This window comes from Streptomyces graminilatus (genome assembly GCF_001418565.1).
Taxonomy (GTDB): Bacteria; Actinomycetota; Actinomycetes; order Streptomycetales; family Streptomycetaceae; genus Streptomyces; species Streptomyces graminilatus.
Window position 1 is genome coordinate 1 of sequence record NZ_LIQQ01000300.1, and the last position, 41,271, is coordinate 41,271.

Annotated in this window: 44 protein-coding genes and 2 riboswitches; of the genes, 21 read left to right on the forward strand and 23 right to left on the reverse strand. The window is 70.2% G+C overall.

The genetic code is table 11. The features are described 5' to 3' along the window. Positions 1-513: AMP-binding enzyme (locus AOK08_RS24670; RefSeq protein ID WP_157876776.1), on the forward strand; the 513-nt coding region annotated here is incomplete at its 5' end. 70 nt (positions 514-583) lie between these two features. Here the strand turns inward: AOK08_RS24670 and AOK08_RS24675 are convergent. From AOK08_RS24675 to AOK08_RS24690, 4 genes are read right to left on the reverse strand one after another with little or no spacing between them, the layout of a single operon-like run. Then, complete coding sequence (locus tag AOK08_RS24675; RefSeq protein WP_055529919.1) at positions 584-1,135, reverse strand: carboxymuconolactone decarboxylase family protein; 552 nt, start codon at positions 1,133-1,135, stop codon at positions 584-586. 35 nt (positions 1,136-1,170) lie between these two features. Beyond that, positions 1,171-2,040, reverse strand: coding sequence for an SDR family oxidoreductase (locus AOK08_RS24680; RefSeq protein ID WP_055529921.1), 870 nt, complete (start codon positions 2,038-2,040; stop codon positions 1,171-1,173). Next, on the reverse strand, positions 2,037-2,585 hold the full coding sequence (locus AOK08_RS24685) for a flavin reductase family protein (protein ID WP_079054245.1): 549 nt from the start codon (positions 2,583-2,585) through the stop codon (positions 2,037-2,039). The genes AOK08_RS24680 and AOK08_RS24685 overlap by 4 nt, the downstream gene beginning before the upstream one ends. Beyond that, entirely contained in the window at positions 2,570-3,376 is an 807-nt protein-coding gene (locus tag AOK08_RS24690; protein WP_055529923.1) for a thioesterase II family protein, read from the reverse strand. Before AOK08_RS24690 ends, AOK08_RS24685 begins: the two co-directional genes overlap by 16 nt. A 189-nt stretch (positions 3,377-3,565) precedes the next feature. Between AOK08_RS24690 and AOK08_RS24695 the strand changes: the two genes are divergently transcribed. Continuing rightward, positions 3,566-4,444 (forward strand): 3-hydroxyacyl-CoA dehydrogenase family protein, encoded by an 879-nt coding sequence (locus tag AOK08_RS24695; protein ID WP_055529925.1) that lies wholly within the window; start codon positions 3,566-3,568, stop codon positions 4,442-4,444. 78 nt (positions 4,445-4,522) lie between these two features. Here AOK08_RS24695 and AOK08_RS24700 read toward each other — a convergent pair whose 3' ends face one another. The 11 genes from AOK08_RS24700 to AOK08_RS24750 form a co-directional block, all read right to left on the reverse strand. Next, positions 4,523-5,140, reverse strand: coding sequence for a nucleoside deaminase (locus tag AOK08_RS24700; protein WP_055529927.1), 618 nt, complete (start codon positions 5,138-5,140; stop codon positions 4,523-4,525). 124 nt (positions 5,141-5,264) lie between these two features. After that, entirely contained in the window at positions 5,265-6,098 is an 834-nt protein-coding gene (locus tag AOK08_RS24705) for an ABC transporter permease (protein ID WP_055529929.1), read from the reverse strand. Next, the gene (locus tag AOK08_RS24710; protein WP_055529931.1) at positions 6,095-6,874 is read right to left on the reverse strand and encodes an ABC transporter permease; all 780 of its coding nucleotides are present in this window, start codon (positions 6,872-6,874) and stop codon (positions 6,095-6,097) included. The genes AOK08_RS24705 and AOK08_RS24710 overlap by 4 nt, the downstream gene beginning before the upstream one ends. Continuing rightward, positions 6,871-7,731, reverse strand: a complete 861-nt coding sequence (locus AOK08_RS24715) for an ABC transporter ATP-binding protein (protein ID WP_055529999.1) — start codon at positions 7,729-7,731, stop codon at positions 6,871-6,873. The genes AOK08_RS24710 and AOK08_RS24715 overlap by 4 nt, the downstream gene beginning before the upstream one ends. Before the next feature lie 139 nt (positions 7,732-7,870). Next, positions 7,871-8,974, reverse strand: a complete 1,104-nt coding sequence (locus AOK08_RS24720) for an ABC transporter substrate-binding protein (RefSeq protein WP_079054247.1) — start codon at positions 8,972-8,974, stop codon at positions 7,871-7,873. A 99-nt stretch (positions 8,975-9,073) separates the two neighbouring features. Next, positions 9,074-10,063: a PDR/VanB family oxidoreductase gene (locus AOK08_RS24725; protein WP_055529934.1), complete on the reverse strand. Its 990-nt coding sequence runs from the start codon at positions 10,061-10,063 to the stop codon at positions 9,074-9,076. 9 nt (positions 10,064-10,072) lie between these two features. After that, entirely contained in the window at positions 10,073-11,116 is a 1,044-nt protein-coding gene (locus AOK08_RS24730) for an aromatic ring-hydroxylating oxygenase subunit alpha (RefSeq protein ID WP_055529936.1), read from the reverse strand. Between the two features lie 508 nt (positions 11,117-11,624). Continuing rightward, positions 11,625-12,734 carry an ABC transporter ATP-binding protein gene (locus AOK08_RS24735; protein WP_055529938.1) on the reverse strand — a complete coding sequence of 370 codons (1,110 nt, stop codon included), beginning with the start codon at positions 12,732-12,734 and terminating at the stop codon, positions 11,625-11,627. Positions 12,735-12,740: 6 nt separating this feature from the next. Beyond that, the gene (gene modB, locus AOK08_RS24740; RefSeq protein WP_055529940.1) at positions 12,741-13,631 is read right to left on the reverse strand and encodes a molybdate ABC transporter permease subunit; all 891 of its coding nucleotides are present in this window, start codon (positions 13,629-13,631) and stop codon (positions 12,741-12,743) included. Then, entirely contained in the window at positions 13,628-14,452 is an 825-nt protein-coding gene (gene modA, locus AOK08_RS24745) for a molybdate ABC transporter substrate-binding protein (protein ID WP_055529942.1), read from the reverse strand. Before modA ends, modB begins: the two co-directional genes overlap by 4 nt. Positions 14,453-14,511: 59 nt before the next feature. After that, positions 14,512-14,898: a TOBE domain-containing protein gene (locus AOK08_RS24750; RefSeq protein WP_198539378.1), complete on the reverse strand. Its 387-nt coding sequence runs from the start codon at positions 14,896-14,898 to the stop codon at positions 14,512-14,514. A gap of 137 nt (positions 14,899-15,035) precedes the next feature. On the opposite strand from AOK08_RS24750, the gene AOK08_RS24755 reads away from it, so the two are divergent. Both AOK08_RS24755 and AOK08_RS24760 read left to right on the forward strand, forming a co-directional pair. Continuing rightward, entirely contained in the window at positions 15,036-15,518 is a 483-nt protein-coding gene (locus AOK08_RS24755) for a molybdopterin-dependent oxidoreductase (protein ID WP_055529944.1), read from the forward strand. Between the two features lie 70 nt (positions 15,519-15,588). Next, the gene (locus tag AOK08_RS24760) at positions 15,589-16,281 is read left to right on the forward strand and encodes a M24 family metallopeptidase (protein ID WP_055529946.1); all 693 of its coding nucleotides are present in this window, start codon (positions 15,589-15,591) and stop codon (positions 16,279-16,281) included. A gap of 101 nt (positions 16,282-16,382) precedes the next feature. Here the strand turns inward: AOK08_RS24760 and AOK08_RS24765 are convergent, their stop codons facing one another. From AOK08_RS24765 to gcvT, 4 genes are all read right to left on the reverse strand, one after another. Further along, positions 16,383-17,750: an L-serine ammonia-lyase gene (locus tag AOK08_RS24765; protein WP_055529947.1), complete on the reverse strand. Its 1,368-nt coding sequence runs from the start codon at positions 17,748-17,750 to the stop codon at positions 16,383-16,385. 66 nt (positions 17,751-17,816) lie between these two features. Beyond that, positions 17,817-19,094 carry a serine hydroxymethyltransferase gene (gene glyA, locus AOK08_RS24770; protein ID WP_055529950.1) on the reverse strand — a complete coding sequence of 426 codons (1,278 nt, stop codon included), beginning with the start codon at positions 19,092-19,094 and terminating at the stop codon, positions 17,817-17,819. A 52-nt stretch (positions 19,095-19,146) separates the two neighbouring features. Next, on the reverse strand, positions 19,147-19,524 hold the full coding sequence (gene gcvH, locus AOK08_RS24775) for a glycine cleavage system protein GcvH (RefSeq protein WP_055529952.1): 378 nt from the start codon (positions 19,522-19,524) through the stop codon (positions 19,147-19,149). A gap of 141 nt (positions 19,525-19,665) precedes the next feature. Continuing rightward, positions 19,666-20,784: a glycine cleavage system aminomethyltransferase GcvT gene (gcvT, locus tag AOK08_RS24780; protein WP_055529961.1), complete on the reverse strand. Its 1,119-nt coding sequence runs from the start codon at positions 20,782-20,784 to the stop codon at positions 19,666-19,668. Between the two features lie 34 nt (positions 20,785-20,818). Beyond that, positions 20,819-20,943, reverse strand: a riboswitch (glycine riboswitch). After that, positions 20,944-21,044, reverse strand: a riboswitch (glycine riboswitch). Between the two features lie 224 nt (positions 21,045-21,268). Here gcvT and AOK08_RS24785 point away from each other — a divergent pair. The 10 genes from AOK08_RS24785 (at position 21,269) to AOK08_RS24830 (ending at position 32,928) form a co-directional block, all read left to right on the forward strand. Continuing rightward, a complete protein-coding gene (locus AOK08_RS24785; RefSeq protein ID WP_055529963.1) occupies positions 21,269-21,955 on the forward strand; it encodes an AAA family ATPase in 687 nt (228 codons plus the stop codon). A 93-nt stretch (positions 21,956-22,048) separates the two neighbouring features. Beyond that, a complete protein-coding gene (locus tag AOK08_RS24790) occupies positions 22,049-22,849 on the forward strand; it encodes an enhanced serine sensitivity protein SseB (RefSeq protein ID WP_055529965.1) in 801 nt (266 codons plus the stop codon). 182 nt (positions 22,850-23,031) lie between these two features. Next, positions 23,032-23,844 (forward strand): enhanced serine sensitivity protein SseB C-terminal domain-containing protein, encoded by an 813-nt coding sequence (locus tag AOK08_RS24795; RefSeq protein WP_055530002.1) that lies wholly within the window; start codon positions 23,032-23,034, stop codon positions 23,842-23,844. Positions 23,845-24,183: 339 nt separating this feature from the next. Next, entirely contained in the window at positions 24,184-25,182 is a 999-nt protein-coding gene (locus tag AOK08_RS24800) for an ABC transporter permease (RefSeq protein ID WP_055529967.1), read from the forward strand. A gap of 68 nt (positions 25,183-25,250) precedes the next feature. Continuing rightward, positions 25,251-27,047 (forward strand): ABC transporter substrate-binding protein, encoded by a 1,797-nt coding sequence (locus AOK08_RS24805; protein ID WP_055529968.1) that lies wholly within the window; start codon positions 25,251-25,253, stop codon positions 27,045-27,047. Between the two features lie 111 nt (positions 27,048-27,158). Then, positions 27,159-28,157: an ABC transporter permease gene (locus AOK08_RS24810; RefSeq protein ID WP_055529970.1), complete on the forward strand. Its 999-nt coding sequence runs from the start codon at positions 27,159-27,161 to the stop codon at positions 28,155-28,157. Beyond that, positions 28,154-29,251: an ABC transporter ATP-binding protein gene (locus AOK08_RS24815; protein ID WP_055529972.1), complete on the forward strand. Its 1,098-nt coding sequence runs from the start codon at positions 28,154-28,156 to the stop codon at positions 29,249-29,251. Before AOK08_RS24810 ends, AOK08_RS24815 begins: the two co-directional genes overlap by 4 nt. Positions 29,252-29,274: 23 nt before the next feature. After that, the gene (locus AOK08_RS24820; protein WP_241827077.1) at positions 29,275-30,483 is read left to right on the forward strand and encodes an ABC transporter ATP-binding protein; all 1,209 of its coding nucleotides are present in this window, start codon (positions 29,275-29,277) and stop codon (positions 30,481-30,483) included. A 320-nt stretch (positions 30,484-30,803) separates the two neighbouring features. Further along, on the forward strand, positions 30,804-32,195 hold the full coding sequence (locus AOK08_RS24825; RefSeq protein ID WP_055529975.1) for a M1 family metallopeptidase: 1,392 nt from the start codon (positions 30,804-30,806) through the stop codon (positions 32,193-32,195). Positions 32,196-32,259: 64 nt separating this feature from the next. Beyond that, positions 32,260-32,928, forward strand: coding sequence for a trimeric intracellular cation channel family protein (locus AOK08_RS24830; RefSeq protein WP_055529977.1), 669 nt, complete (start codon positions 32,260-32,262; stop codon positions 32,926-32,928). On the opposite strand, the gene AOK08_RS24835 is transcribed toward AOK08_RS24830, so the two are convergent. Continuing rightward, complete coding sequence (locus AOK08_RS24835; RefSeq protein ID WP_055529979.1) at positions 32,825-34,081, reverse strand: alpha/beta hydrolase; 1,257 nt, start codon at positions 34,079-34,081, stop codon at positions 32,825-32,827. The genes AOK08_RS24830 and AOK08_RS24835 overlap by 104 nt on opposite strands. Before the next feature lie 156 nt (positions 34,082-34,237). Here AOK08_RS24835 and AOK08_RS24840 point away from each other — a divergent pair, with 156 nt between their 5' ends. Then, positions 34,238-35,101 (forward strand): thioesterase family protein, encoded by an 864-nt coding sequence (locus tag AOK08_RS24840; RefSeq protein ID WP_055529981.1) that lies wholly within the window; start codon positions 34,238-34,240, stop codon positions 35,099-35,101. Between the two features lie 40 nt (positions 35,102-35,141). Here the strand turns inward: AOK08_RS24840 and AOK08_RS24845 are convergent, their stop codons facing one another. Next, complete coding sequence (locus AOK08_RS24845; protein ID WP_055529982.1) at positions 35,142-35,768, reverse strand: TetR family transcriptional regulator; 627 nt, start codon at positions 35,766-35,768, stop codon at positions 35,142-35,144. Positions 35,769-35,915: 147 nt separating this feature from the next. On the opposite strand from AOK08_RS24845, the gene AOK08_RS46655 reads away from it, so the two are divergent. The 3 genes from AOK08_RS46655 to AOK08_RS24855 all read left to right on the forward strand — a co-directional run bounded on the left by AOK08_RS46655 (position 35,916) and on the right by AOK08_RS24855 (position 37,648). After that, positions 35,916-36,068: a hypothetical protein gene (locus tag AOK08_RS46655; protein ID WP_198539380.1), complete on the forward strand. Its 153-nt coding sequence runs from the start codon at positions 35,916-35,918 to the stop codon at positions 36,066-36,068. Between the two features lie 5 nt (positions 36,069-36,073). After that, positions 36,074-36,349: a hypothetical protein gene (locus AOK08_RS24850; protein WP_055529984.1), complete on the forward strand. Its 276-nt coding sequence runs from the start codon at positions 36,074-36,076 to the stop codon at positions 36,347-36,349. A gap of 135 nt (positions 36,350-36,484) precedes the next feature. Beyond that, positions 36,485-37,648, forward strand: coding sequence for a cysteine desulfurase family protein (locus AOK08_RS24855; RefSeq protein WP_055529986.1), 1,164 nt, complete (start codon positions 36,485-36,487; stop codon positions 37,646-37,648). Positions 37,649-37,669: 21 nt separating this feature from the next. Here the strand turns inward: AOK08_RS24855 and AOK08_RS24860 are convergent, their stop codons facing one another. Continuing rightward, positions 37,670-38,347: an N-acetylmuramoyl-L-alanine amidase gene (locus tag AOK08_RS24860; protein ID WP_055529988.1), complete on the reverse strand. Its 678-nt coding sequence runs from the start codon at positions 38,345-38,347 to the stop codon at positions 37,670-37,672. A gap of 60 nt (positions 38,348-38,407) precedes the next feature. Between AOK08_RS24860 and mnmA the strand changes: the two genes are divergently transcribed. After that, positions 38,408-39,532: a tRNA 2-thiouridine(34) synthase MnmA gene (gene mnmA, locus AOK08_RS24865; protein ID WP_055529990.1), complete on the forward strand. Its 1,125-nt coding sequence runs from the start codon at positions 38,408-38,410 to the stop codon at positions 39,530-39,532. A gap of 18 nt (positions 39,533-39,550) precedes the next feature. Here mnmA and AOK08_RS24870 read toward each other — a convergent pair whose 3' ends face one another. Further along, positions 39,551-39,874 carry a DUF427 domain-containing protein gene (locus AOK08_RS24870; RefSeq protein WP_055529991.1) on the reverse strand — a complete coding sequence of 108 codons (324 nt, stop codon included), beginning with the start codon at positions 39,872-39,874 and terminating at the stop codon, positions 39,551-39,553. A 72-nt stretch (positions 39,875-39,946) separates the two neighbouring features. Here AOK08_RS24870 and AOK08_RS24875 point away from each other — a divergent pair, with 72 nt between their 5' ends. Further along, a complete protein-coding gene (locus tag AOK08_RS24875) occupies positions 39,947-40,486 on the forward strand; it encodes an LOG family protein (RefSeq protein ID WP_055529994.1) in 540 nt (179 codons plus the stop codon). A 22-nt stretch (positions 40,487-40,508) separates the two neighbouring features. Further along, complete coding sequence (locus tag AOK08_RS24880; RefSeq protein ID WP_055529996.1) at positions 40,509-41,207, forward strand: SDR family oxidoreductase; 699 nt, start codon at positions 40,509-40,511, stop codon at positions 41,205-41,207. The last annotated feature ends 64 nt before the right edge of the window (positions 41,208-41,271 follow it).

Below are 41,271 nucleotides of genomic sequence, written 5' to 3' on the forward strand. Positions count from 1 at the left end.
GTCGACGCCGACGGCAACAGTCTGCCGCCCGGCCGGACCGGCGAGGTCTGCGTCCGCACCCCCGCTCGGATGCTCGGCTACTGGAACCTTCCCGAGGCCACCGAGCGAGCCATGGTCGACGGCTGGCTGCACATGGGTGACGCCGGCTATCTCGACGACGACGGCTATCTGTTCCTGTGCGACCGGATCAACGACACCATCATCGTCGGCGGCCAGAACATCTACCCCGCCGAGATCGAGAAGCAGCTCAGCGAGCACCCGGCCGTCGCCGACGTCGCCGTGGTCGGCGTACCGCATCCCGAGTGGGGCGACGAGGTCCACGCCTGCGTCCTGCCCCGCCCCGGTGTCTCCGTACGGCCGCGCGAGCTGATGACGTATCTGCAAGGCCGGATCGCCGACTACAAGGTTCCCGTGCGCTACCACCTGGTGGACGACCTGCCGCGCAACCCCTCCGGCAAGATCCTGCGCCGCGAGGTCCGCCGGCGACTCCTCACCGGGGCCGACTCCTCCTGACGTACGCGACGCACAACGGCTACTGCCCCCGGCACCTTCTCGGTGCCGGGGGCAGTAGCCGTTCGCGGTATCAGGCGCCCGCGTCGGCCTGGACCTTCATCAGGCGGCCGTCGGCCGGGTCGATGTCGACCTCCAACACCGTGATGATGCGGGCCAGTTGGAGGTAGCAGCCGGTCAGCAGGAACAGCTCCAGGAGCTGACGGGACGTCAGCACCTCCCGTATCTCCTCCACTTCGGAGGCGGGCACGTCCTCCCCGCGGCACACCCACTGCGCGACCCGTACGGCGGCCCGCTGACGCTCGTCGAGCCAGGTCGTGTCCCCGGCGCGCAGCGCGGCCAGTTGCTCGGCGGGGACGCCGGCGCGCAGTGCGAGGGGCTCGTGCTGCACCCACTCGTACTCGGCGCCGGTGTCCAACGCCACCTGGAGGATGGAGAGTTCGGCCACCTCCGGTGGCAGGTCGAGCCGGGTGAAGAGGGCCTCGGCGAGACCCAGCACCGGCTCCAGCAGCGTGTGCGCGTGGGACACCATCGCCATGATGTTGAGCGGGGAGGCGAGCCGGGCCAGCGCCTTCTGGGCCTCGGCGGGCAGGGAATCGGGATCGGGATAGGGAATGCGTGCCATCGTCGTCGTCTCCTGGGGTCGTCGGTCGTCGGTTGTCAGGTGCCGGGCGTGGGTGCGGTGGGACGGGGGCCGCAGACGGTCTCGATCATCTGCGTGGCGGCCTTCACCCAGTTCTCGAAGCTGCCGACGGCCGCCGCGGTCTCGGTGAACGCGGCTGCCGTGGGCCCGACGAGGACGTGCACGGGGGATTCGGGATCGAGGGCGGCCGTGACGATGGCCTCGGCGGCCTCCGCCGGATCGCGGTCCGCCTGGGCGCTGCTGTGCACGACGTAGTTGTTGGCCCACTCGTGATCGGCGCTGTAGGGACCGTCGGCGGTGGAGTCGATCACCCCGTGGTTGAAGATCTCGGTGGCGAAGAACTCCGGCTCCACGATCAGCGCCCTGATACCGAAGGGCGCGACCTCCCAGCTCAGCGCCTCGGTGAGCAGCGACAGGGCGTGCTTGCTCGATCCGTAGAAACCGCTGTGCGGCATTCCGGGCAGCCGCCCCGCGATGGAGCCGACGTTGACGATGACACCGCTGCGCCGCTCCCGCATGGAGGGGAGCACCGCCCGCGCGAGCCGGACCGGCCCCCACACATTGGTCTCGTAGACCGCTCGCGCGCGGTCCATGGCGATCGTCTCGACCGGCCCGGCGTCACCCACCCCCGCGTTGTTGACGAGGATGTCGAGGCGGCCCTCCTCCTCCAGGACCGTGCGCACCGCCGACTCCACGGACGCGTCGTCGGTGACGTCCAGCGTCAGCAGCCGCAGGGTCAGGCCCTCGGCGTCGGCGGTCTTGCGCAGCTTCTCGCTCCTGGCCGGATCGCGCATCGTCGCGTAGACGACCGCTCCGCGCCGGGCGAACTCGACGGCGGTCGCGGCGCCGATGCCGCTGCTGCAGCCGGTGACCAGTACCACGTTCATGATGTGCGCTCTCCTTTGGTCTCCAGGGCGGGCGGTACGGCGATCCGCGGACCCGGCCGGCAGAAGGAGCCGTCCTGGAAGAGCAGCGGGTCGCCGGAGGTGAAGGCGAAGTCCTGTACCTCGCCGACGAACAGGATGTGATCGCCGCCGTCGTAGGCACGCCAGGGCCGGCACCGCAGCCAGGCCACCGTGCCGTCGAGCCGGGGCACACCGTCCTGGTCCACCCACGGAACGGGCAGCCCGGACTGCGGCCGGCCGGCGAAGTGCAGCGCGAGCGGCGCCTGGTCGGCGGCCAGGACGTTGACCACGAACGGCGCGCCGCGCAGGCCCGCGCAGGCCCGCGCCCGGCGGCCGACGCTGACCAGCACCAGGGACGGGGCGAGGGACACGGAGGTGAACGAACTGATGGTGATGCCACGGGAACCCGCGCCCTCGGCGTAGGTCACCGTGCTCACCCCGGTGCCGAACCGGCCCAGACAGTCGCGCAGTTGCCGGGCGTCCAGGTCGGCCGACGGAGGAGGAGATCCGGTCAGAGCGGACTGCATGAACCCTCCAGCGGAAGTGGACTCGACCAGTCGGCGGGCGCGGAGCCGGCCGACTGCCGTCGGATACGGCGGTCCAGATCGAGCTGGATCGCCATGGCGTGCTCGAACAGATAGAAATGGCCGCCTGGGAACTCCCGCACACCGAGGAACGACTCGGTCCGGCCGGACCACGCCCGCATGGCCCCGGGCGGCATCAGCGGGTCGGTGGCCCCGGTGTACGCGGCGATCGGGCACGGTACGCGCGCACCGTCGTCCTCGTACCCGGCGACCAGCGAGAAGTCCGCCCGGATGGTCGGAACGGCGGACTCCAGCAGCGCCCGTTCGCGTGGCGTCGCGGTGGGTACGAGGCCCAACCGGTCGACCGTGGCGAGCAGTTCGGCGTCCGGCATCCGGTGCACCAGGGACAGCCCGATGGCGTCGGGCAGTTCGGGCGCCCAGCCGGACACGGCGAGCAGCGCCGGGGGCACCGCGCCCCGCTCGGTGAGTCCCACCGTCAGCCGGTAGGCCAGCAGCGCGCCGAGGCTGTGCCCGAAGAACAGGTACGGCCGGCCGTCCAGTTCCGCCTCGACCGCGTCGCACAACTCCTCGACCAGCGGACCGAGCTCCGAACGGGGCGCCTCACCGCTCTGTCCGGGCCGTCCCGGCAACTGCACCGCGCGCAGCTCAAGACCACGGGGCAGATCGGAGCTCCAGGACATGTAACCGAGTGGGGAACCGCCGGCGTGCGGAAAGAGGAAAAGCTGGGCCTCGGCGTCCGGGCGGGCAGCCGCCGACGGAAACCAATCGTTCATCAGAACTCCAGCAGGAATGGCGAACGAAAAAGGATGGTTGTGGGAAGACTTCTCGAAGCTAGCACGGAAAAGCATGCCCGTAGAAGGCGCAATCACCGGTGAAACCCGCATCAGTTCCCCGTCAGTAGCCGATCAGGAGAACATGATTGAATCCAATGGATGGTTACCTGAATTCGAAAGAGGTAGCAAATGCGGAATTCCCCGGAGATCGTCGAATTCACCGTGCCTGACCGTCCGGCGGCAGTCGTCGGAGCCGGGACGATGGGCCGCAGGATCGCCCTGATGCTCGCCGCCCGGGGCGGCGAGGTGCGGATTCTCGACCCGTCGGCCGAGCAGCGCGCCGCCGCGGCCGGCTTTGTGACGGACCAGCTCCCGCAGGTCGCGGCGGACATCCCGGGCGGCGCCCCGGGCACGGTGGTCCCGCTGGAGGACCTCGCCGACGCCGTCCGCGACACCTGGCTCGTGGTGGAGGCGATCCCCGAGCGCTTGGACCTGAAACGCGACCTGTTCGCCGAACTGGGCCGGACCGCTCCCGAGGACGCGATCCTCGCCAGCAACTCCTCCTCGTACTCCACCCGCCTCTTCGCGGACGCCGTGACCGTACGGCCGGAGCGGGTGGTCAACACCCACTTCTTCACCCAGCTCCCGGCCTGCCGCATCGTGGAGGTAATGTCAAGCGGCACCACGGATCCGGACGTGATGAAGCGGTTGATGACCGTCCTGCCGGAATTCGGCCTGCGGCCCTATGAAGTGCGCGGGGAAAGCACCGGATTCATCTTCAATCGCATCTGGGCCGCCATCAAACGCGAATCCCTGATGGTCGCCGCCGAGGGTGTGGCCACCCCCGAGGACGTCGACGAGATATTCCGCGACACCCTGGGCACGCCCGTCGGCCCGTTCCGCGCGATGGACCAGGTGGGCCTGGACGTCGTCCTGGACGTGGAGGAGCACTACGCCAAGGAACGCCCCGGCACCCCGGAAGGCCCGCGCCAACTCCTGCGCATGCTGCTGGACCAGGGGTACCTCGGCGCGAAGAGCGGGCGCGGCTTCTATTCGTACGACGGCTGAGGCCGTGCAGCGGGGAAGGGCGGGGGCACATGCCCCCGCCCTCCCCTTGACTCAACCCTTCTGGCCAGGCCAGGCCCGTTACGAGGTGACGGTCGTCGCGGCCCCGCGTGCGTTGTAGACGACGGCGTCCGTGCGCTCGCCGTAGGCCCGGAAGACCGCGACCGCCTCGTCACGGAGCACGTCGGACACGATCCGGATGCCGCGCCGCTCGAACTGCTCTGCCCAGTCCTCGCGCATGGGGCCTTCGTCGAAGCCGGTGAGCTGCTCCACCTCGGGGCCTTCCCCCGCGATGACCAGGCGCCGGATCCCGGACCACATCGCGGCGCCGTAACACATGGCGCAGGGGCGCCAGTTGACGACCAGTTCCAGGTCCGGGCCGCCCGGGGCGCCGAGGTCCCAGGCGCCGAGGCGGGTCTGCGCCAGGGAGATCGCCACGACCTCGGCGTGGGTGGAGGAGAGCCCGGAGGCCAGGACGACGTTGACTCCGGCGGAGACGAGCCGTCCGGTCGCCGTCTCCACCACCAGCGCGGCGAAAGGACCGCCCGTGTCCTCGCGGTGGTTGCGTTCGGCGAGCCGGTTGGCGAGGCGCATCCGGTCCTCGTCGGTCGGCAGGGTGTCGGGCACGTCGGCCAGCTCGGACAGTACCCAGGCGGGGAGCCGGGCGCCGAACGTGGTGGCGAGGGCGGAAGTGTCCATCGAGCAGGTCTCCGGTGGTAGGCAGGACGGGGTCACGGGCCGAGGAGCCGGGCAGGCCCGTGGCAACCCGTGAGAACCCATGGGAACCCATGGGAACGAGAACTGGCCGCCCTGGCCGCTCAGGTCAGGTGCCCGGGCGGATGTTGGGCGCGAAGCGGGCCAGGGCGACGGTCTCGATGGCCGCGATGGTGTTGTACGCGAGTGCGGAGACCGCGGTGAGGACCGCGACCGAGGCCCAGAGGTGGTCGTAGTCGAAGGTGGACGAGTCCTTGAGCATCGCGTAGCCGAGACCTTGTCCGGTGGAGAGCCATTCGGCGAGCAGCGCGCCGATCAGGGCCCCGGGGACGCCGACACGGGCGCTGGCGAAGAACGCGGGGACCGCGCTGGGCAGCATCACCTTACGGGCGACCGTCCAGCTTCCGGCGCCGTACGCGCGGCACAGGTCGGCCGCCTGACGGGACGCGGAGCGCAGACCGAAGGTCATGGTGACCAGGGCGGGGAAGAAGACGATCAGACCGCTGATGACGGTCGTGGCCATCAGGCCGCGGCCGAAGACGAGGGTGATGAGCGGGGTCATCGCCACCAGCGGCACGGACCGCATGACGACCGCCATCGGCAGCAGTGCCTGCTCGACGCTCCGCAGCAGGACGAAGACGACCGCCACGCCCACCGCCGCCGCCAGCCCGGCGACGAAGCCGAACCCGGCGTCGAGCAGGGTGCGGCCCAGACCGGAGGAGACCAGGGAGCGGTGGGCGCCCGCGTCCGCGCCCGTGAACAGGTAGTGGAAGATGTCGACCGGCGACTTGGCCACCAGTGGGTCCAGGTCGTAGATCTCCAGGAAGACGATCCACAGGACGACGACGGCCGTCATCGTCACGACCACGTTCAGCAGCGGGCGCAGCACACCCGCCGCGAAGCGCAGCGCGGGGGTCGTACGCGTGTTCGTCGCGGTGCTCATGCGCCTCCGCCTTCCACTGTTGTCGTGCGCGACCACGGCAGCGCGTAGCGGGCGACGATCCCGACCGCGCCGTAGGCGACGCCCGCCACCGCGCCCGAGACCAGGGCGATGCCCCAGGTGCGGGGCACGTCGAGCTGCTGCTGGGCGATGGTCATGGCGATGCCGAGGCCGTTGTCGACACGGCCGAGGTACTCGCCGATGATCGCGCCGAGCAGCGCCGCCGGCCCGGCGATCTTGAGCGCGGCCAGCGTGCTGGGCAGTGCGGCGATCAGACGGACCCGCAGCATCTGCTGCCAGCGACCGCCGCCGTACGCGCGTACGAGGTCCAGGGAGGCGGGGTCGGCCGAGCGCAGGCCGAGCAGGGCGCCGATGAGGGTGGTGAAGAAGACCGACAGCCCGGCCATCGCCGACATCGGCTTGTCCCCGTCCAGGACGAGGGACAGGATCGGGCCGATCGCCACGATCGGCAGACAATAGGAAGCCACCGCTATCTGCGTGATCACCCGCTCCAGTACGGGCACCAGCAGCACCAGCACCGCCAGGCCCAGCGCCAGCGCGTTGCCGAGCAGATACCCGGTCAGGGCCTCGCCCACGGTCTGCGTGACATGCGGGCTGTAGAAGGTCCAGCCGTCGTCGGACACGCTCGCCACCACCGACCAGGGGGTGGGAACGCCGTCCCCGGGGCCGAAGACGGTGGTGGCCAGCAGCGACCACGCCCCGATCAGGGCCGCGATGCCGACGGCCCCGCCGGTCCAGGCGGAACGCCGCGCACTCATGACGCCCCCGCCGCGGACTCGGCGGACTCGGCGGCGTCGGCGGGGGAGTCGGCGCGGCCGAACAGGAGTTCCGACAACTGGTCGGCGTAGGCGTGGAACTCGGGTGAGCGCATCATCTCCGGGGTGCGGGGCCTCGGCAGGTCGATGGAGACGACCTCCACGATCCGGCCGGGCCGGGGGGACATGACGGCGACGGTGTCGCTGAGCAGCACGGCCTCGTTGATGGAGTGGGTGACCAGCAGCGTGGTCACCGCGCGGGCCTGCCAGATGCGCTGGAGTTCGAGGTTCAGCCGCTGACGGGTCATGTCGTCCAGCGCGCCGAACGGCTCGTCCAGCAGCAGCACCTTGGGGTCGACGACCAGCGAACGGGCGATCGCGACACGCTGCCGCATCCCGCCGGAGAGCTGGGCGGGGCGGGCCTTCTCGAAGCCTTCGAGACCGACCAGCCTGATGAGGTCGGAGATCGCCGCCGGGTCGGCCTTGATACCGCTGATCTCCAGCGGCAGCCGGATGTTGGCGGCGACCGAGCGCCACGGCAGCAGCGCGGCGTCCTGGAAGGCGATGCCCAGGTGGTGCCGCTTGCGGGCCGCCTCCGGATCCTCGCCGTGCACGAGCGCCGTACCTGAGGTGGGGCTGTCGAGCCCGGCGAGGATCCGCAGAACCGTCGACTTGCCACAGCCCGACGGCCCGAGCAGCGCGAGGAACTGGCCCTCGGCCGTGTCCAGATCGACGCCGGCCAGTGCGGGAACGCGGTTCCGGCCGAGCTTGAACTCCTTGCTCAGCCCGCGCAGGGACAGCCCGGTGCCGGAGGGCACGGACTCGTCGGGTGCTTCGGGAACAACGGCTGCGGTACTCATCAGTTGGCGACCTCGGTGTGCGGTGTGCGGTGTGCGGTGCGTGGTGTGGGTACGGGTCAGGGGATACGGGTACTGGAAGCCGGAAGCCGGAAGCCGGCACCGGTGGGCCGACGGGGGCCGCACCGGTGCCGCCGGAGCCTCAGATGAGGGCGGGGTTCTCCTTGTAGATCTCGTCGATGATCGAGAGGTCGAAGAGCTTGGCGGCGGTGAGGTCGAGGCCGCCGAACTTCAGCGTCTTGATGTTCTCCTCGACCAGCTCCGGGGTCATGGTGAACAGGCCGCTCTTCTTGGTGCCGTCGCTCACCATCAGCTTGCTCTCGTCCGCGGACTCCAGGGTCTGCTCCTTGGTCGTCAGCCCGAGCTCCTTGCCGTACGTCTCGGCCGCGAGCTTCGCGCCGAGCGCGGGGTCGGCGATGTTCGCCTTCCAGCCCTTGATCTCCGCGCGCAGGAACGCCTTGAGCAGGTCGCGCTGGTTGTCGATGGTGTCCTGGCGGACGATGTAGACCTCCGAGACCAGCGGGTAGCCGGTGTCGGCGAGCAGCATCGTGGCGACCTTGAAGCCCTTCAGCCGCAGCGTGTTCGGCTCGTTGGTCACGAAGGAGAACCAGCCGTCCACGGTCCCCTGGGTCAGGGGCAGCGGGTCGAACTGCACCGGCACCTTCGTGATCTTCGACTCGTCAAGCCCGGTGGCCTTGATGTACGCCGCCCACACGGACTCGTTGCCCGCCTGCACGCCGATCTTCTTGCCGTACATGTCCTCCGGCTTGGCGATCGGGTTCTTGGCCATCGACATGATGCAGAACGGGTTCTTCTGGTACTGGGCGCCGATGATCTTCAGCGGTGCGCCCTTGGCGACGGCGGCGCCGGTGATGTCGGGGGCGCTGATCGCGACGAGCGCCTTCTTGGTGACGACGTCCGTCTCCATCGGTGTCGCGGACGGGCCGCCGCCTATGAGGGTGACCTTCGAGAAGCCCTCGGCCTTGTAGTAGCCCTTGCTGTCCGCGATGTAACTGCCCGCGAACTCGACGTTCTTGATCCAGGACAGCCGCAGCGTCAGCTCCCCGAAGCCCTTGGCACCGGAGGACGAGGAGGCGGTCGAGGACTTCGAGTCGGAGTCGCCGCACGCGGCCAGCAACGGGCCGCCGAGCAGCACGGCACCGCCCAGCTGGAGTCCCCGCTTGAGGAAGAGCCGGCGCTCGGCGGCCATGAACGCTCTGTCGTCACTGCTCATGCTGTTGGTCATGGGGTGGTTCCTTTTCGCTTTCGCTTGGTGCCTGGCGGGAGGTGCTCGGTCGGGTCGAAGGCCGGGCCGAAGGTCGGGCCGGAGGCCGGATCGGTGGGGTCAGAGGTCGAGGAGGAGTTCGGGGGTGCGGGAGCGCGAGCAGCAGATGGTGATCCGGTCGTCGGCGGCGCGCTCCTCGGGGGTCCGGACCTCGTCGCGGTGGTCGGGTTCGCCGGCCAGGACGGGGGTCAGACAGGCGCCGCAGATGCCCTGTTCGCAGGACAGCTCGACCTCGACGCCGCCCGAGGTGAGGACGTCGGCGATGGTGCGGTCGGCGGGGACGGGGTAGCCGATGCCGGTGCTCGCGATCCGTACGGTGAACTCGGTGGCGGCTTCGGTGGTGACTTCGGCACCGGCGGCCGTAGGAGTCGCGGGAGTCGCCGGGGCGAAGCGTTCCGTGTGGATCTGGCCGGGTAGCCAGCCGGCGGCGGTCGCCTCGGCGGTGACGTGGGTCATGAAACCGTCGGGCCCGCAGACGTAGACGGCCGTGTCCGGGTCGGGGGCCAGCAGTTCGGCGGGCAGCCCCGTGCGGACGGTGTCCCCCCGGTCGCTGTGATGGACCACGGTCCGCTCGGCGAAGGCGGAGGCCACGAGCCGTTCCAGCAGCGGGGCGTCCGCCGCGCTGGAGGTGTAGTGGTGCAGGACGAACGGTGCCTCCCGCGCCGCCAGGGCCTCGGCCATCGACAGCAGCGGTGTGATGCCGATGCCACCCGCGACGAGCACATGGCGCCGGGCCGCCACGAGCGGGAAGTGATTGCGCGGGGGCGAGATCCGCAGCCGCCGGCCCACATGGAGGTCGCGGTGCAGGGTGCGGGAGCCGCCCCGGCCGGTGTCGTCGCGCCGTACGCAGATCAGGTAACGCCCCGTTTCCCGAGGGGAGTTGCACAGCGAGTACGGACGGACGAGGGAGGGCCCGAGGCGGACGTCGATGTGAGCGCCCGCCTCGAAGGACGGCAGGGCGGCTGCTCCGGGGGCCGCCCGGAGTTCGTAACTGTGGCTGGTGGCGGAGGCGAGGGAGACCGCGTGGACGATGACGTCGAGGCTCTGCACAGCGGGCCCCTACGCGGTGAAGAAGTGGCTGAGGCCCAGGTCGCGCAGTCCGCGACGGTAGGCGATGGAGCTGCGGTCGGCCGGGATGTGCACTTCGAGCCGGGGGTCCAGGGGGAGGTTCTCGGGCTTCTGGACCTCGACGATGGCCCGGTCCTCCTCGAAGACCGTCCGGTTGAAGTCGTATACGCCCTGGACGGGTTGGTCGGTGTCGAAGTCACGGGCGATCGGGGCGAACATACGGGTCTGCCGGGCCGACACCGGGGAGGCGGCGTTCATGATGTTCAGCCGCCCGCCGCCGGGGAAGTGCACCACCAGCGTCGCGGTGAACGGCAGGTGGACGTCGAAGTGACGCAGCCACCGGAAGCCGGGAGGGGCCTGCTTGCCGCTGCCGTGCGGGTAGTTGGAGGCGGTGCTCCAGTAGTCGACGCAGAACCCGTGGTCGTGGCGGACCGGGGTGTAGTCGGGCACGACGGTGTCGTCGGGGTCCCCGAAGGAGTCCAGATGGACGAAGCCGAAGTGGGCGACGTCCAGGAACCCCTCGACCTGCCGGCCGGCGAACGCGGCGATGTCGATCTCGGGGCAGTTGATCCGCTGGAATCCCTCGTCGTCCCAGTGGGCCATGGCCGGGATCACCGGCTCGGCGTCCGGGACCGGCCGCAGACAGGTCCACACGAGCCCGTACCGCTCGACGACGGGAAAGGTACGCAGGTTGAGGCGGGACGGGATCTTCGACTCCGGATGTGCCGGGACACGCACACACCGCCCGCCCTCCCCGAAGCGCAGCCCGTGGTACGCGCAGGTGATGCCGTTGCCGTCGCCCGCGCCGAGGCTGAGCGGCACACCCCGGTGCGGACAGATGTCGTGCGCCACGACCACGCTGCCGCCCACCCGGTAGGCGACCAGGGTCTCGTCGAGCAGGCGTACGGCGGTGGGGGCGTCGCCGATCTCGCTCGACCGGGCGACCGGGTACCAGTGCCGGGCGAGGATCGCCCAGTCGTCGGCGTCGAACGTGCAGTCCCGGGGCAGGGCAGGGCGGGGTGGAGCAGTGGTCATACGGAAGGTCCTTCTGTGGAGCGCGGCCGAAACGGCCCGGCTGGCACCTGCGAGGCGCCTGTCAGGACGACGGCACGGGCAAAGTGTGGGTGCGTGGCAGAGGCGTGGGGCGACAGGCCGGTCCCGGGACAGCGACACCTGGCACGGCGGCCCGGGCGGGGCGCCGGCCGCGATCGTCGGTACGGGATCAGGCGTGCGGTCCCTCGGACGCCGGATGTGAACCGTGCGCCACACGTCCGCGTGTCCAGGCCGACTGGTGGACACGGCACCGGAGGTCCGTGCCGCGCCCGCTGACAAGGCTCATCGCGCTTCCCTCCGTGCTCAGTGCCGACTGTCTGTCGCCGGACGACCAAGCAGAGAGTGACCCACGGAGATTGCCCAGCCATTCCGCGTTTGTTACTTACATATTCCATGCCCGGCTTTGACCCGGGATGCCGCACCAGACCCTGTCGTGGACCTGGTGGGAGCAGCGCTGTTCCTGGTGGCGGGGCTCGGCTCGGGTGCGTTCTCAGACCGGGTAGGCGTGGGTCTGCGCCGCCTTCACCGTCGCCCAGACCTCCGCACCCGGGTGCAGGTCGAGTTCGGCGGCGGCGACCGTGGTCAGGTCGGCGGCGAGCGGGAGTTCGCCGGTGAGGTCGGCGCGGACCTGGTCGCCGTGGCTCTCCAGGCCGTTCACCCGACAGCGCCAGAGGTTGCGGGCGCTGGCGCCGGTCGGACGGTCCCGGTAGAGCGTGATCGCGCTCGGCGGGAACGCCACGAACACCGGGCCGGACAGTGCCTCGGTGGTGGTGATGGAGGGGCCGGTGCCGAGGCGGACGGTGTGGCCGTCGGCCTGGCCCCGGTACAGGTTCAGGCCGACCAACTGGGCGATGTAGTCCGTGCGCGGATGGCGGGCGATGACGGAAGGGGTGCCCTCCTGGACGACCCGGCCGTCCTCGACGACGACCAGCCGGTCGGCCAGCACCATCGCGTCCAGCGGATCATGTGTGACCAGGACCGCGACAGCCTCGAACTCGGCCAGGTGGCGCCGGAGTTGGGCGCGCACCTCCAGGCGGGTACGGGCGTCCAGGGCGGCCAGCGGCTCGTCCAGGAGCAGCAGGCGCGGGCCGGTGGCCAGCGCGCGGGCCAGGGCGACGCGCTGCGCCTGGCCGCCGGACAGCTTGCGCGGTTTGGCACCGGCGTGCTCCGCGAGGCCCAGGCGGCCGAGCCACTCGGCGGCCCGCGCGCGTGCCTCGGCCCTGGTCGCGCCGTGGCAGCGCGGCCCGAACGCCACGTTGTCGAGGGCGGTGAGGTGCGGGAAGAGCAGATAGTCCTGGAAGACGACGCCGACCGGACGGGACTCCGGCGGCGTACGCTCCAACGCCGCGCCGTCCAGCCGCAGATGGCCGTCGGTGAGCGGGGCCAGGCCGGCGAGGGCGCGCAGGGCGGTGGTCTTGCCGGCACCGTTCGGACCGAGCAGGGCGACGACCTCACCGGGCGCGACTCGCAGCGCCACGTCGAGCCGGAAGGCGCCGCGCTCGACGACGAGACGGGCGTCGAGGCCGTCCGGGGCGGGGTCGCCGGCGCCAGGGCCGGAGGCGGCGGAGTGATCGGGTTCGGTCGTCCTGCTGTCATCCACCTGCGGTCATCCCCCTGCTGTCATCCAACGGTCGCGCAGGCCCGCCAGCACCGCGACGGACACGGCCAGCAGGACCAGGCTGAGGGCGATGGCGGCCTCCGGGTCGCTCTGCAGGGCCAGATAGACGGCCAGCGGCATGGTCTGGGTGCGGCCGGGGAAGTTGCCCGCGAAGGTGATCGTCGCCCCGAACTCACCGAGCGCCCGCGCCCAGGCCAGCACGGCACCCGCGGCGATGCCCGGCGCGATCAGCGGGAGCGTGACCCTGCGGAACGCGGTGAACCGGGACGCGCCGAGCGTGGCCGCCGCCTCCTCGAAGCGCGGGTCGGCGGCGCGCAGGGTGCCCTCGACGCTGATGACCAGGAAGGGCATCGCGACGAACGCCTCGGCGACGACGACCCCGGTGGTGGTGAAGGGGAGCGTGATCCCGAACCAGGAGTCGAGCGACCGCCCGACGATGCCGTTGCGGCCGAGCGCCATCAGCAGCGCGACACCGCCGACGACCGGCGGCAGTACGAGCGGCAGGGTGACCAGGGCCCGTACGAGGCCGCGTCCGGGAAACTCGACGCGGGCCAGCAGCCAGGCCAGCGGCACGCCCAGGACCAGGCTCACCGCGGTGGCGGCGGTGGCGCAGACCAGGGACAGCCGCAGCGCCTGCCACACCTCGGCACTGGTCAACTGCGCGGGCAGACCGTGCCACGGCGCCCGTACGAGCAGGGCGATCAGCGGCACGACCAGGAACGCCACACCGATCAGCGCGGGCACCAGCAGCGCGGGCGGCACACCCCGGCCGAGCCCTCGCCCGCCCGTCCGGACAGACCGACGCCGAAGCCGACGCCGGGGACCGCCCTTGAGGGTGTCGGCCGCGGCGCCGGACCTGTCGGTGGCCGGGAGGGTCACGGCTTGAGGAACCCGGCCTCGGTCAGGACCTGCCGGCCCTCGGCGGACCGCACCAGCGCGATGAACGCCTGGGCGGCTTCGGCGTTCTTGCTGTCCTTGAGCTGGACGATCGGGTACTCGTTGACGGCACCGGCGGACTCGGGGAACTCCACACCCTCCACCTTGTCACCCGCGGCGTGCACATCGGTCCTGTAGACGACGGCGGCGTCGGCCTCCTTCAGCTCGACCTTCGTCAGGGCACTCTTGACGTCCTGCTCGTAGGAGACCGGGGTGAGCTTCAGCCTGGCGGCGTCGAGGGCCTTCTGCGCGGCGGCGCCACAGGGCACCGTCTTGTCGCACAGGACGACCTTGAGGCTCGGCTTGGTGAGGTCCTTCAGGGAGGCGATCTTGGCGGGGTTGCCCGGCAGGGCCGCGATCTCCAGCTGGTTGCGGACGAAGGTGGCGGGCGTGCCGGACGCGTCCCCGGCGTCCGTGACGATCTTCATCGTCTTGGGGCTGGCCGAGGCGAACACGTCGGCCGGGGCGCCGCCGGTGATGCTCGCGGCGAGGGAGTCGCTGCCGCCGAAGCTGAAGGCGACCTTCGTACCGGGGTGGGCCTTCTCGAACTTCTCGCCCAGAGCCGTGAAGCTCTCCTTCAGGGAGGCGGCGGCGAACACGGTCACCGTGCCGGACACCTTGTCGGAGGCCGGGGCCGAAGCGGACCCGGTGGGGCCCGACTTCGCCGACGAGGAGTCGTCGGACGACGAGCAGGCGCTCAGGGCCAGCAGCGCGGCGACGCCGACACCGGTCATCTGAAGGGTCCGGCGCGCGGTACGGGTCATCACGGATCTACTCCCTCTGGTCCTGACGGACACAATCACCTGTGGTCCTGACGGACCAATTACGGTCTCTCGACGACCACGTTCGTCGACTTGATCACGGCAACCGCCGGAACACCGGGCTCCAGCCTCAACTCCTCGGCCGACTCCCGGCTGACCAGCGACACCACCCGGAACGGTCCGGCCTGGATCTCCACCTGCGCCGACACATCGCCGAGGATCACATCGGTGACGATGCCTGCCAGCCGGTTGCGGGCCGAGGAGCCGGTGGACTCCCGCTCCGCCCGGTGCGTCTCGCGGGCGTAGGCGGCGAGGGCCGGCCCGGGGATGATCCGGCGGCCCTGCTCGTCCCGCTCGGCGGTGAGTCTCCCGCCGTCGACCAGGCGCCTCACGGTGTCGGCACTGACACCGAGCAGGGCGGCGGCGTCCCCGATCCGGTAGGTGTGCATACGCCGATGATATGCCGCAGATGCAAGGAGAAAGCCTCCAAGGCTTGGCATGAGCCGCAATCGTGATCCAAGGAGTTGGCAGATGCGTTTGCCCGGGATACGGGTCCGGGTACCTCCCCTCCGGGAGGTGGTAGCCCGTGAGTCAGTCCCTCGCAGCCGCCGGTACGGCCGCCGTTCCGATGGCGGAAGTCGCCCTCACCGGTGACCTGGACCGTCCGAACCGGCTGACGGTGCCCGATCTGCTCGCCTGGCCCCAGCACGAGGCGGACGTCAGCTTCGAGTGCGCCACCAGCGGCACCCGGCACCACCGTTTCACCGGCCCCCTGCTGCACGACGTGCTCGCGGACGCGGGCCCCGGCTTCGACGCGGCCCGCCGCAAGGACCGCCTGCGCTTCCTCATCGCCGTGACCGGGGCCGACGGCCATCACGCACTGCTGTCCTGGGCGGAGACAGCCCCGGACTTCGGTCGCGCGCCCGTGCTCCTGGCGGTCACCATCGACGACACCCCGCTCGACCGGGCCGGCCCCCAACTCGTCCTGCCTCAGGACCGCTGCGGGGCCCGGCACATCAGCGCGATCAACACGATCCGCGTGGACGGCGGCTACCGCGCGTGGACATGACCCCGATGAGAGAAGGGCGGTGACGATTCCCGGTTGCCGGGAAACGATCAGTCGGCCTACCTTCGGGCCCATGGCGGACGACGAACCCACGCGCGCGGCCCGACTCCTGGACGCCCAGGCCAAGGCCGGACACCTCTTCACGGAGATCGGGAAGCGCGGACTCGTCGCGCCCGGCGAGGGCGAGCGGGCGGTCAGCGACCGCGTCCGGGACCTGGCGAACGAGCTGTTCGGCACGACCCGGCACTGGCACAAGCGGATCGTCCGCTCCGGACCCAACACGCTGAAGCCCTACCGCGAGAACCCGCCGGACCGGGTGATCGGCGCGGACGACATCGTGTTCGCCGACTTCGGCCCGATCTTCGAGGAGTACGAGGCCGACTTCGGCCGGACCTTCGTCATCGGCGACGACCCGGTCAAGCACCGGCTGCGCGACGACCTGCCGGTGGTCTTCGAGGCCGGCCGCCGCTTCTTCGAAGCCGACCCGCACATCACCGGCGCCCAGTTGTACGCCGAGGTCGAACGACTCGCGACGGAAGCCGGGTGGCAGCTGGGCGGCTGGCACGCCGGACACCTGGTCGGCGAATTCCCGCACGAGAAGATCGACGGCGCGGACACGGAGTCGTACATCGCCCCCGCCAACGACACCCCGCTGCGACGCACCGACAAGGCCGGGCGCCGCTGCCACTGGATCCTGGAGATCCATCTCATCGACCGGGAACGGGAGTTCGGCGGCTTCTACGAGGAACTGCTCACCCTCGGCTGATCAGCGCATCCCGGGCGGACCTGTGGACCGCCCGGGCCGGAACCGGTGCCCACTCCCACCGGCCGGCGCGACCACACACGGGCGCGGCCCGCTCCCGGAACTCAGCACTCGATGATGTTGACCGCCAGCCCACCCCGAGCCGTCTCCTTGTACTTGACGCTCATGTCGGCCCCCGTCTCCTTCATCGTCTTGATGACCTTGTCCAGGGACACCAGGTGCGAGCCGTCGCCCCGCATCGCCATGCGGGCCGCCGTGACCGCCTTCGCCGCGGCCATGCCGTTGCGCTCGATGCACGGGATCTGGACCAGGCCGCCCACCGGGTCGCAGGTCAGGCCGAGGTTGTGCTCCATGCCGATCTCGGCCGCGTTCTCGACCTGCTCGGGGCTGCCGCCCAGTACCTCGGCCAGCGCGCCCGCCGCCATCGAGCAGGCCGAGCCGACCTCGCCCTGGCAGCCGACCTCCGCGCCGGAGATCGACGCGTTCTCCTTGAACAGCATGCCGATCGCGCCGGCGGCGAGCAGGAAGCGGACCACGCCCTCCTCGTCGGCGCCCGGCACGAAGTTGAGGTAGTAGTGCAGGACGGCCGGGATGATCCCGGCGGCGCCGTTCGTCGGGGCCGTCACCACCCGGCCGCCCGCCGCGTTCTCCTCGTTCACCGCCATCGCGTACAGCGTGATCCACTCCATGGCGCGCGCCAACGGCTCGCCCTCCGCCCGGAGCTGACGCGCCGACATGGCCGCGCGGCGGCGGACCTTGAGCCCGCCCGGCAGGATGCCCTCGCGGGACATGCCGCGCGACACGCACGCCTGCATCACGCGCCAGATGTCCAGCAGCCCGGAGCGGATCTCCTCCTCGGTGCGCCAGGCCCGCTCGTTCTCCAGCATCAGCGCGGAGATCGACAGACCGGTCTCCTTCGTCAGGCGCAGCAGCTCGTCGCCCGTGCGGAAGGGGTACTTCAGGGCCGTGTCGTCGAGCTTGATCCGGTCCGCGCCCACCGCGTCCTCGTCGACGACGAATCCGCCGCCCACCGAGTAGTACGTCTTCGCGAGGAGCTCGGCGCCCGAGGCGTCGAACGCCCACAGGGTCATGCCGTTCGCGTGGTAGTCGAGGGTCTTGCGGCGGTGCAGGACCAGGTCGTCGTCGAAGGAGAAGTCGATCTCGTGGTCGTCGAGGATCCTGAGCCGGCCCGACTCCTTTATCTGCTCGACCCGGGTGTCCGCGCCCTCCACGTCCACCGTGCGCGGTGAGGCGCCCTCCAGGCCGAGCAGCACGGCCTTGGGCGTGCCGTGGCCGTGGCCGGTCGCGCCCAGCGAGCCGTACAGCTCCGCGCGGACCGACACCACCGCCCCGAGCAGCTCCTCGTTGCGCAGCCGGCTGGCGAACAGCCGGGCCGCCCGCATCGGGCCCACCGTGTGGGAGCTGGACGGGCCGATGCCGATCGAGAACAGGTCGAAGACCGATATGGCCACGGGAACTCCTCAGAACGGGGGGTGGCGGGCTCCGCACGACGGCGGAGCCCACCCACTGCGGGGGTACTACTTGGTCAGACCGGGGTACAGCGGGTGCTTGTCGGCCAGCGCCTTCACGCGGGCCTTCAGGCGCTCGGCGTCGGCTTCCCCGAAGGGGGCGGGCGCCTTCAGGGTCTCGGCGATCACATCGGCGACCTCCGCGAAGTCCTCGGTCGTGAAGCCGCGGGTGGCCAGCGCAGGCGTGCCGATGCGCAGGCCCGACGTCACCATCGGGGGACGCGGGTCGTTCGGGATCGCGTTCCGGTTGACGGTGATGCCGACCTCGTGGAGCCGGTCCTCGGCCTGCTTGCCGTCCAGCTCGGAGTCGCGCAGGTCGACGAGGACCAGGTGGACGTCCGTACCACCCGACAGGACGGACACACCGTGCTCCGTGACGTCCGCGCGCACCAGGCGCTCGGCGAGGAGCCGTGCGCCCTCTACCGTACGCCGCTGGCGCTCCTTGAAGTCCTCGCTGGCCGCGACCTTGAAGGAGACCGCCTTCGCCGCGATCACGTGCTCCAGGGGGCCGCCCTGGAAGCCCGGGAAGACGGACGAGTTCAGCTTCTTCGCGAACTCCTGCTTCGCCAGGATGATCCCGCCGCGCGGGCCGCCCAGCGTCTTGTGGGTCGTCGAGGTGACGACGTCCGCGTACGGCACCGGGTTCGGGTGCAGGCCCGCCGCGACCAGTCCGGCGAAGTGCGCCATGTCAACCCAGAGGTAGGCCCCGACCTCGTCCGCGATACGGCGGAACTCCGCGAAGTCGAGCTGACGCGGGTACGCCGACCAGCCCGCGATGATCACCTTCGGGCGGTGCTCCTTGGCGAGCTGCTCCAGCTCGGCCATGTCGACCAGACCGGCCTCGTCCACGTGGTAGGCGACCACATTGAACTGCTTGCCGGAGAAGTTCAGCCGCATCCCGTGCGTGAGGTGGCCGCCGTGGGCCAGGTCCAGGCCGAGGATGGTGTCGCCGGGCTGGGCCAGCGCGAACAGCGCGGCCTGGTTGGCGGAGGCGCCCGAGTGCGGCTGCACGTTGGCGTACTCGGCGCCGAACAGCTCCTTGACCCGGTCGATCGCGATCTGCTCGGCGACGTCGACGTGCTCGCAGCCGCCGTAGTAGCGGCGGCCGGGATAGCCCTCGGCGTACTTGTTGGTGAGAACCGAGCCCTGGGCCTCCATGACGGCGACCGGAGCGAAGTTCTCCGAGGCGATCATCTCCAGGGTGGACTGCTGGCGGTTCAGCTCGGCGTCGACGGCGGCGGCGATGTCGGGGTCGAGCTCGTGCAGGGGAGTGTTCAGAAGCGACATGGGGTCGTTACGTCCTTACGTCCTGGTGCCTGGGGGACTCGGCTCGGGGAACTCAGCTTCCGGAGAACGCGGTGTACTCGTCCGCGGAGAGCAGGTCGCCCGGCTCCTCCGAGACACGCACCTTGAAGAGCCAACCGCCTTCGAAGGGAGCGGAGTTCACCAGGGACGGGTCGTTGGAGACGTCCTCGTTGACCTCGGTGACCTCACCGGTGACCGGGGAGTACAGGTCGCTGACGGACTTGGTCGACTCCAGCTCGCCACAGGTCTCGCCCGCGGTCACCGCGGCCCCGACCTCGGGCAACTGGACGTACACGACATCGCCGAGCGCGTTGGCCGCGTGCTCGGTGATACCGACCGTCGAGACGCCGTCCTCGGCGCCCGACAGCCACTCGTGCTCCTTGCTGTAGCGAAGCTGCTGGGGGTTGCTCATGGCCTGAATTCTCCTGTACGCGGGGGACTGGTCATGCATGGGGTCATGCATGGGGTACTACAGGGACTGCCCGTCGGCGGGCAGGACACGGAAGATCACGGAAGGTGAGGGACGGTCGGGGACGGTCGGGGACGGCCGGGGCTACTTCTGGCGCTTGTAGAAGGGCAGTGCGACGACCTCGTACGGCTCGTGGGTGCCCCGGATGTCCACGCCCACGCCCGCCGTGCCCGGGGCCGAGTGCGCGGCGTCGACGTACGCCATCGCGATCGGCTTGCCGAGGGTGGGGGAGGGGGCGCCCGAGGTGACCTCGCCGACGACCTGGCCACCGGCGACGACCGCGAACCCGGCGCGCGGGACGCGGCGGCCCTCGGCGACCAGGCCGACCAGCACCCGCGGCGGCTCCTGCGAAGCGCGCTCGGCGGCCTCGCCCAGGGCCTCGCGGCCCACGAAGTCGCCCGCCTTGCCGAACCTGACGACCCGGCCGAGCCCGGCGTCGAAGGGCGTGAGCGAGGTGGTCAGCTCGTGCCCGTACAGCGGCATGCCCGCCTCCAGGCGCAGGGTGTCCCGGCAGGACAGACCGCAGGGGACGAGCCCGGCGGGCGCACCCGCGTCGGTCAGCGCCTGCCACACCTTCTCCGCGTCACCCGGCGCCACGAACAGCTCGAAGCCGTCCTCGCCGGTGTAGCCGGTGCGCGCGATGAGGGCGGGCACCCCGGCGACCGTGCCGGGCAGCCCCGCGTAGTACTTCAGGCCGTCGAGATCGGCGTCGGTGACGGCGGCGAGGATGCCGGGGGCCTCCGGGCCCTGCACGGCGATCAGCGCGTACGCGTCCCGGTCGTCGCGGACGACCGCGTCGAAGCCGTCGGCACGCTCCACCAGGGCGTCGAGCACGACCTGCGCGTTGCCCGCGTTGGCCACGACCAGGTACTCGGTCTCGGCCAGGCGGTAGACGATCAGGTCGTCGAGGATGCCGCCGTCGGCCCGGCAGATCATGGTGTAGCGGGCGCGCCCGACGGCGACCGACGCGATGTCGCCGACGAGGGCGAAGTTCAGGAACCCGGCCGCCTCCGGCCCCGTCACGGTGATCTCACCCATGTGGGAGAGGTCGAAGAGACCGGCCTTGGTGCGTACGGCCAGATGCTCCTCGCGCTCGGAGCCGTACCGCAGGGGCATGTCCCAGCCGGCGAAGTCGGTCATGGTGGCGCCGAGCGAACGATGCAGGGCATCGAGCGCGGTCAGACGCGGAGTGGTGCTGCTCATCGGTAGTGCTCCCAGGGCATGACGGCGAGGTCGTTCCTCCCCATCTGTCATCGGAACCTGAGAGGTTCGTCATGACCTTCGGCGAAACGCCTGGTCATCGACTTGCACCTTGGGTGGAGCCACGGTCGTCACGACCCGCGGCCCGCTTTTCAGATGTGCCTCGCCCGCGCGGTAACGGGGCCTGAGAGATTCAAGGGAGGGACTTGCTCCTTCGGCGCCCGGGTACCCAAGGGGTCCCGGAACTCTCCCGCGCGGATTCAAGCGGCCGGTATGCAGTTGGCGGGCACATCATCGCACGCATTCCTGCGCCGTGGCAGGGGGACCCTTCCCTGAGGGGTCCCGGCCCCGCCGAAGGTCCGCGAACCGGCCATCCACCGCCCTGTAGCAGGCCTGTTGCAGTAATAGGACCCGAACGAGAGACACCGCGTATTACCTTCTCTTTACGCTCGACGGGGACGGTACTTCCCGACCCCATGGGAGGACGATCACGGTGAACAGGACCACGGCGTACGCGACGACCCCGGCCCTCGCGCTGACCGACACGCTGCCGGCGCAGCCGGCCGCCCCCGCCCGGGAGACGTGCGCCCCGCGCCCGGCACCCGTGATCCGCGACCTGCGGGAACGCTCGGGCCACAGCCCGCACGGCCTCACCTTCGGCGCCCGCGACCTCGTCGTGGTCACCGGCCTGCCCGGCAGCGGCAAGTCCACCCTGATGCGCCGCGCGGTGCGCGCCACCGGCATCGACTCCCAGAACACCCGCGACCAGTGGGACGCCCGTACGCCCGCCTTCCTCCCCTACGCCGTCTACCGCCCCCTCGTCCGCCTCGCCCACTACGCCGGACTGCGCCGCGCCCTGCGCTCGGGCGCCGGAGTCGTCGTCCACGACTGCGGTACGCAGGCCTGGGTGCGCGGCTGGCTGGCCCGCGAGGCCCGCCGCCGGGGCGGCACCCTGCATCTGCTCCTCCTCGACGTCGCTCCCGGCGAGGCCCTGGAGGGCCAGCGCGAACGCGGCCGGGGCGTCTCGCGGTACGCGTTCCTGCGCCACCGGCAGGCCGCCTCGCGCCTGCTGCGCTCCGTGGAGAAGGGCAACCTGCCGGAGGGCTGCGGCTCGGCGGTGCTGCTCGACCGGGACGCGGCGGACGTCCTGCGCAGGATCGACTTCGAGGACTGACCTCCGTACCCGTCAGGGCCGGTTAGGGTTTTGCCCATTGAGGGACTCCCACCAAGGGACTCACGACAGCGGTTCACAGCAGGCGGTAGGCAGATGGACATCCCGGCGGACTTCCCCCCGGACCTTTCCGGGGGCTTCCCCGCACCGGCACACCCGCATTCGCACGGCGGCTGGCCCGGCAACGAGCTGGAGGAGGTGCTCTCGGCCTCCCTCGGCGTCCCCGGCGCGGGCGCCCGCATCGTCGAGGTCCTCGGCCGCAGCTTCGTCTGGGTCCCCCTCCCGTCCGGCGGCGGCCCCCACTCCGGCCCCCTCGACCTGCCCACGATGGACATCCAGGGCCAGGCGTACGTGCCGGTCTTCAGCTCCGAGGAACAGTTCCGGCAGGTCGTCGGCGCCCATGTGTCGTACACCGTGGCCCCCGCCGTCGAGTTCGCCCGGGGGCTTCAGCCCCAGGTCGGCATCGCCGTGAACCCGGACGGCGTGGTCGGCGTCCCGCTGCCCCCGCAGGCCGTCGCCGAACTCTGCCGCGCCGGCCGCACCGTCCTCGACGGCACCGCGGGCGGACGGGTCCGCCTCTACGAGCCCGACTGGCAGCAGGACCCGGTCGACTTCCTCGCCGCCGCCTCCACGGAGTTCGCGGGCACCGGCGTGGTCCGCACGGCCCGCCGCTGCCTGGCCACGATAGAGACGGGCGCCCCCGTGATGTTCATAGGCGTCGAACTCTCCCCCTGGGACCCGCTGGCCCGCACCATCCCCATGGACGCGGTCGCCAGGGCCCTGGGCCGCACCCCCTCCCCCTGGCCGGTCAACCTGGTCTTCCTGGACGCGGCCCAGGACCCGGTGACGGACTGGCTGAGGGACAAGGTCCGCCCCTTCTACCAACACGCTTACTGAACAGCTCCCCTGAAGCACCCCCCGGGGCAACCCCCCAGGGGCGCGAGGAACTGCGCGACCAGCCACGAACCACCCGCACTCCGCCGACAAACTCCAGGCCCCGAGCTCTCACCGGCCTACCCGGCGGAGCGCCTAAGCTAAGAACCGCACAACTCGGTCGGTGTTACGAAGGGGCGGTAATGGTGAGCGCGTCGGGCACGGCCGCGGCCGGTCAGGTCGAGCACATGCTGCGCCAAGTCACGCCCGGGCGCTACGACGCCTACGAGGCACTCCTGCGCGCCCTCGCGACCCCGTCCTCCGGCCAGATCTGGATGCTGCTCTGGCACGGCCAGGCCGGCTCCCCCGACGCGCAGTACGGAAACATGCAGGTCGACGGCTACGGCTACGCGCCCTGCGTGACCTCCGCCCAGGAGCTGTCGGTCAGCGGCTGGAACAGGTCGTACGAGGTGGTCGACGGCCTCGACGTGGCCCGCACCCTCTACCCGGACCAGTTCGGCATCTGGCTCAACCCGCACTCCCCGGGCGGCGGCGTCGGCATCCCCTGGCTCGACCTGCGCCGGATCGCGGCGGGCCTGGAACGCCAGCCCGCCGGACCCCTGCGTCTCTCCGAACCCGGCATCGAGATCCCGCAGTTCTACGCGCTCCTCTCGCAGAACGCCCACCGCACCCCGGCGGTCCGCTCCCTGCGCCGCGCCTGGGTGCAGCCCGCGCTCGGCGCGCCGTATCTGGCCATCGGCCTGGACGTGTACGACACCTCGCCGGCCGCCGTGGACTCGGTGCGCGCGATGATGCAGCAGTCGATCGGCGCGGTCCCCGACGGGCTGCCGGTGTCGACGGTCGCGATGTCGGACGAGCAGGACCCGGTCGTGATGTGGCTGCGCGCGAACGCCCGCCCGTTCTACGACCGCGAGGCCCACGCGCTCGCCGCCCCGCCCCAGACCCCCCAGGCTCCCGCCGGCGGGTACGGGTACCCGCCGGTGCCCGGTCGTTACTGAGCGTTCCCCAGGGGTTCGGGACGCGGCACTTTCCGGTGACCTGGCACGGCGATCCGCGTGCCGTCTCCGCGCGTAGATCAAGGTGGAATATTCAAGTTCGCCCGATAATGTCCTCGTTGGTACCCGTCCGGCCCCCGTTACCCGGCGTTCGGATAACGGAATCCCCAGGACAGCATCACGGTTACGCATCCATTCACCTCCAAGTCTGGTGACAGATCGCTGAACCGTTGAAGACTCCCGCAACAAGGGGCGTTCTCCCCTGCGTACTACGGATTAATCACGCCGCTACGAGTGGCAAGTGTGAGCCGGCTGCCGCCGGTTGAGAGGGGTCCCTGCCAGATGACGGCACCACTGCACGAGCCGACCGCGGAAACGGCCCCGAGTGCGGCCGAGGAAGCGGCGTTGGCCGGCGCCGAAGCGAAGGCCGTCCAGGGCCGTTCGCTGGGCCGGATCGCCTGGGAGCGACTCAAGCGGGACAGGCTCGCTCTCGCCGGCGGCATGGTGGTGGTCCTGCTGGTCCTGGTCGCGATGTTCGCGCCGCTGATCGCGGGGCAGGACCCCGACGCCTACCACGAGAACCTGATCGATCCGCTCTTCGGTACGCCCAAGGGTTCGCTGGGCGGAGTCAGCGCCGATCACTACTTCGGCGTCGAACCGGTCAGCGGCCGCGACATCTTCGCCCGTATCGTCTACGGCGCCCGGATCTCGCTCCTCGTGGGCTTCCTGTCCGCGCTCGTCGCCGTGGTCCTCGGGACCGTCCTCGGCATCCTGGCCGGTTTCTTCGGCGGCTGGGTGGACTCGGCCGTCAGCCGGGTGATGGACGGTCTGCTCGCCTTCCCCCAGCTCCTGTTCATCATCGCGCTGGTCTCCGTCATGCCGAACCAGATGCTGGGCCTGACCGGTACCGGCGTACGGCTGTTCGTGATGATCCTCGTCATCGGTTTCTTCGGCTGGCCCTACATCGGGCGCGTGGTACGCGGTCAGACACTCTCGCTGCGTGAGCGCGAGTACGTCGAGGCGGCCCGCTCCCTCGGCGCCGGGCGGCTCTACATCCTGTTCAAGGAACTGCTGCCCAACCTCGTCGCCCCGATCATCGTGTACACGACGATGATGATTCCCACCAACATTCTCACCGAGGCGGCCCTCAGCTTCCTCGGCGTGGGCGTCAAGCCGCCCACGTCCTCGTGGGGCCAGATGCTCTCGGCAGCGATCGACTACTACGACTCGGACCCCATGTACATGGTGGTCCCGGGTCTGGCGATCTTCATCACCGTTCTTGCCTTCAACCTCTTCGGCGACGGCGTGCGTGACGCGCTCGACCCGAAGGGCTCCCGCTGAACCGCCGTACGCCCAGCGACCCGTGGACCTTGCACGGGGTCTCTCATCAATTCGGAGGATCCGAGATCGTGACTACCCAACGCACCTCAGGGCGGCGCAAGCAGGCCATGGCCGCTACCGCCGTGGTCGCCGCGCTGCTCACCACGGCGGCGTGCGGCGGCGGAGGCAAGGACGACAACAGCGGCTCTAAGACCGGTGCCGCCGGCTTCGACGCCGCCAACAACAAGGTCGCCCAGGCCTCGCTGGTGAAGAAGGGCGGCGAGCTGAAGTTCGCCGCTTCGCAGGACGCCGACTCGTGGGACACCACGCGTGGCTACTACGGCTTCATGTGGAACTTCTCCCGCTACTACAGCCGCCAGCTCGTCACGTACAAGCCGGAACCCGGCAAGGCCGGCGCCCAGATCACCCCCGACCTCGCCACCGGGCTCGCCAAGGTCAGCGACGACGGCAAGACCTACACGTACACGCTGCGTGACGGCGCGACCTGGGAGGACGGCAAGCCGATCACGTCCCAGGACATCAAGTACGGCATCGAGCGCGTGTGGGCGCAGGACGTGCTGTCCGGCGGTCCGATCTACCTGAAGGACGTGCTGGACCCCAAGGGCGAGTACAAGGGCCCCTACAAGGACACGTCCAAGGACCACCTGGGCCTGAAGGCCATCGAGACGCCGGACGCGAAGACCATCATCTTCAAGCTGCCCGCGGCCAACTCGGACTTCGAGTACATGCTGGGTCTGACCTCGGCCTCCCCGGTCCGCCAGGACAAGGACACCAAGTCCAAGTACGGCCTGAAGCCGTTCTCCTCCGGTCCGTACAAGTTCGAGTCGTACGACCCCGGCAAGGACCTGGTGCTGGTCCGCAACACCGCGTGGAAGGCGGCCTCGGACCCGATCCGCAAGGCCTACCCGGACAAGATCTCGATCAAGTTCTTCACCAACGCCAACGACCTGGACTCGCGTCTGATCGCTGGTGACTACGACCTGGACATCGGCCAGACCGGCCTCCAGGCCCAGGGGCGCGCCACCGCGCTCAAGGAGCACAAGGCCAACGTGGACAACCCGACCTCGGGTTACATCCGCTACGCCGTCTTCCCGCAGAGCGTGAAGCCGTTCGACAACATCCACTGCCGCAACGCGGTGATCTACGGCGCCGACCACGTGTCGCTGCAGACCGCGCGCGGTGGCCCGGTCGCCGGTGGTGACATCGGCACCAACATGCTCCCGCCGTCCGTTCCGGGCTCCGAGGGCCAGAAGTACGACCCGTACCAGCTCGCCACCGCGAACAAGAACGGCAACGTCGCCAAGGCCAAGGAAGAGCTGAAGGCCTGCGGTCAGCCGAACGGCTTCAAGACCACCATCGCGGTCCGCAACAACCGCCCGACCGAGGTGGCCACGGCCACGTCGCTCCAGGCGTCGCTGAAGAAGGTCGGCATCGACGCCGACATCGACCAGTACGACGGTTCGCAGACCTCCGGCATCATCGGCAGCCCTTCGAACGTGAAGAAGAAGGGCTACGGCATCATCATCATGGGCTGGGGCGCCGACTTCTCGTCCGTCCAGGGCTTCGGTCTGCCGCTGTGGGACAGCAAGTACATCCTGCAGAGCGGTAACAACAACTTCGGCCTGATCAAGGACAAGGCGATCGACGGCCTGTTCGACCAGTACAACACCACGCTGGACGACGCGGGCAAGGCGAAGATCGCCACCGACATCAACCACAAGGTCATGGAGGGCGGTTACTACCTGCCCTTCGTCTTCGAGAAGTACATCAACTGGCGCTCCAACCGACTGGCGAACGTCTACACGACCGACGGCTACAGCGGCGTGTACGACTTCGTCAACCTCGGTCTGAAGTCCACGAAGTAATCCCGGCACACCCGCCGAACGGCACGAAAGGCAGGTGAAGGCCGGCGCGGCGGGAGCGTGGGCCATCGGACGGACTCCGGTGGCCCGCGCTCCCGCAGCGGGCCGAGAGCTGTGCTCGCTTACCTCATCAGGCGGCTGTTCGCCGCCGCAGTGATGCTGGTGGTCATCATCGTGGTGGTCTTCTGCATCTTCTTCCTTGTCCCGAAGTGGGCGGGCGTGGACCCCGCCCTGAGCTTCGTGGGCAAGCAGGCCGACCCCGCCGCCGTCGAGGCGATCCGGGTGAAGCTGGGCCTCGGTGACCCGATCTACTCCCAGGTCTGGGAGTTCTTCAAGGGCATCTTCACGGGCCGTACCTACGCGGCCGGCGGCGATGTCACGCACTGCTCCGCGCCCTGCTTCGGCTACTCCTTCCGCAGCGAGCAGGCCATCTGGCCGGTGCTGACCGACCGCCTCCCGGTGACCCTGTCGCTCGCGCTCGGTGCCGCTGTGCTGTGGCTGCTCTTCGGTGTCTCGGCGGGTGTGCTCTCCGCGCTCAAGCGGGGCAGCCTGTGGGACCGCGGCGCGATGGTCATCGCCCTCGCCGGTGTCTCCCTTCCCATCTACTTCACCGGTCTGCTCAGCCTGGCGATCTTCTCCTACGGTCTGGGCTGGATCGACGCGCAGTACGTGCCCATCGAGCAGAGCTTCACCGGCTGGCTCGGCGGCATGATCCTGCCGTGGATCACCCTCGCCTTCCTGTACGCGGCGATGTACGCCCGGATCACCCGCGCCACGATGCTGGAGATCCTGGGCGAGGACTACATCCGTACCGCGCGGGCGAAGGGCCTCAAGGAACAGACCGTCATCGGCAAGCACGCCATGCGCTCGACGATGACGCCCATCCTGACCATGCTCGGCATGGACCTCGGCGCTCTCATCGGCGGCGCGATCCTGACCGAGACCACGTTCAGTCTTCCCGGACTGGGCCAGGCCGTGCTCAACGGCATCAAGAACCAGGACCTGCCCATCATCCTGGGTGTCACCCTGATCACCTCTCTCGCGGTGCTCCTCGCCAACCTCGTGGTGGATGTCCTGTACGCCGTGATCGACCCCCGAGTGAGGCTGTCATGACCGAGCTCAGCAAGAGCGGAGCGGCCGTGGGCGAGCCCACCACCGCTTCGCCGGCGCCGACCGCCTTCCTCGAAGTGCGCGACCTGAGGGTGCACTTCCCGACCGACGACGGCCTGGTCAAGTCCGTCGACGGGCTCACCTTCCAGTTGGAGAAGGGCAAGACCCTCGGCATCGTGGGCGAGTCGGGCTCCGGCAAGTCGGTGACCTCGCTCGGCATCATGGGCCTGCACACCACCGGCCAGTACGGCAAGCGCAAGGCCCAGGTGACCGGCGAGATCTGGCTGGACGGCACGGAACTGCTGTCCGCCGACGCGGAGTACGTGCGCAAGCTGCGCGGCCGCGAGATGTCGATGATCTTCCAGGACCCGCTGTCGGCGCTGCACCCGTACTACACGATCGGCCAGCAGATCGTGGAGGCGTACCGCATCCACAACAAGGTCGACAAGAAGACGGCCAGGCGCCGTGCCGTGGAGATGCTCGACCGGGTCGGCATCCCGCAGCCGGACAAGCGGGTCGACAGCTACCCGCACGAGTTCTCGGGCGGTATGCGCCAGCGCGCGATGATCGCGATGTCGCTGGTCAACAACCCCGAACTGCTCATCGCGGACGAGCCGACGACCGCCCTGGACGTGACCGTCCAGGCGCAGATCCTCGACCTCATCCGTGATCTGCAGAAGGAGTTCGGCTCCGCGGTCATCATCATCACCCACGACCTGGGCGTCGTCGCCGAACTGGCCGACGACCTCCTGGTGATGTACGGCGGCCGCTGCGTCGAACGAGGACCGGCCGAGAAGGTGTTCTACGAGCCGCGCCACCCCTACACCTGGGGTCTGCTCGGCTCGATGCCGCGCCTGGACCGTGACCAGCAGGAGCGCCTCATCCCGGTCAAGGGCTCCCCGCCCTCCCTCATCAACATCCCGTCCGGCTGCGCCTTCAACCCGCGTTGCCCGTACGCGGACGTCCCCAAGGACAACGTCACCCGTACGGTCCGTCCCGAACTGGCCGAGGTCGGCAGTCGGCACTGGGCCGCCTGCCACATGACGCAGGAGCAGCGGGAGCGTATCTGGACCGAAGAGATTGCGCCGAAGCTGTGAGCGAGAAACGCGAGGACGCGGCAGTGACGAATCCCGCGCGGAACGAGGGCGCCGTCCTCGCCAGGGACGCCGCACCCGGCGAGACCCTGCTGAAGGTGACCGGCCTCCAGAAGCACTTCCCGATCCGTAAGGGCCTGCTCCAGCGGCAGGTCGGCGCGGTGCGCGCGGTCGACGGCATCGACTTCGAGGTGAAGTCCGGGGAGACCCTGGGCGTCGTGGGCGAGTCCGGCTGCGGCAAGTCGACCATGGGCCGGCTGATCACGCGGCTGCTCGAACCGACCGCCGGCACGGTCGAGTTCGAGGGCCAGGACATCACGCACCTCGGTGTCGGCGGGATGCGTCCGCTGCGCCGCGACGTTCAGATGATCTTCCAGGACCCGTACTCGTCGCTGAACCCGCGGCACACCATCGGCACGATCATCAGCGCGCCCTTCCGGCTCCAGGGTGTCGAGCCCGAGGGCGGCATCAAGAAGGAGGTCCAGCGGCTGCTGTCGGTCGTGGGCCTCAACCCCGAGCACTACAACCGCTATCCGCACGAGTTCTCCGGCGGTCAGCGCCAGCGCATCGGTATCGCCCGCGCGCTCGCCCTGAAGCCGAAGCTGGTCGTGGCGGACGAGCCGGTCTCCGCGCTGGACGTGTCGATCCAGGCCCAGGTCGTCAACCTGATGGACGACCTCCAGCAGGAGCTGGGCCTGACCTATGTGATCATCGCGCACGACCTCTCGGTCGTCCGGCACGTCTCGGACCGGATCGCGGTGATGTACCTCGGCAAGATCGTGGAGCTGGCCGACCGCGAGTCGCTCTACAAGGCGCCGATGCACCCGTACACCAAGGCGCTGATGTCGGCCGTGCCGATCCCGGACCCGCGACGCAGGGCGGCGAAGAGCGAGCGCATCCTCCTCCAGGGTGACGTGCCCTCGCCGATCTCACCGCCGAGCGGCTGCCGGTTCCACACCCGGTGCTGGAAGGCGACGCAGGTCTGCACGACGGTCGAGCCGCAGCTCGTGGAGCTGAAGCCCGGTCAGCGCGTCGCCTGTCACCACCCGGAGAACTTCGAGGACCAGGCCCCGCAGGACACGGTGCTGCTGTCGGCCGCCAAGGAGGCCGCGACACTGGTGGCCGCCGAGGTGCCGGCGGAGCCGGCGGGGACATCGGCGGCGGTGGCCGAGGAGGTGGCGGCCGAGGACGGCGAAGCCACGTCCGAGGGGACCACCGAGGACGGCAAGCAATAGAATATTTCCACCGACGTGTGCGCCCCGGATATCAGCGAACTGATATCCGGGGCGCACACGTTTTGCTGAATCAGGGTCATTGATTCAGCGGGAGCCGGTCTCCCGGAACTCCCGGCCGACGGAATTCGCGGGCGGGATCGAGGTGCCTGATGCGAGGACGGTCCCCTGTTCGGCATCGCCGGAGACAAGAAGAATTGCTGGGCATCGAACAATGGGTGTCGCATGACGAGTTGGCAAAGTCATGCACATGATCGAACGGGAGAGCGCAGGGTCGTACGTGCCGTCTCATCCGACCGGTACACGATCGAAAGGGCCGACTCATGGCACTCTCCCGTTCGGCACGTTTAGGGGCCCTCGCAACCGCGGCGGCCTCCTTCCTTGTCATCGCCGCCTCCGCCCACCCGACCCCGGGTGCCGACGGCATCGGCGACTCCTACTTCCCGCAGGCCGGCAACGGCGGATTCGATGCCCGCCATTACGCCCTCGACCTCGCCTACGACCCGGACACCGACCGTCTCGACGGTCGTACGACCATCACCGCCCGCGCCACCCAGAACCTCTCGTCCTTCGACCTGGACCTCCAGAAGCTGGAGGTCACGCGGGTCGAAGTGAACGGCAAGGGCGCCGAGTTCACGCGCGAGGGCGACGAGATACGCGTCACGCCCAAGGGCTTCCTGTCCAAGGGACGGCAGTTCACGGTCACCGTCACCTACGGCGGCGTGCCCGAGGCGCTCGGCGGGCCGATCGTCTTCGGTTCCAGCTACGGGTGGATGAAGACCACCGACGGCGTCTTCGTCGCCTGCGAGCCCAACGCGGCCTCCACCTGGTTCCCGTCCAGCGACCACCCCTCCGACAAGGCCGCCTTCGACATCCGGATCAAGGCGCCGAAGGGGCTGACCGGCGTCTCCAACGGCCGGCTGGTCTCGACGTACGACAAGGGCGGCTCGACCTACACCCACTGGCGCGAGAAGAAGCCGATGGCGACCTACCTCGCCACCGCGACCATCGGGAAGTTCGACGTCAGGACGGGTGTCACGCCCGGCGGGACGCCGATCTACGTCGCGATCGATCCGGTGCTGGCCAACGGCAACAGCGTCGACGTGTACGGGGTGACGGCCGAGGCCACCGACTACTGGTCGCAGGTCTTCGGGCCGTACCCGTTCGACGAGACCGGGGCCATCGTCGACGACATGCCGGAGGCCGGGTTCTCGCTGGAGACGCAGACCAAGCCGGTCTACTCGGCCGTGCGCAGCGAGACGACCATCGTGCACGAGCTGGCCCATCAGTGGTTCGGCGACTCCGTGTCGGTGGACCGCTGGAAGGACATCTGGCTCAACGAGGGCTTCGCGACCTACGCCCAGTGGCTGTGGGCCGAGCACAAGGGCACCCGCTCGGCGCACGACTCCTTCCTCGCCGGGTACAACTCGCGCTCCGCCGAGAGCCCCTTCTGGCAGATCCGCGTCGGCGACCCGCAGCGCGACACCATGTTCTCCTCGGCCGTCTACCAGCGCGGCGCGATGACCCTCCAGATGCTCCGCGAACGCATCGGGGACGCCGCCTTCTTCGAGCTGCTGCCCACCTGGACCAGGCTCCACCGGTACGGCAACGCGAACACGGACGATTTCGTCAGGCTCGCGGAGAAGATCAGCGGCAAGCAGCTCGACGATCTGTTCCAGACCTGGCTCTTCACGGCCGGCAAGCCCGCCATCTAAGAGGCCGAACGCGCCTGGCCTTGCTTTGTAAGGTGAACGATCGTTTCTGCGTCAGAATGTGGGGGTGATTCAGCAGCTCTTCAGTCCGTCCGTCCAGCATGCCCTGGACGTCGCCGGCATCTTCGTGTTCGCGATCTCCGGCGCCCTGCTCGCCGTCCGGAAGAACTTCGACGTGTTCGGGATCGCCGTGCTCGCCGAGGTCACCGCACTGGGCGGCGGGCTGCTGCGGGATGTGATCATCGGGGCGGTGCCGCCGGCCGCGTTCACGGATCTCGGGTACTTCCTGACCCCGCTGTTCGCCGCCCTGCTCGTCTTCTTCCTCCATCCGGAGGTGGAGCGCATCCAGGCGGGCGTCAACGTGTTCGACGCGGCGGGGCTCGGGCTGTTCTGTGTCACGGGCACGGTGAAGGCGTACGACCACGGTCTCGGCCTCACCGCCTCCGCCGCCCTCGGTCTCGCGACCGCGGTGGGCGGCGGAGTGCTGCGTGACGTACTCGCCAACGAGGTTCCCTCGCTGCTGCGCTGGGACCGTGACCTGTACGCGGTGCCGGCGATCGTCGGTTCCGCGCTGGTCGTCCTGTGCATACGTGAGGACGCGCTCAACCCGTTCACCAGCGGGCTGGCGGTCGTCACGGCTTTCGTACTGCGGCTGCTCGCGATGCGGTTCCACTGGCGAGCGCCGCGTGCGTGGCACCGGAGGTCGACGGCTCGTGACGAGGAGTCCGCAGGGTAGAACCGGTCGTGGTGCCGGTGGCCTTCTGGCCGCCCGCGTCGAACTGCTGGGTCAGCCAGCGGAACACCGTGGTGATCTGGGGCCGCCACAGCGCCATGTTGTGGCCGCCGTCGCTGCGCGGCAGGAACACCACGTCGACCGCCGTGGGCGCCTTGGCGACCTTCTGGAGGGCGACACCGGCCTCGTACCCGTCCCCGGACTCGCCGGAGACGTAGAGCGAGACGGCGGGCGCGACGCGGTCGTGCTTGAGGATCAGGTACGGATTGTTCGCGGCCCGCAGCTGAGGGGTCCGGGCGGCCAGCGAGAGGGGTTCCCCGGCGGGGTCGTTGTAGCCGGACATGGAGACCCCGGCCCGGTAGCGGTCGGGGTGCGCGATGGCCAGCTTGGCCGCGCAGTGCGCACCCGCCGAGTACCCGGCGACGGCCCAGCCGCCCGGCCCGCTCTCGGCCCGGAAGTTGTCCGTGACCATCTTCGGCACGTCGACGCTGAGCCAGGTGTCCGCGTTGACCCGGCCCGGGATGTTGGCACAGCCCGTGTCCGCGTCGGCGATCAGCGTCGTACGCGGCGACACCAGGATGAAGGGCGTGACCTGGCCGCTCTTCATCAGCGGCAGCAGTTGCTGGGGCGCGTGCAGCGAACCGAACCAGGACTTCGCCGAGCCCGGGTAGCCCGGCAGCAGCTCGACGACCGGGAACTTGCGGTGCGCGTAGGCGGCCTCGTGGTACTGAGGCGGCAGCCAGACGTAGACCTCGGCGTCGACGCCCGAGACCCGGCCCCTGAGGTTGGTGACCTGGACGCCACCGGCCGCGTGCATACCGGGCCCGTTCGCCAGATGGAACTCCTGCTTGACCTTCGGCAGCTTGCGCAGCGAGATGCCGCCGGTGCCGTCGGCGCCGAGGTTGGCGGCGGCCTGGACGTGGTCGCCCGTGCCGAGCAGGTCGCTCCAGTTGTCGTACAGGTTGTTGGAGTTGTTCACCAGCAGGAACACCAGGGTGACCGCGGTGGCCTGGGCGAACAGCACCATCAGCAGCCGGGCGGCGCCACGCACGAGCGCGGGCCCGCGCACCCGGGACCAGAGGGCGAGGGGCAGCAGAACGGCGATGGCGACGAGCGCGATCGTCGTGAAGAGGAATGGTGTACCGGTGAGGCTCATGTCTTTGATGAGGCTAGTCCGGCGCCGGAGGTCACGGCTGCGAACGAACCCTTACCCAAGACATTCCGGGCACTTACCTAAGCGGAAGTTTCCAGCCACGCACGAGCTCGGCAAAGAAAGCTACCGCTTAGTATGTGTCTGCGATAGCGTTCACGCATGCCAGAAGCAGCAGCCTCCGCGCAGACCGGGCGAGCCACCATCGGCGACAGCGAGTTCGACCGCGACACCGCCGTCACCCGGCGCGCGCCCGGTGTCTACGACACCGTGCTCTCCGCCCGCTGGACCGTCTTCGACGCCGTCAACGGCGGATATCTGCTGGCCGTGCTGGGCCGCGCGCTCGCGGACGCCCTCCCGCACAGCGACCCGTTCAGTGTCTCGGCGCACTACCTCACCGCGTCCCGCCCGGGACCGGCCGTCGTCCGCACCGAAGTGGTCCGCACCGGGCGCTCCCTGTCGACCGGCACGGCCTCGCTCCTCCAGTACGACGACGAGGGCAACGAGATCGAGCGGATCCGCGTCCTCGCCTCCTACGGCGACCTGGACGCGCTTCCCGACGACGTCCGTACGACCGCCGAGCCGCCCGCGTTCCCGCCCATGGACCGGTGTTTCGGCCCGCGGGACGCACCCGCCCCGGTCCCCGGCGGCTCCGCCATCGCCGACCGGCTGCGGCTCAAGCTCGATCCGGCCACCCTCGGCTGGGCGCTCGGCACACCCTCCGGCAAGGGGGAGATGCGGTCCTGGTTCGGGCTCGCCGACGGCCGCGACGTCGACCCGCTCGCGCTGCTGCTCGCGGTCGACGCGCTGCCGCCGACCGCGTTCGAGATCGGCCTGATCGGCTGGGTCCCGACGGTCGAACTGACCGTGCACGTCCGCTGCCGGCCCGCCCCCGGGCCCCTGCGGGTCTCCATAACGACCCGCAACCTGGCGGGCGGCTTCCTGGAGGAGGACGCCGAGGTCTGGGACAGCGCGGACCGGCTCGTCGCCCAGTCGCGGCAGTTGGCGAGCGTACGGCTCGGATAGCGCAAGCCGCCCGAGGGCCCTGCGGGCAGGTACCGCGGGATCAGTCCAGCCAGTGGCCGCGGCCGATGGCGATCAGGCGCATCCGGCGGGTCGCCAGACGGGCCACCTGCTCGCGCCGTTCCGCCGGGGCGTCCAGCGTCTCCAGGAACTGGGAGGCGGTCATCAGCATCTGGTCGACGTACAGGCCGGCCAGCATCAGCAGGTCCTCCCGCGTCCAGCCCTCGGACTCGGGCTGTTCGGCGAGCGCGTCCCGCACCTCCTCGGCGAACCGGTCCAGTTGCTCCCGGATGGCCTCGCGCACCGGCTGGACCCCGCCGTGCCGCTCGCGCGCGATGAAACGGACGTGCGCGGGCTGCGCCCGGACGTGACCGGCGATCAGGTCGACCGCGCGGACGATGCGGTCCTCGCTCCCGCCGGACCCGGACACCGTCGTACCGATCATCGGGTGAAGGCTGCCGAGCGCCTCCTCGACGAGGGCGACGCCCAGATCGGCGGTGGAGCGGAAGTGCCGGTAGAAGGCGGTCGGGGCGACGCCGACCGCGCGGGTGACCTCACGCAGGCCGAGGCTGCTCAGGCTCTGGTCCTCCAGCAGGCCGAGGGCCGCGTCCAGGAGCGCCTGCCGGGTCTTCTGCTTCTGGACCTGGCGGATGCCGACAGTGTGACTCATGCCATGCAGTTAACAACTGTTCTCTGTAATTGGAAAGCCGGGCGGCGCGCTAGACTCGCAAGTCAGTGAACAGATGTTACTACAAGCGTTCACTGAATCATCACGATCGAAAGACCGAACGAAAGAACGAAGGAAAGGGAGCTCCCCATGTTCTTCCTCGTGGCCGCCCTTCTGCTGCTGGGCATGGCGCTGGGCGCCGTCGCCCATCTCCCGCTCTCGTTCACCGTCCTGGCCGCCGCCGGCATCGCCGCCTGGCTCGGCGCCTTCGCGCTCCGTGAGCGCCTCGCCCGTCGGAGCTGACCCCCATGCGACTCACCGCACCGGCCACCGGCCGCACCGAGCGCGCCGTCCCCCGCGACGCCGACGGCATGGCCGTCGCGTCCTTCGTCCTCGGCCTGCTGGGCCTGCTGGTCCTCAACGTCTTCCTCGGCCCAGTGGCCATCACGCTGGCCCTCGTCGCCCTCTGGCGCGGCACCGAGCGGCCCGGCCGGGCCCTGCTGGGCCTCGGCCTCGGAGTGGCCGACCTGGTCGTCCTGGTCACCGTCCTACAGCTCGACAGCACCGTCTCGTGGAGCTTCTGACACCCGCGCAGACAGCCACCCGCCCCCGTCTGCCGTGCGGGGTGCCGTACTTCACGCGGACGGACACGGATGGGTACGGCGCGGAAAGGCCTCGGCCATGGCGCGGTCACCGGGGCGCCGTAGAATCACGGCACCATGGCATACCTCGACCACGCCGCGACCACCCCGATGCTTCCGGAGGCGGTCGAGGCATTGACCGCGCAACTGGGCGTCACCGGTAACGCCTCCTCACTCCACGCGGCGGGCCGCAGGGCCAGACGCACGGTCGAGGAGGCCCGGGAGACGCTCGCCGAATCGCTCGGCGCCCGGCCCAGCGAGGTCGTGTTCACCTCCGGCGGCACCGAGGCCGACAACCTCGCCGTCAAGGGCCTGTACTGGGCCCGCCGGGACGCCGATCCGGCCCGCGTCCGCGTCCTCGCCAGCCCCGTCGAGCACCACGCCGTCCTCGACGCCGTGCACTGGCTCGGCGAGCACGAGGGCGCCGAAATCGAGTACCTCCCCGTCGACCCGTACGGCCGGGTCCACCCCGACGCCCTGCGCGAGGCCATCGCCCGCGACCCCGGCAGTGTGGCCCTGGCCACCGTGATGTGGGCCAACAACGAGATCGGCACAATCACGCCGGTCCGTGAACTCGCCGACGTGGCAAGCGAGTTCGGCGTGCCCCTGCATGCCGACGCCGTGCAGGCCTTCGGCCAGGTGCCGGTCTCCTTCACCGACTCCGGGCTCGCCGCGATGACCGTCTCCGGCCACAAGGTCGGCGGCCCGTACGGCATCGGCGCACTGCTGCTCGGCCGTGAGTACAGCCCCGTACCCGTGCTGCACGGTGGTGGTCAGGAGCGGCACGTACGCTCCGGGACCCTCGACGTGCCGGCCGTCGCCTCCTTCGCGGTGGCCGGGCGGATCGCCGCCGAGCAGCAGCAGTGGTTCGCGCACGAGATCGGCGCCCTGCGCGACTCCCTGATCGAGGAGGTGCGCAGGGTGGTGCCGGACGCCATCCTGGGCGGCGACCCGGTGGACCGGCTGCCCGCCAACGCGCACTTCACCTTCCCCGGCTGCGAGGGCGACTCCCTGCTGCTCCTGCTGGACGCCCAGGGCATCGAGTGCTCGACGGGGTCCGCCTGCACGGCCGGCGTGGCCCAGCCCAGCCATGTCCTCCTGGCCACCGGCACGGATCCCGACCTGGCCCGCGGCACCCTCCGCTTCTCCCTCGGCCACACCTCCACCCAGGCGGACGTGGAGGCGGTGACGAAGGCGATCGGCCCCGTGGTGGAACGGGCCAGGGCGGCCGGGCTGAGTTAGGGCCTGTCCGGGGGCCGATCGTTACACGGTGCTGGTGGCAGGGGAGGCGGAAGCCGCTTCGACCAGGCGCAGGTACTTCTTCCAGTCCCAGCCCTTCCCGGGGTCGGTGTGGTCGGTGCCCGGCACCTCCACATGCCCGATGATGTGCTCCCGGTCGACGGGTATGCCGTACCGCGCGCAGATCCCGGCCGTCAGCCGCGCCGAGGCGGCGTACATCGCGTCCGTGAAGTCCTCGGGTCTCTCCACGAAACCCTCGTGCTCGATGCCGACGCTCCGCTCGTTGTACTCCCGGTTGCCCGCGTGGAACGCCACGTCCAGCTCGCGGATCAACTGCGTGACGCGCCCGTCCTTACGGACGATGTAGTGCGCCGCCGCGCCGTGCGCCGGGTCCCGGAAGACCTTCACCGCGCTCGCGTAGCCGCCCTGGGTGACATGGATGACCACCCGGTCCACGTCGTAGTCGTCGGGCCGGTCCGCCATCCGCCAGTTCGCCGGTGAGGCCGCCACCCAGCGCGCCCCCGCGTAGTCGACGTCGCCCTCCTTGCGCGGCTTGGACACCCCGGGTATGCGCCACCACAGATGGCCCAGCTCGTCCCGCGCGAGCACGCCCGTGGCGACGGCCGCCACCGCCCCGCCGACGAGCAGGGCGCGCCGCCCGATCCGCCGGTCGCCGTCCCGCCGGGCCTGTATTGCCTCCATGCGATCGTCAACGGATACTCGCGCGTCCCGGTTCCCGACGCCCCGTACCCTTGAGGGGTTATGACTCACACCTCGCAGCAGCCCCTCCGCGTACTGGCCGCCATGTCCGGCGGCGTGGACTCCGCCGTAGCCGCCGCCCGGGCGGCGGAAGCCGGCCATGACGTGACGGGCGTACACCTCGCCCTGTCCGCGAACCCGCAGTCGTTCCGCACGGGCGCGCGTGGCTGCTGCACCATCGAGGACTCCCACGACGCCCGCCGCGCGGCCGACGTCATCGGCATCCCCTTCTACGTGTGGGACCTCGCCGACCGCTTCCGCGAGGACGTGGTGGACGACTTCGTCGCGGAGTACGAGGCGGGGCGCACCCCGAACCCGTGCCTGCGCTGCAACGAGAAGATCAAGTTCGCCGCGCTCCTCGACAAGGCCCTCGCCCTCGGCTTCGACGCGGTCTGCACGGGCCACTACGCGCAGGTGATCGTCCGCGAGGACGGCACGCGCGAGCTGCACCGCGCCTCGGACATGGCCAAGGACCAGTCGTACGTCCTCGGTGTGCTCGACGACCGCCAGCTCGCCCACGCGCTGTTCCCCCTCGGCGACACCCTCACCACCAAGGACGAGATCCGCGCGGAGGCGGAGCGGCGCGGCCTCGCGGTCGCCAAGAAGCCCGACTCGCACGACATCTGCTTCATCGCCGACGGCGACACCCAGGGCTTCCTGGCGAAGCGACTGGGCCGCGCCGAGGGCGACATCGTCGACGAGTCGGGCGCGAAGATCGGCACCCACGAGGGCGCGTACGGCTTCACCATCGGCCAGCGCAAGGGCCTGCGCATCGGCACCCCGGCCGCCGACGGCAAGCCGCGCTACGTCCTGGACATCTCTCCGGTGAACAACACGGTGACGGTCGGCCCGGCCGCCGCCCTCGACGTCGACGGCCTCACCGCGATCAGGCCCCGCTGGTGCGGAGCGGCCCCCACGGGCCCCGGCACCTACACCGCCCAACTGCGCGCCCACGGCGGCGAGACCGAGGTGACCGCCGAACTGGTCGACGGCACCCTGGAGGTCACGTTCACCGAGCCCGTGCGCGGGGTGGCGCCGGGCCAGGCGATCGTCCTGTACGACGGCACCCGTGTCGTCGGCTCGGCGACGATCGCCACGACGACCAGGACCGCGGCGGGCGTGGCCTGAGCACAGGCTTGCCGGGTTCTACAGGGTCTCGATCTCGTAGAAGCAGAAGTGGTCCTTTATCAGGGCCACCTCCGCCTTGGGCTCGGGGTACCCCCAGACGAGGTCGGCGGCGTCCGGGAGGGACCAGTAGGACGCGGTGCCCTTGAAGGGGCAGTACGTGTGGGTCTCGGAGGGGGTCAGCAGGTCGAGGCGGACGTCCTCGGCGGGGAGGTAGTACCGCGGGGGACAGCCCGTCTCGCGCAGTACGAGGGCCCGCCCGCTCTCGGCGAGCACCTGGCCGCCGTGCACGGCCCGTACGCGCGCGGTGTGCTGCTCAATGGTGATCGTGTGTCCTTCAGTCATGTCCGAAGAGCGTTCGGGACGCCCGGGTTGTTCCCGCTGACGTGCCGTGAGTGTCCCGCGTACGGTGACGGCATGAACATCTGTGTCTTCCTCTCCGCCGCCGACCTGGACGACCGCTACACGCGCCCCGCGCGGGAGTTCGCGAGGCTGCTGGGCAAGGGCGGCCACACGCTCGTCTGGGGCGGTTCGGACGTCGGCCTGATGAAGGTGGTCGCCGACGGGGTCCAGGAGGCGGGCGGCCGGCTGGTGGGCGTCTCGGTGGACTTCCTCGTGGCCAAGGCACGGCCGAACGCCGACGAGATGGTGACCGCGCGGGACCTCGCGGAACGCAAGCGGCTCCTGCTGGAGAAGGCCGAGGCCGTCGTGATCATGGTCGGCGGCACCGGAACGCTCGACGAGGCCACGGAGATCCTGGAGCTGAAGAAGCACGGCAAGACGGAGATGCCGGTCGTGCTGCTCAACACGGCGGGCTTCTACGACGGACTGAAGGAACAGTTCCGCCGCATGGAGGCGGAGGGCTTCCTGCCCCGCCCGCTCACCGAGTTGGTGTTCTTCGCGGAGGAGCCGGTGGGGGCGCTGGCGTACCTGGAGGAGAGCCGGGGCGCGGCATGAGGGCCTGCCCCGTGATGCGAGCATGGCGGGTATGGCTACACATGTGATCACCGGAGCGGGTTCGGGCATCGGTGCGGCGGTCGCGAGGCGGCTGCACGCGCGCGGGGACGAAATCGTGCTGCACGCGCGTGACGCGGGCCGCGCGAAGGAGCTGGCGGCGGAGTTCCCGGGGGCGACGACGCTGGTGGGTGACCTGGCCGACCCCGACCGGCTGTCCTGGGCGTTCTCCCACCAGACGCTGCCGGACCGGGTGGACTCCCTGCTGCACATCGCGGGCGTGGTCGATCTGGGCCCGGTCGGCGAGCTGACCCCCAAGACCTGGCGCCACCAGCTGAACGTCAACCTGATCGCCCCGGCTGAACTGACCCGGCATTTCCTGCCCCAACTCCGGGCCTCCCAGGGCCAGGTGGTCTTCGTGAACTCCGGCGCGGGGCTGAGTGCGGGGGCCGACTGGTCCGCGTACGCCGCGTCCAAGCATGGCCTGAAGGCGCTGGCGGACTCGTTGCGGCAGGAGGAGCGCGGGGCCGGGGTGCGGGTGACGACGGTGTATCCGGGGCGGACGGCGAGCCCGATGCAGGCGAAGGTGCACCAGCAGGAGGGCAAGGAGTACGACCCGTCGAAGTGGATCGACCCGGAGTCGGTGGCGACGACGATCCTGCTGGCGCTGGACCTCCCCCGCGACGCGGAGATCAACGACGTGACGGTACGCCCGGGCCACTGACCCCGGATTCCGCGCCCCCGCCGCCCCTACCCGTCCCGTCCTCGGGGGCTCCGCCCCCGAGGAC

What these genes read in the sequence shown, in the direction of transcription:
- AOK08_RS24675 (WP_055529919.1), bottom strand. Translation starts at nt 1,135, where the DNA reads ATGGCACGCATTCCCTATCCCGATCCCGATTCCCTGCCCGCCGAGGCC.
- AOK08_RS24680 (WP_055529921.1), bottom strand. Translation starts at nt 2,040, where the DNA reads ATGAACGTGGTACTGGTCACCGGCTGCAGCAGCGGCATCGGCGCCGCG.
- AOK08_RS24685 (WP_079054245.1), bottom strand. Translation starts at nt 2,585, where the DNA reads ATGCAGTCCGCTCTGACCGGATCTCCTCCTCCGTCGGCCGACCTGGAC.
- AOK08_RS24690 (WP_055529923.1), bottom strand. Translation starts at nt 3,376, where the DNA reads ATGAACGATTGGTTTCCGTCGGCGGCTGCCCGCCCGGACGCCGAGGCC.
- AOK08_RS24695 (WP_055529925.1), top strand. Translation starts at nt 3,566, where the DNA reads ATGCGGAATTCCCCGGAGATCGTCGAATTCACCGTGCCTGACCGTCCG.
- AOK08_RS24700 (WP_055529927.1), bottom strand. Translation starts at nt 5,140, where the DNA reads ATGGACACTTCCGCCCTCGCCACCACGTTCGGCGCCCGGCTCCCCGCC.
- AOK08_RS24705 (WP_055529929.1), bottom strand. Translation starts at nt 6,098, where the DNA reads ATGAGCACCGCGACGAACACGCGTACGACCCCCGCGCTGCGCTTCGCG.
- AOK08_RS24710 (WP_055529931.1), bottom strand. Translation starts at nt 6,874, where the DNA reads ATGAGTGCGCGGCGTTCCGCCTGGACCGGCGGGGCCGTCGGCATCGCG.
- AOK08_RS24715 (WP_055529999.1), bottom strand. Translation starts at nt 7,731, where the DNA reads ATGAGTACCGCAGCCGTTGTTCCCGAAGCACCCGACGAGTCCGTGCCC.
- AOK08_RS24720 (WP_079054247.1), bottom strand. Translation starts at nt 8,974, where the DNA reads ATGACCAACAGCATGAGCAGTGACGACAGAGCGTTCATGGCCGCCGAG.
- AOK08_RS24730 (WP_055529936.1), bottom strand. Translation starts at nt 11,116, where the DNA reads ATGACCACTGCTCCACCCCGCCCTGCCCTGCCCCGGGACTGCACGTTC.
- modA (WP_055529942.1), bottom strand. Translation starts at nt 14,452, where the DNA reads ATGACCCGTACCGCGCGCCGGACCCTTCAGATGACCGGTGTCGGCGTC.
- AOK08_RS24750 (WP_198539378.1), bottom strand. Translation starts at nt 14,898, where the DNA reads ATGCACACCTACCGGATCGGGGACGCCGCCGCCCTGCTCGGTGTCAGT.
- AOK08_RS24760 (WP_055529946.1), top strand. Translation starts at nt 15,589, where the DNA reads ATGGCGGACGACGAACCCACGCGCGCGGCCCGACTCCTGGACGCCCAG.
- glyA (WP_055529950.1), bottom strand. Translation starts at nt 19,094, where the DNA reads ATGTCGCTTCTGAACACTCCCCTGCACGAGCTCGACCCCGACATCGCC.
- gcvH (WP_055529952.1), bottom strand. Translation starts at nt 19,524, where the DNA reads ATGAGCAACCCCCAGCAGCTTCGCTACAGCAAGGAGCACGAGTGGCTG.
- gcvT (WP_055529961.1), bottom strand. Translation starts at nt 20,784, where the DNA reads ATGAGCAGCACCACTCCGCGTCTGACCGCGCTCGATGCCCTGCATCGT.
- AOK08_RS24790 (WP_055529965.1), top strand. Translation starts at nt 22,049, where the DNA reads ATGGACATCCCGGCGGACTTCCCCCCGGACCTTTCCGGGGGCTTCCCC.
- AOK08_RS24800 (WP_055529967.1), top strand. Translation starts at nt 24,184, where the DNA reads ATGACGGCACCACTGCACGAGCCGACCGCGGAAACGGCCCCGAGTGCG.
- AOK08_RS24815 (WP_055529972.1), top strand. Translation starts at nt 28,154, where the DNA reads ATGACCGAGCTCAGCAAGAGCGGAGCGGCCGTGGGCGAGCCCACCACC.
- AOK08_RS24825 (WP_055529975.1), top strand. Translation starts at nt 30,804, where the DNA reads ATGGCACTCTCCCGTTCGGCACGTTTAGGGGCCCTCGCAACCGCGGCG.
- AOK08_RS24835 (WP_055529979.1), bottom strand. Translation starts at nt 34,081, where the DNA reads ATGAGCCTCACCGGTACACCATTCCTCTTCACGACGATCGCGCTCGTC.
- AOK08_RS24840 (WP_055529981.1), top strand. Translation starts at nt 34,238, where the DNA reads ATGCCAGAAGCAGCAGCCTCCGCGCAGACCGGGCGAGCCACCATCGGC.
- AOK08_RS24845 (WP_055529982.1), bottom strand. Translation starts at nt 35,768, where the DNA reads ATGAGTCACACTGTCGGCATCCGCCAGGTCCAGAAGCAGAAGACCCGG.
- AOK08_RS46655 (WP_198539380.1), top strand. Translation starts at nt 35,916, where the DNA reads ATGTTCTTCCTCGTGGCCGCCCTTCTGCTGCTGGGCATGGCGCTGGGC.
- AOK08_RS24850 (WP_055529984.1), top strand. Translation starts at nt 36,074, where the DNA reads ATGCGACTCACCGCACCGGCCACCGGCCGCACCGAGCGCGCCGTCCCC.
- AOK08_RS24855 (WP_055529986.1), top strand. Translation starts at nt 36,485, where the DNA reads ATGGCATACCTCGACCACGCCGCGACCACCCCGATGCTTCCGGAGGCG.
- AOK08_RS24860 (WP_055529988.1), bottom strand. Translation starts at nt 38,347, where the DNA reads ATGGAGGCAATACAGGCCCGGCGGGACGGCGACCGGCGGATCGGGCGG.
- mnmA (WP_055529990.1), top strand. Translation starts at nt 38,408, where the DNA reads ATGACTCACACCTCGCAGCAGCCCCTCCGCGTACTGGCCGCCATGTCC.
- AOK08_RS24870 (WP_055529991.1), bottom strand. Translation starts at nt 39,874, where the DNA reads ATGACTGAAGGACACACGATCACCATTGAGCAGCACACCGCGCGCGTA.
- AOK08_RS24875 (WP_055529994.1), top strand. Translation starts at nt 39,947, where the DNA reads ATGAACATCTGTGTCTTCCTCTCCGCCGCCGACCTGGACGACCGCTAC.
- AOK08_RS24880 (WP_055529996.1), top strand. Translation starts at nt 40,509, where the DNA reads ATGGCGGGTATGGCTACACATGTGATCACCGGAGCGGGTTCGGGCATC.